The organism is Pseudomonas sp. MS15a(2019) (assembly GCF_013277805.1).
GTDB lineage: Bacteria > Pseudomonadota > Gammaproteobacteria > Pseudomonadales > Pseudomonadaceae > Chryseomonas > Chryseomonas benzopyrenica.
In genome coordinates, this window is record NZ_VBTN01000012.1 from 1 (window position 1) to 55,455 (window position 55,455).

Here is a 55,455-nt window from a genome sequence, read left to right on the forward strand (position 1 = left end):
GCTGTATGAACGACTACTGGCACGCGGCAAAGCCCGAATGAGCGCCTTGGGCGCTGCCATGCGCAAACTGCTGCAGATCGCCTATGGCGTGCTCAAGACGCAGCGACCTTATCAACCACGACAGGCCCTTTAGAGGACCTGTTGTGATTGATGGGAGAGATGGTATCTACGGTTGATGCCGGGACGTTAGGGGCATCACTGCCATGACGGTCCGCCGATGCAGTCGCTCCTACAGGTTCAGACATTACCGTAGGAGCGGCCCATGGCCGCGATAAACCTGAATCCCCATGAAAAAGCCCGCCAATCGGCGGGCTTTTCTTGTCGGCGGGAAAATTACAGCCGCGGATAGTCGATGTAGCCGACCGGCCCCTTGCTGTAGAAGGTATCCGGGTGCGGCTCATTGAGCGGGGCATCCTGCTCCAGGCGTTGCGGCAGGTCCGGGTTGGCGATGAAGGGCACGCCGAAAGCCACGGCATCGGCCTTGCCTTCGTCCAGCCAGGCATTGGCCTTGGCCTTGTCGAACTTCTCGTTGGCGATGTAGACGCCGCCGAAGGCCGCCTTGAGGTCCGGGCCCAGGCTGTCGCTGCCGGCCGCTTCGCGAATGCAGATGAAGGCGACCTGGCGCTGGCCCAGTTCGCGGGCGACATGGCCAAAGGTGGCGGCGGGGTCGCTGTCGCCCATGGTGTGCATGTCGCCACGGGTGGACAGGTGCACGCCGACGCGATCGGCGCCCCAGACGTCGATGCAGGCGTCGGTCACTTCCAGCAGCAGCCGGGCACGATTCTCGATGGAGCCACCGTAGTTGTCGGTGCGCTGGTTGGTGTCGCTCTGCAGGAACTGGTCGAGCAGATAGCCGTTGGCTCCGTGGACCTCGACGCCATCGAAGCCGGCGCGCTTGGCGTTCTCGGCGCCATGGCGATAGGCGGCGACGATGCCGGGGATCTCGGCAGTTTCCAGTGCCCGCGGGGTGACATAGTCACGCTTGGGGCGCAGCAGGCTGACGTGGCCCTGGGCGGCGATGGCGCTCGGCGCCACCGGCAGTTCGCCGTCGAGGTAGCGGGGGTCGGAGATGCGGCCCACATGCCAGAGTTGCAGCACGATGCGGCCACCGGCCTTGTGCACGGCAGTGGTCACCCGTTGCCAGCCGGCCACCTGGGCGTCGGACCAGATGCCGGGGGTGTCGGGATAACCCACGCCCATGGGATCTACCGAGGTAGCCTCGGTGATGATCAGGCCGGCGGATGCGCGTTGCACGTAGTACTCGACCATCAGATCGCCCGGAACCCGGCCCGGTTCGGCGCGGCAGCGGGTGAGGGGCGCCATGATGACGCGGTTGGGCAGTTCCAGGGCGCCGATCTTGATCGGCTCGAACAGCTGAGTCATGGCTAGCTCTCTTGATTAGCTGGCGGTCGCCAGGCCGCTCTTGCGGGCCTGGCTGGCGGTCAGCAGGGTGGCGATGAGGGCCAGCAGGGCGAGCCCGCTGGCGGCGAGGGGTACCGCGGTAAGACCCAGACCGTGGTCGATCACCAGGCCGCCGACCCAGGCGCCAAGGGCATTGCCCACGTTGAAGGCGCCGATGTTGAGGGTCGAGACCAGATTCGGCGCGTCCTTGCCAAAGGTGACCACGTTGATCTGCAGGGCCGGTACGGCGGCGAAGGCGGCCGCGGCCCAGAGGAAGAGGGTGATCTCGGCGGGCAGGAAGGCCTGGCCGGTCCAGCGCAGGGCGGCGGAGGTCAGCGCCAGGGCGACGAAGATGCCCACCAGGCTGGTGGCCAGGCGCCAGTCGGCCAGCCGACCGCCGATGAAGTTGCCCAGGGTCAGGCCCAGGCCGATCAACAGCAGGGTGCCGGTGACGCCACGGGGCGAGACGCCGGTGACCTCCTGCAGCAGCGGCGCGACATAGGTGAAGAGGGCGAACATGGAGGCGGCGAAGAACACTGTCATCGACAGCGCCAACCAGAAGCCCAGGCCGCTCAGGGCGAGCAACTCCCGGCGCAGGTCGGCGCGCGGCTGGTTGTGATCGGTGGGCAGGACCCGCCAGAGTCCGATCAGGGCGACCACGCCGATCACCACCACCGCCCAGAAGGTCGAGCGCCAGCCGGCGGCCTGTCCGAGGGCGGTGCCCAGGGGCACGCCCAGTACATTGGCCAGGGTCAGGCCGGTGAACATCAGGGCCACCGCCGAGGCGCGGCGATTCTCCGGCACCAGGCTCGCGGCCACCACGGCGCCGATGCCAAAGAAGGCACCGTGGCAGAGCGCCGTGACCACCCGGGCCAGCATCAGCATGTTGTAGCCACTGGCCACCGCGCAGAGCAGGTTGCCGACGATGAAGATGCCCATCAGGGCGAGGAGGGCGCGCTTGCGCGGCCAGTGGGCCGTGGCCAGCGCCATGAAGGGCGCGCCGACGGCCACGCCCAAGGCATAGCCGGTGACCAGCCAGCCGGCGCTAGGGATGGACACGCCGAGATCGGCGGCGACGTTGGGCAGCAGCCCCATGATGACGAATTCGGTGGTGCCGATGGCGAAAGCGCTCAGCGCCAGCACGATGAGGGAAGCGGGCATCAGGATTCCTTGCAGACTAGAGTTCGCGAGCGAGACGTTGCAGAAAGGCCTGAATGGCGGCCTCGTCGCGTTGGTAGAACACCCATTGGCCGATGCGCCGCGTGGTGACCAGGCCGGCACGGGTCAATACGGCCAGATGCGCCGAGACCGTGGACTGCGACAGGCCGGCGCGTGCCTCGATCTGCCCGGCGCAGACGCCCGTCCCCAGGTCGTGTTCCTGGTGCGGAAAATACTGCTGGGGATCACGCAGCCAGCCCAGGATCTGACAGCGCAGGGGATTAGCCAGGGCCTTGAGGATCTCGTCCATCGCAGTCGTATCGTCATATTGGGTTGTACCGAACCTTAGATCGCAAAAAACCGATATGCAAGCTATCTATCTTCGATTCTGGCTATCGTGGGCTTAGAGGCTCACTATCGCGATAAGTGTCCGCGCCTACCGCCTCGTTCAGTTGCGATTCAGATCACATAGCTAGAATTGCCAGGAGCGGCCCTTGTCCGCCGCGATGGATTTCAAGGAGTAAAGACATGGCGCTGCCAACCCGTATCCTTCTTGCCAGCCTGGCCCTGGCCACCCTGGCTGGATGCGCATCCCCCAATCCCTACGAAAACCAGGGTCAGGCCAGCGGTGGCACCTCCAAGACCGCCAAATACGGCGGCCTGGGTGCCTTGGCCGGTGCCGTCGCCGGTGCCGCCATTGATCACAACCATCGGGGCAAGGGCGCGCTGATCGGCGCCGCTGCGGTGGGCGCAGCCGCTGCCGGCTACGGTTACTACGCCGATCGCCAGGAAGCCGAATTGCGTCGGCAGATGGAAAATACCGGTGTCGAGGTGCAGCGTCAGGGCGATGACATCAAGCTGATCATGCCGGGCAACATCACCTTCGCCACCGATTCCGCCGATATCGCCAACAGCTTCTACAAGCCGCTGAACGATCTGGCCAATTCCTTCAAGCAGTTCGATCAGAACAGCATCGAGATCGTCGGCTACACCGACAGCACCGGCAGCCGCGCCCACAACGTCGAACTGTCCCAGCGCCGCGCCCAGAATGTCGCCGGCTACCTGACCGCCCAGGGCGTACCCACGGCGCGGTTGAGCACCCGTGGCGCCGGTCCCGATGCGCCCATCGCCAGCAATGCCACCGCCGATGGTCGGGCGCAGAATCGCCGCGTCGAGGTCAATCTGCGTCCCCTGCCCGGCGCTACTGGCACCCCCGCGCAGTAACAACCGCTCGTCGCCCGCGACCCGCAGTTTCCGCACCTTGGTGAAGGGTTGCGGAAACTGCTTTTTCATTTTGCGCTCTGATAGACGTCGCGAAGGCCCCCTCCTGTCAAATTGCAGGCGGCAGGTGTCTGTCCGGCTGCTACGCTAGTAGGGTTGGAGCGACACATCGCATAACGGACACGAAGGGAAGGGGTAGCCAGCCGCGCATGGCTGCTGCACGGCGGCAGACGCCGCGGGGAGAAGAGGCTTGATGGAGTGCCCGTTGCCGCAGACAGAACAAGGCCCGGTGTTGCTGGTGGTCGACGACCGCCAGGAGAACTTGTTCGCCATGCAGGCCGTACTGGAGGTCGGGAACTGGCGGGTGATCACCGCCGCCTCGGGTGAGCGTGCCCTGCAATACCTGCTGGACGAAACCGTGGACCTGGTCCTGCTCGACGTCCAGATGCCGATCATGGACGGCTTCGAGGTGGCGCGCATCATGCGCAGCAACCTGCGCACCCGCTTCACGCCGATCATCTTCGTCTCCGCTGAAGCCCACTCCTACGAGTCGGTGCTGCGTGGCTATGCCACCGGTGCGGTGGACTACCTGCTCAAGCCCGTCGATCCCAACATCCTCAGGCACAAGGTACGCTCGCTGCTCGATCACGAGCGCAATCGCCGCGAGTTGCTGCAGGCCACCCAGCAGCTGGAGCTGGCCAAGTCGTTCAGCGACTCGCTGCTCGACAACGCCGCCGAGGGCATCCTCACCGTCAACGAGCAGGGTCGGGTGACCTTCGCCAACGCCGCCATCGCTCGCATGTTGAGATGCAGCGTCAGCGACCTGGTACACGCCAACTTTCTCGACTTCCTCGAAGGCGGCAGCGGTCTCGACGACTGGCAGACCTCGCCTTTCATGGAGCACTACGACCGCCGCGAGACCTATCGCCTGCACGACGCGCGCCTACGTACCAACCGCGGCGACAGCCTGCCGGTGGCGCTGTCCTGTGCGCCGCTGCCACGCATGCAACGGGCCATGGTCATCATCGCCCTGGACATGTCGCGCATGCGCGAGTTGCAGGACCAATTGGAATCCCAGGCCGTCACCGATGCCCTGACCGGCCTGCTCAATCGCCGCGGCTTCAACCAGACGCTGGAAGCGGCGCTGGCGCGTAGCGGCCGCAACGGCAAGCGCATGGCCGTGCTCTACATCGATCTCGATGGCTTCAAGCGCATCAACGATTCCCTCGGCCACGAAGCGGGTGACCGGGTGCTGTGCATCGTCGCCGAGCAGCTCAAGAGCTGCATGCGGCCCTACGACATCCTGGCGCGCATGGGCGGCGACGAATTCACCGCACTGCTCGATTCCCTGGAGCATCCCGAGGATGCCGCCCGGGTCGCCGAGAAGCTGCTGGAGTTGCTGGCCACGGTGCATCGCATCGACGGCATGGAGGTCAGCCTGGGCGCCAGCATCGGCATCGCCAGCTATCCCGACTGCGGCCACACCGTGGACGGCCTGTTGCGCTCGGCCGACATCGCCATGTACGAGGCCAAGCGTGGCGGTCGTCAGCAATACCGTTTCTTCTCGCCGGAAATGAATGGCCGTGCCCGTTCCCGGCTGATGCTCGAAGAAAGCGTGCGCAATGCCATCGACAACAAGGATTTCGTGCTCGCCTACCAGCCGCAGGTCTATCTGCGCGACGGTCGCCTGCGTGGCTTCGAGGCGTTGCTGCGCTGGGAGCACACGGTGGCCGGCAAGGTCTCGCCCAGTGTCTTCATCCCGCTGCTGGAAGAGACCCGGCTGATCAACCGCATCGGTGACTGGATCTTCCGCGAAGGCGCGACCAAGCTGCAGTCCCTGCAGGAGATCTATGGCGACGAACTGCTGCTGAGCATCAACCTCAGCCCGGTGCAATTCGGCATGCCGCAACTGACGGAGAGTCTGCGCCAGATCATCGAGACCCACCAGCTGCGGCCCGAGCAGCTGGAAATCGAGGTGACCGAATCGGCACTGATGCACGACATCGACTACACCCGGGCGCAGCTGTCACAACTGCGGGCGCTGGGCGTGCGTATCGCGGTGGACGACTTCGGCACCGGCTATTCTTCGCTGGCCTATCTGCGTCACTTCGAACTGGATACCCTCAAGATCGATCAGCTGTTCATTGCCAACATGCTGGATTCCTCGCGCGATGCCGCCATCGTCAGCACCATCCTCGAACTGGGCCGCAACCTGGATCTGGAGGTCATCGCCGAAGGGGTGGAGACCCTGGAACAGCGCGATTGGCTGCTTGAGCATGGTTGCGAGATCATGCAAGGCTTCCTGGTTTCCCGGCCATTGAGCGCCGAGCTGACCGGACGCTTCCCGCAGCAGGTGGACTGGATCTCCCGGCGCCCCGAGCCGACGCTCTAGGCGCGCCGCCGTCCATCGGCGCAGGCCGTCGGGCAGGCGGCGTGCCAGGGCTGGCGAGACTTTCCAGGCCGGCACTCGCCAGCCAAACCACGACCGCCACTGAACGAACCTTCGTCCGCGCCTTCTTATGCAATGGCCACAGGCACGGAGTAGGAAGCATGCGGGGCGCCGTCTTTCCATGGCGGGAAAACAACAGGTTCGAATTGCTGGTGGACGGCGGTCGGTTCTTTCCGGCCATGCTCGAATCCATCGCTGGCGCCAGTCGCCAGATCGATGTCGAACTCTATCTGGTGGAAGCCGGCAGTTGCTCCGAGCAGCTGCTCGTGGCGCTGACCGAGGCGGCCCGCCGGGGCGTCGTGGTGCGCTGCCTGTTCGACGGCTTCGGTACCCTGCGGATGGACGCCGGTTTGCGCCGCCAGCTGGAAGAGGCGGGCGCCGAGCTGCGGCTCTTCAATCCCGTGCGCTTCGGCCATGGCTTGCACAACCTGCACCGCGATCATCGCAAGATCTTCGTCATCGACGGCGAAGAGGCCTTTGTCGGTGGCAGCGGCGCGACCGATGACTTCTGGGATCCGGCCAAGAGCGACTGCAATTGGCACGAGGTGATGGTGCGTATCCAGGGTCCGCTGGTGGCGGACTGGCTGGCCCTGTTCGAGCGGCAATGGGAAGCGGTCCGTCGCCGCCGCGCCTGGAAGCCGCGACCGCGGCGGGGACGCGAGCGTCCACCGCCGCCGCCCGTTGCCCAGGAAGGGCAGGGCCGGGTCGCCTATGCCGATGCCCGCCAGCACCGCGACATCCTGCAGGCGCTGATCCGCGCCCTGGTGGGTGGTCAGGAGCGCATCTGGTTCGCTACACCCTACTTTCTGCCGACCTGGCGCGTGCGCTGGGCCTTGCGGCGCGCGGCGCGGCGCGGCGTCGACGTGCGCCTGTTGCTCACCGGTCGCCATACCGACAATCCGCCGGTGCGCTTCGCCGGGCAGCGCTACTACCGCAGCCTGTTGCGCGCGGGCGTGCGCATCTACGAATACCAGCCCAGGTTCATCCACGCCAAGATGGTGCTGGTGGACCACTGGGTCAGCGTCGGCTCCTGCAATTTCGATCACTGGAATCTGAGATTCAACCTGGAGGCCAATGTCGAGGCGGTGGATCGCGGTCTGAGCCAGGCGGTGGCGGCCAGCTTCGTCAAGGATTTCGCCCAGAGCCGCGAGATCACCCTGGAATTCTGGCGCAGCCGTCCCTGGTGGCGACGGGCGCGCGAGTGGCTGTGGGGTTCGCTGGATCGCCTGGTGATCGGTGTACTGGGGCGCGGTTAGCAGCCCCGGTGGTCAGGTGCGGGTAACATAACCGATCCGGTGCAGTAGGCCGGACCCATCGTCCCGCGGACGAGGCCAGACGAGTAACGCCTTAGTGCAGACTTTAGATAAACACCGCTTCATCGGTCTGGAGTGGCTCAGGTTCCTGATGGGTTTCTATGTGGTCGTCTACCACACCATCCATTTCTATCCCGAGCGCAAGACCATCCCCCTGCTGGACGAGATCACCAGTATGGGCTTCTTCGCCACCAGCACCTTCTTCGTGCTCTCCGGCTTTCTGCTCGCCCATGTCTATTGCGGCCGTGGCAGCCTGCGCGAGCCGGCGCGCAGCTTCTGGGTCAAGAGGTTCGCCAACCTCTATCCGATCCATATCTTCGCGCTGCTGCTGGCGATGGCGGTGGTGACCTGGATCGGCAGCCTCGGCATACCGCCGGGTGCAGCCACGGCCAGCATCCGCTTCGTGGTGTTCGACACCAACGAGCCCCTGGCACGGACCAACCCCGAGCTGTTCCAGCACTTCATGACCAACGTGGAGCTGGCCTTCAACGCCGTGCTGCAACTGTTCATGCTGCAGGCCTGGAATCCCTACTATCTCACCTTCAATGCGCCGCTCTGGTCGATCTCGGCGCTGTTCTTCTTCTATCTGACCTTTCCCAAGCTGGCACCGCGGCTGATGACCAGCGAACGTCCCTGGCAGCTGTTGCTGCTGGTCTGGGCGCTCTATCTGATCCCGCCGCTGCTGGTGATCGCCAACCAGAACTACGGCATGCCTTTCACCGGCCTCCTGCAGCGGGTGCCCTTGTTCCGTTTGCCGGAGTTTCTCGCCGGCATCCTGCTGTATGCCATCTTTCGCCGCCAGTACGAGCGAGGCTGGGCACCGTCGGAGCGGCAGCGGGTGCTCTTGGCGAGCTACCTGGTCCTGAGCTTCGCCCTGGGTACGGCACTGTTCACCCATGGGCCCAAGTTCTGGTACTTCCTGTTCCATAACGGCCTGTTCCTGCCGTCGCAACTGATCCTGGTCTACCTGGCCGCGCTGGCTCAGGAGCCGGCCAGTGAGCGCATCCGCCACTGGTCGCCGCGGCTGGGCGCGGCCTCGCTGTCGATGTTCGCCCTGCACGTGCCCCTGTCGGGCATCTACATGACCCTGGAGCAGCTGATCGGCGGCGATCTTAAAGCCTGTCTCAGCGGTAATCGCGAGGTCTGCATCGCCGCCGCCGGGGCCTATACCAATTCCATCGAATGGTATTGGCTGTTCCTGCTGGCGGTGGTGGTGCTCTGCGTGCTGTTCCAGGAGCGGCTGGTGGTGCCGACCCGCAAGCGCATTCTTAAGGTGCTGCTGCCGCGTCTGGCGCCGCCGCAGCAGCCGCCCCAGGCTAGCGGCGGAAGCCTGCGGCCATGACGAAGAAGCGGGCGTTCAGCGCCGCCAGCGGCTCGCGTAGCTGCTCCAGCTGATCGGCCGCGCCGAATACCTCGAAGCGTTCCAGGGTGGCGATGGCCTGGGCCTGTTCCAGCAGATCGCCGACGTTGTCCAGGTGGGCCAGCAGCGCCTGGGCATCGCGGTAGCCCTCGCGGCAACGCGCCGTGGCGCCGTCGTAGCAGAAACCGTAGTAGAGGCAGCCGGGTTCGCTCTGGGTGCGCTGCAGCATGGCCTCGCCCAGGCGCTTGAAGGCCTCGACCTGATCGGGCTGGATGGCGAAGACGGGGGCCAGGCTGCAGACGGAATCGCTGGGAAGGGTGGGCATGGAAACTCCTGGGTCAGGGGTGGTCTCCATGCGACTCCTGCCGGCGGGCAGTGCTCCCGTCAACTGACGGACGTCAGCCGCCGACCTGGGCGATCCAGTCGTTGAGGTTGTAGTAGTTGGTCACCCGCGCCACCTTGCCGTCGCGGATCTCGAAGAAGGCCCCCACCGGCAGGCGATAGGTCTGGCCGCTGGCCGGTGGCAGGCCTTCGTCGCTGGCCAAGTACTCGCCATGGATGACGAATTCGGCGGCGGCGCGGCGCCCGCTGGGTTCGGCCATAACGACCAAATCGGTCAGGCGTTCGCGATAGCAGCGATTCATGTGCGCCATGAAGGCTGCGAAGGCGGCCTTGCCCACCTGACGCTCGCCCTGGTTGATGTCGTGGACCACATCCTCGGTGAGCAACTCCAGAAAGATGTCCATATCGCCGGCATTGAAGGCGGCGTAGTAGGCGTCGATGAGGTCGGTCGTGGTCATGGCGGTTCCTGTCGTGGACGAAAAAATGGCTTTGCCCGCACATGGTAGGGTGCCGCTACGAAGCCGACATAGCCATTCACGTCTCCTGCTTAACCAGAAGAGTCCATGGACATCCAACTCCTCCACGGCGCTGCCATCACCCCGCTGATTCCCGAACTCGCCGAATTGCGCATCGCGGTCTTTCGCGAGTTTCCCTATCTCTACGACGGCACCCTGGACTACGAATCCCGCTATCTGCAGACCTATGCGGAGGCGCCGGACAGCCTTTGCGTGTTGGTTCGCGATGCCGGGCGGGTGGTGGGCGCCGCGACCGCCTTGCCGCTGGCGGACGAGACCGCGGAGTTCCAGCAGCCCTTCCGCGCCCAGGGCTGGCCACTAGAGCGGATTTACTATTTCGGTGAGTCCCTGCTGCTACCGGCCTACCGCGGCCAGGGACTCGGCCGGCGCTTCTTCGCCGAGCGCGAGGCCCGCGCACGGCAGCTGGGGCGCTTCGCCTGGTGTGCCTTTTGCGCCGTGCAGCGCCCGGACGACCATCCGCGCCGTCCGGTGGGGTATCGACCCTTGCACGGTCTTTGGCGTGGCGAGGGCTTCGTCGAGCATCCAGAATTGCTGGCCTACTACCTCTGGCAGGATCTCGACGAGACGGCCGAATCGCCTAAGCCCATGACCTTCTGGCTCAAGGAGTTGCCATGATCCGCCTCGCCGCCTGCCAATACGCCATCGAATTGCTGGAGACCTGGGACGCCTATGCCGCGCACCTCACAGAACTCTGCGAGGTCGCCGCCGCCAGGGGTAGCCAACTCCTGCTGCTGCCCGAATACGCCGGCCTGGTGCTCGGCGGCCAGCTGCCTCCTGGCGAGCGCAGCGACCTGCAGGGCTCCATTGCCGGCATCCAGCCCTTGATCCCGGCCTGGCGCGACCTCTGCGAAGACCTCGCACGCCGGCTGCAGCTCTACCTGCAACCCGGCTCGTTGCCGGTCCTCGACGACGACGGCCGGTATCGCAACCGGGCCTGGCTGTTTGGTCCCGAAGGCTGCCTGGGCCATCAGGACAAGCTGATGATGACCCGCTTCGAGCGGGAGGAGTTTCACATCGTCGGCGGCCGCGAAGGCCTGCGGACGTTCGATACGGCCCTGGGTCGACTCGGCATCCTGATCTGCTACGACAGCGAATACCCGCTGCTGGGCCGTCATCTGGCCGACGCGGGCGCGGACCTGATTCTGGTGCCGAGTTGCACCGATACCGTCGCCGGCTTTCACCGAGTACGGATCGGTGCCCAGGCCCGGGCGCTGGAGAGCCAGGTCGCCGTCTTGCAGTCGCCAACGGTAGGTTTGGCGCCCTGGTCGCCGGCATTGGACGAAAATGTCGGTCGGGCCGGCCTCTTCGTCCCGCCGGATCGTGGCATGCCCGCGGACGGCGTGATCGCCCAGAGCGCAGAACTCTGTCCAGACGTCAGCCAGTGGCTCTATGCCGACCTCGATCTGGACGAGGTGCGGCAGGTGCGGACCCATGGCCAGGTGTTCATCCGTCGCGACTGGCCGGAGCAGTGGCAGGTACTGGAACCCAGGCGCTGAATGAAAAAAGCCCAGCACTGGGCTGGGCTTTTTCGTCGGGCGGCGTTTAGATCTCGACGGCGAGGCTGTCGGCGATCTTCTTCTGCCACAGCTGCGGACCGGTGATGTGCACCGATTCGCCACGGGTGTCCACGGCCACGGTCACCGGCATGTCCTTCACCTCGAACTCATAGATGGCTTCCATCCCCAGTTCCGGGAAGGCCAGCACCTGGGCGCCCTTGATGGCCTGGGCCACCAGGTAGGCGGCGCCGCCCACGGCCATCAGATACACCGCCTTGTGGTCCTTGATCGCCTCGATGGCGATGGGGCCGCGCTCGGACTTGCCGATCATGCCCAGCAGGCCGGTCTGGTCGAGGATCTGACGGGTGAACTTGTCCATGCGGGTCGCCGTGGTAGGACCGGCCGGGCCGACCACCTCGTCGCCCACCGGATCGACCGGGCCGACGTAGTAGATGAAGCGGCCCTTGAGGTCCACCGGCAGCGACTCGCCCTTGTTGAGCATGTCGACCATGCGCTTGTGGGCGGCATCGCGACCGGTGAGCATCTTGCCGTTGAGCAGCACGGTCTCGCCCGGCTGCCAGCTCTGCACCTCTTCCGGGGTCAGGGTGTCGAGGTCGACGCGACGAGCGCTCGGACCGGCTTCCCAGACGATTTCCGGATAGGCGTCCAGCGGCGGGGCTTCCAGGCTGGCGGGGCCGGAGCCGTCGAGCACGAAGTGGGCGTGACGGGTGGCGGCGCAGTTGGGGATCATGCACACCGGCAGGGAGGCGGCGTGGGTCGGGTAATCCTTGATCTTGACGTCCAGTACCGTGGTCAGGCCGCCCAGGCCCTGGGCACCGATGCCCAGCTGGTTGACCTTGTCGAAGATCTCCAGGCGCAGCTCTTCCAGACGATTCTGCGGGCCGCGGGCCTTGAGCTCATGGATGTCGATCTCGTCCATCAGCGATTCCTTGGCCAGCACCGCGGCCTTCTCGGCGGTGCCGCCGATGCCGATGCCCAGCATGCCCGGCGGGCACCAGCCGGCGCCCATGGTCGGCACGGTCTTGAGCACCCAGTCGACGATGGAGTCGGACGGGTTGAGCATGGCCATCTTCGACTTGTTCTCGGAGCCGCCGCCCTTGGCCGCGACGTCGATCTCCACGGTGTTACCGGGAACGATCTGGTAGTGGATCACCGCCGGGGTGTTGTCCTTGGTGTTCTTGCGGGCACCGGCCGGGTCGGCCAGGATCGAGGCGCGCAGGACGTTTTCCGGCAGGTTATAGGCGCGACGGACGCCCTCGTTGATCATCTCGTCCAGGCTCAGGGTGGCGCCGTCCCAGCGCACGTCCATGCCGACCTTGGCGAAGACGGTGACGATGCCGGTGTCCTGGCAGATCGGCCGATGGCCGGTGGCGCACATCCGCGAGTTGATCAGGATCTGGGCGATGGAGTCGCGCGCGGCGGCGGATTCTTCGCGCAGGTAGGCCTCGTGCATGGCCTGGATGAAATCGACGGGGTGGTAATAGGAGATGAACTGCAGGGCGTCGGCAACGCTCTGGATCAGGTCATCCTGCTTGATCACGGTCATGTACGCGCTCCTCTTGGCGGTTTCTTGCGTCTCGACCACGGGCGGTGGCGAGACGGGCGCGCAATTCGGGTCGCACGGACCGGGCCGCGAAGGGGCCCGATCGGAGGGGTGGCCTGACACACTGAGAGAGGCCCACCCGGCCAGGGCGGCCGACCCGAGAGCGGCGCGGCAGTATAGCCTTTAAGCGGCCGGACGGCACGCCGCCTGGGCTGGCGGTGGGCGATCAGCGCCTAGCGGTGGTCCAGGGCGGCGGGATTGACCAGATCGGAGGGGCGCTCGCCGGTGAGGGCCGCGATCAGATTGTCTACCGCGCGCTCTGCCATGGCGTAGCGGGTCTCGTGGGTGGCCGAGCCGATGTGCGGCAGGGTGACCACGTTGGGCAGCTCGAACAGCGGCGAGGCCTCCAGCGGTTCGCGGGTATAGACGTCCAGGCCCGCGCCACGGATCTGGCCACTGCGCAGCGCCTCGATCAGCGCCGCCTCGTCGATGACCGGGCCGCGCGCCAGGTTGATCAGGATGGCGCTGGACTTCATCAGGCCCAACTCGCGTGCCCCTATGAGTCCTTCGGTAGCGGCCGACAGGGGCACCACCAGGCAGACGAAGTCGGCTTCCCTGAGCAGCTCGTCCAGCTCGCGGCGCTGGGCACCCATCTGCTCTTCCAGCTCGGGCTTGGCACTGTTGGCGGTGTAGAGGATCGGCATGTCAAAGCCGAAGTGGCCACGCTTGGCGATGGCGGCGCCGATGCGACCGGCCCCGACGATGCCCAGGGTGCGGCCATGGATGTCGGTGCCGAAATGCTCTTCACCGATGCCCTTGCGCCAGAGGCCGGCCTTGACGAAGGCGTCCAGCTCCGGCACTCGTCGGGCGGCGCTCATCAGCAGGGTGAAGCCCAGGTCGGCGGTGGTGTCGGTCAATACGTCAGGGGTGTTGGTGAGCAGGATGCCGCGCTCGGTCAGGTAGTCCACGTCATAGCTGTCGTAGCCGACCGAAACGCTGGCGATGGCTTCCAGGGTGGTGGCCATCTCCAGTTCCTGCTCGCCGAGCTTGCGACTGGCTCCGATCAGGCCTTGGGCCTTGGCCGCGGAGGCGGCGAAGAGGTCGATGTTGGCACTGAAGGGGATCACCTCGACCGTGAAGTGCTGGCGCAGACGCTCCACCAGTTCTTCGGGCAGGCGGTTGAAGACCATTACGTGCTTCTTGCTCATCGATACCTCGGCGTACGGAAAAGGATTAGGCCAGACCGGCCGCGGCGAAGCGCGGGCGCTCGGGGTGTTGCCTGAGCAGCGGCTCGAGACCCTCGCGGGTCGGCTCCTGGTTGAAGCCCAGCCCAAGCGCCTCGCGGTGGATGCCGGTGGTAGCCAGCCAGAGGCAGTCGATACCTGCCGCCACTGCACCGGGCACATCGGTCACCAGGGAGTCGCCCACGAACAGCAGGTGCCTGGCACCCCGCTCGGCCAGCGCCCCTGCCGCGCAATGGAAGGCATAGGGATCGGGCTTGCCATACCAGGTAACCGCGCCGCCCAGGGCGGCGAAGCGATCCGCCAGCTTGCCGGCCGCATAGAAGGGTAGACCCCCGGACACCACGTTGCGATCCGGGTTGGCGCAGAGAAAAGGCTTGTCCAGGGCAGTCGCCAAGGGCGCGAAGCGGGTCTCCAGCTCGTCTTCCGGAAAGCTGCCGACGCCGAGGATGATGGCGGCCTGGTCGATATCCTCGACGAAACGCGCGCGGATCTCCGCGGGCCAGCCGACCTGGCCGGTGCCAGGACCGGACAGGTAGATGCCGCCTTCGCGAAATTGCGGATCCTGCTGAAAGGCGTCGATGGCCAACTGGCCCGAGGTGGTGATGCCGGCGAAGAGGTCGCGCGACACGCCCAGCTTGCCCAGCTCTTCGACCATGCCGTCTGCATCGCGCGAGGCATTGCTGAGGAACCACACCGGCTTGCCCTCGGTGGCGCGACGCTCCAGCCAGGCGCGAGCACCGGGAAAGGTCTCGTAGCCGTCGATCAGCACGCCCCAGAGGTCGAGGATGAAGCCGTCGTAGGCGGCCAGCGCCTCGTCCAGTTGAGCGAGGCGGAGCAGGGTGGGAGCGGTCATGCGGCGGATCCGATGGCGAAAAGGGGAAACGACAAGCCTAACCCGTTTTGCCGAGCGGCTGCCGAAAACACAGACACCGGCCTGAGCCGGTGTCTGTTTGGTGCCTGTTGGCAGTGCTTAGCGCGTGGGCGCCTTGCCGGCCTTGGCAACTTCCAGAGCCTGGGTGTCGACGCGGCCGTAGATGTCTTCGAAGCGGACGATGTCGTCTTCGCCCAGGTAGCCACCGGACTGCACTTCGATCAGCTCCAGCGGTACCTTGCCGGGGTTGGCCAGGCGGTGCACGGAGGTCATCGGCAGGTAGGTGGACTGGTTCTCGGTCAGCAGGAAGACCTTGTCGTCACAGGTGACCTCGGCGGTACCGGAGACCACGATCCAGTGTTCGGCACGGTGGTGGTGCATCTGCAGCGACAGCTGAGCGCCCGGCTTGACGGTGATGCGCTTGACCTGGAAGCGCTGGCCCATGTCGATGGAGTCGTAGGAACCCCAGGGACGGAAGACTTCCTGGTGCGCCTTGACCTCGTTGCGATTCTGCTTCTCGAGGGTGTTGACCAGCTTCTTGACGTCCTGGACCTTGTCCTTGTGGGCGATCATGACGGCGTCCTTGGTTTCCACCACGACCACGTCGTCCAGGCCGACCAGGGTCACCAGCTTGCCGTTGCCGTGCACCAGGCAGTTACGGCTGTCATGCAGGACGACGTCGCCCTTGAGGACGTTGCCGTTGCTGTCCTTGGCATGGACGTCCCACAGCGCGGACCAGGAACCGACATCGTTCCAGCCGGCGCTCATGGGTACCACGCAGGCGCGGGTGGTCTTTTCCATCACGGCGTAGTCGATGGAGTTGTCCGGGCAGACGGCGAAGGTAGCGGCATCGATGCTGATGTTGATGCCGTCGATGCTGCTGCGCTCCAGCGCCAGCAGGCAGGTGTCATAGATGTCGGTGTCGTGCTTCTTCAGCTCTTCCAGGAAACGGCTGGCGCGGAACAGGAAGATGCCGCTGTTCCAGCAGTAGTCGCCGGAAGCCACGTATTCGGTGGCGGTGACGGCGTCGGGCTTCTCGACGAAGCGCTCGACGTGGGACACGCCCTGGGGCAGGCCATCGTTGGAACCGGTCTTGATGTAGCCGTAGCCGGTCTCGGGCGCGGTGGCCGGAATGCCGAACAGCACCATCTCGCCACGCTCGGCGGCGGCGGCGGCCTGTTGCAGGGCGGCCTTGAACTGGGCTTCGTCCTCGATCACGTGATCGGCGGGCAGCACCAGCATCAGGTCGTCCTTGCCGTCAGCGACCAGTTGCATGGCGGCGATGGCCACGGCCGGGGCAGTGTTGCGACCGAAGGGCTCCATGATCAGCGCCTGGGGCTTGCACTCGACGGCCTTGAGCTGCTCTTCCACCAGATAGCGGTGTTCGGCGTTGCAGACGATGATGGGGCAATCGATGCTGCCCTCGCAGCCCAGGCGATTGATAGTCTCCTGGAACATGGTCTGTTCGCTGGTCAGGGCCAGGAACTGCTTGGGGTAGAGCTTGCGCGAGAGGGGCCAGAGTCGCGAGCCGCTACCACCGGACAGGATGACGGGAATCATGGGCGTTACTCCTTCAGCGTCTGCTGATTTGTGGCCGCTGTCCCTGAGGTCGGGACGAAGCGTCCATGCTTCGAAAAGATCAACCGGCCGAAGCGTCGACCGGTACAAATTGAACGTGCGGACTGATTGCCATTGGCCATCATGGCCTAGGGCAAGGACCAGACAAAGACAGAATCAAACGAAAGTGGTTCTCAGCAAAATTTCCTTTTTCCGGAAAGGCAGCGATTTTGAGACGTCTGGCAACTTTTCTTGCCTGAAGCATCTCCGCTACGGGGCTGAAACCTTTTTTATTGGAGGGAGATGACAGTCTTTCACGGATGGCAGGCGTCGAATGTGACCCTCTAGCCAGTTCGGTGGCCCAGCATGCGGGCAATTGTGCCATCCGTCGATTCGCCCGGCTAATCCGGCGGTGTATCGCGCAGGAACACCAGCGTGTCGGCCGAGGAGCGCTCGGTCGAGTAGCGATAGCCCTGGTCACCGAACTCGCGCAACTCGTCCACCGTGGAGACGCGCTGCTTGATCACGTGCCGCGCCATCAGGCCGCGCGCCTTCTTGGCGTAGAAACTGATGATCTTGTAGTCGCCATTCTTGAGATCGCGAAATTCCACATCCACGACGCGGGCCTGCAGGCGCGCCCGGCGCACCGCGCTGAAATATTCGTTCGAGGCCAGATTCAGCAGGACGTCGTCCCCCTGGGCCGCGAGATCCGCCTTGAGCCAGTCGCTGATACGCTCGCCCCAGAAGGCATAGAGATCCTTGCCGCGCGGATTGGCGAACTTGGTGCCCATTTCCAGGCGATAGGGCTGCATCAGGTCCAGCGGGCGCAGCAGGCCGTAAAGACCGGACAGCATGCGTAGGTGGCGCTGGGCGAAATCGAAGTCGTCTTCCTGGAAATCCTCGGCGGCAAGGCCGGTGTAGACGTCACCCTTGAACGCCAGCAGCGCCTGCTTGGCATTCTCCGGCGTGAAATCCGGGGTCCAGCTGCCGAAGCGGGCGACATTGAGGGTGGCGATCTTGTCGGACACCCCCATGAGCGCGGCGACCTCTGCCGGGGCGAGCTGGCGAAGTCCGTCGATCAGTTCGCGGGAGTGCTCCAGGTATTGCGGCAGGGTATGGCGGGACGTGCTGGGCGGTGTGCTGTAGTCCAGCGTCTTGGCGGGGGAAATCACCATCAGCATCGGCTTGGCTCCTCTGGGCGAGGCGCCATTCTAGAAGTCTCCGCCGCTCGGCTCCAGTGGGCCTTGCCGATGGAGTCGATAGGTATTGACCACGGTCTCGGGGCGAGGTTGCCGGGTCGGGCGGCAACATCGACAGCTCCGTGAAAAAAATTGGATGCGGCCAAAAAAAGCTTTTGTGCCTCAGGTCTTTTGCGTTATTACCGAAGTGTCCGTCGCATCTCTCGGGTCCCGTGCCCTCATGTTGGCCGGTCCGTGAACCCGCTGCTGGAGCGACGGCACCTTTCGCCGCGGAGCGTCGTTCTGGCGCTCCGTCGACAGGCTTGCGAGTCAAGCGTTTCTACGAGGTGACCGAGTATGGATGATCACGGACGTTCCCGCCCCACCCAGCCCACCCTCTATGTGCTCGACACCAACGTACTGATCCACGATCCCAACGCGCTGCTCAATTTCGAGGAGCATCACGTCGCCATCCCCATGACGGTCCTGGAGGAACTCGACAAGCTCAAGACCGGCAAGCACAACGTTGCCGCCGAATGCCGGCAGGCGATCCGCCTGATCGACAGCGTGCTCGCCGAATCCTCGCCCGAGGACGTCGAGCGGGGCGTACCCATTCCCCGCGGCAAGGGCGAGGCCAAGGGGCGACTGTCCATCCTCATGGGCCGCCGCGCCGGCCCCATGGCCTGCCTGCCCGACGACATCAACGACAACCGCATCATCAACCAGCTCGTCGAATTGCGCACCCAGCATCCCCAGGAGCGGGTGGTGCTGGTCACCAAGGACATCAACATGCGCCTCAAGGCGCGTGGTTGCGGCATCGCCGCCGAGGACTACCAGACCGACCAGTTGCTCGATGATGTCTCCCTGCTGTCCCAGGGTTATCACAACCTGCCGGGGTCCTTCTGGGACAACGTGAGCAAGGTGGAAAGCCGGCAGGAGCTGGGCCGGGTCTGGCACCGGGTGCAGCTGTCGGCCGAAATGCCGCCGTTCAACGTCAATGACTTCGTGCTCGACGAGCAGGGCTTCGTCGGCTGGGTCAAGGCGGTGCGTGACGGCGAGGTGATCCTGCTCGACATGCACCAGGAGCCCCTGATGCACCAGGAAGCCTGGGGACTGAAGCCGCGGGACATCTACCAAGCGCTGGCGCTGTTCGCCCTGCTGGAGCCGGATATCCACCTGGTCAACCTGACCGGTGCGGCGGGTTCGGGCAAGACCATCCTGGCGCTGGCCGCGGCCATCGAGCAGACCATGGTCACCAAGAGATACCGGCGGATCATCGCCACCCGCAGCGTCCAGGGCCTGGACGAGGACATCGGCTTCCTGCCCGGGACCGAGGCCGAGAAGATGGAGCCCTGGCTGGGCGCCATCACCGACAACCTCGAAGCCCTGCACATGGACGACCACAACCCCCACGGCAGCGTGGACTACATCCTCAGCAAGGTGCCGTTGCAGTTCAAATCGCTGAACTACATCCGCGGTCGCAGCTTCCAGCAGAGTCTGATCCTCATCGACGAATGCCAGAACCTCACGCCACACCAGATGAAGACCATCATCACCCGCGCCGGTAGCGGCTCCAAGGTGATCTGTCTGGGCAACCTGGCGCAGATCGATACGCCTTACCTTTCCGCCACCAGCTCGGGTCTCACCTACCTGTCCGAGCGCTTCAAGGGCTTCAACCACGGAGTGCACATCACCCTGCAGGGCGTACCCCGGTCCATCCTCGCCGAATACGCAGAGTCCCATCTGTAAGTGCTAGGGCTTGTCTGAAAAGTAGCCGAGCGAAGGTCAGGCAAGGCAAAAATCCGTGAGGAAGCGGAGTTTACGAGTGGTAAATGAGCATTCCGAACGGATTGTTAACGCAGCATGACCGAGCGCAGGCACTTTTTAGACACAGCCCACGATCCCCGTCTGGTCACGGGCGGGGATCAAATCCCTAGCCGCAGGTCTACAATGGCAGGTCCTTTCCAGGAGTCATGCCGTGCTGACCCATCTCGATTCCCAAGGCCGTGCCAACATGGTCGATGTCACCGACAAGCAGGTGACCTTCCGTGAAGCCACCGCCGAAGCCCGGGTGCGCATGCGTCCGGAAACCCTCGACCTGATCCAGAGCGGCGGCCACCCCAAGGGCGATGTCTTCGCTGTGGCCCGTATCGCCGGCATCCAGGCGGCCAAGAAGACCGCCGATCTCATCCCGCTCTGCCATCCGCTGATGCTGACCGGCGTCAAGGTCCAGCTGGCCGCGGAAGCGCCCGATGCGGTGCGGATCACCGCCACCTGCAAGCTGTCCGGGCAGACCGGGGTGGAGATGGAGGCCCTGACCGCAGCCAGTGTCGCGGCCCTGACCCTTTACGACATGTGCAAGGCGGTCGATCGGGGCATGACCATCGAGGCGGTACGCCTGCTGGAAAAGAACGGCGGCAAGAGTGGCCACTTCCGCGCCAAGGAGCAGCCGGCATGATCCGCGTGCAATTCTTCGCCCGCTATCGCGAGGTGCTGGGTCTCGCCGAGGACAGTCTGGCCTGGGAGCCTGATCTGGCCACCGTTGGCGACCTGCGCGAGCACCTGGTCCAGCGCGGTGGAATCTGGACCGAGACTCTGGGCGAGCGCGGTCTCATGTGCGCCCGCAATGAAGAACTCTGCGGGCTGGCCGAGCCGCTGCGCGATGGCGACGAAGTCGCCTTCTTTCCCACCGTGACCGGAGGCTAGGCATGGCCATTCGTGTACAGGCTGCGGCTTTCGATCCTGGCCAGGAGCTCAATGCCCTGCATGCCGCCAACACCGGCATCGGTGCCGTGGTGGGTTTCGTCGGTTATGTACGGGACTTCAACGCTGGGCGCGACGTCGGCGGGCTGTTCCTCGAGCACTTTCCCGGCATGACCGAGAAGGCCCTGGCGCGCATCGTCGAAGAGGCGAATCAGCGCTGGCCGCTGCTTAACGTCGATATCCTGCATCGCATCGGTCGCCTGGAGCCGGGCGAACCCATCGTCTTCGTCGGTACCGCCAGCGCCCATCGCCAGGCGGCCTTCGAGGCCTGCAATTTCGTGATGGACTATCTCAAGACCCGCGCACCCTTCTGGAAGAAGGAGGACACATCCGAGGGCCCGCGCTGGGTGGATGGGCGTGCCAGCGACCAAGACGCCGCGGGGCGTTGGACGACGTAGGGGAAAACCGCACAGCGTTTTCCACGTAGTGCTCCGGCTGTTGGTGGATGAGGCTGCGCCGTCATCCACTCTAGGACCTATCTTGTAGGAGCGACTGGCTTATCGCAGTCATGACCATGATAGACCGTAGGTTGGGTTGAGACGGTTCCATCGTCGAAGCCCAACAGTGGCGGCCCTCGAGGCAATGTTGGGCTTCGCTGCGCTCAGCCCAACCTACCGCGGCCCGTAGGAGCCGTGGTGGGGCAGCGCTACTCAACGCTGCCGCGGGACCGGCTTGAGCAACTCGGCTGGCGGCATCTCGCAACCGATCTTGCGCCCCAGCAGGGTTTCGATGGGCGGCAGGGCGAAGGCGTCGTCCTCACCGGCGAAGCTGATGGAGGTACCGCTGGCGCCGGCGCGACCGGTACGACCGATGCGGTGCACGTAGTCGTCCGGGTCTTCCGGCAGGGTGAAGTTGATCACGTGGCTGATGCCGTCGACGTGAATGCCGCGACCGGCCACGTCGGTGGCCACCAGCACGCGGATCTTGCCGGCGCGGAAGCCTTCCAGGGTCTTGATGCGCTTGTGCTGGGGCACATCGCCGGACATCTGGGCGGCGCTGATGCCGTCCTTGGTCAGGCGTTCTTCGATGCGGCGCACCTCGTCGCGACGGTTGGCGAACACCATCACCCGCTCCCAGTTGTTCTGGGCGACCAGGTTGTAGAGCAGGCGATACTTGTCGCTGGAGGACACGGCATAGACGTGCTGCTCGACGGTGTCGCTGGCCACGTTTTCCGGCTCGATCTCGACGATGGCCGGATCGGTGGTCCACTGCCGCGCCAGGTTCATCACGTCGTCGGTAAAGGTGGCGGAGAACAGCAGGGTCTGGCGTTCGCTCTTGGGCGGCGTCTGGCGGATGATCTGGCGGACCTGGGGGATGAAGCCCATGTCCAGCATGCGGTCGGCCTCGTCCAGCACCATCACCTCGACCATGTCCAGGTGCACCTCACCGCGCTGGTTGAAGTCCAGCAGACGGCCGGGGGTGGCGACCAGGATGTCGCAATAGCGTGCTTCGAGCTGCTTGAGCTGCTTGTCGAAGTCCATGCCGCCGACAAAGCTCATGACGTTGAGCCCGGTGTACTTGGCCAGATCCAGGGCGTCGTTGGCGATCTGCACTACCAACTCGCGGGTCGGCGCGATGATCAGCGCCCGCGGCTCGCCCATGTACCTTTCCTTGGGCGGCGGGGTGGTCAACAGCTGAGTGATCGTCGAGATCAGGAAGGCCGCGGTCTTGCCCGTGCCGGTCTGGGCGCGGCCGATGGCGTCCTTGCCCTTGAGGGTGAAACCCAGCACCTGTGCCTGGATCGGCGTGCAGTAGGGAAAACCCAGATCGTGGATGCCGTGCATCAGCCGCGGATCCAGCTTGAAGTCGTGGAAGCGCGTCTTGCCTTCCTGGGGCTCGACCGCGAAGTCTTCCAGTTTCCAGGTGTCGATCGGCTTGGGCTTGCGCGGGCTGCGTTCGCGACGTGGCTTGGCGGATTTTTCCACCTGGGCGCGTGGCTCCTGGGGGCGGGATTCCTGGCTGCGGGTTTCGCCTGGGGTGCGCGGTTTGCGCGGCGCACGCTCGGCCTGGGGCTCGGGCGCGATCGGGTCAGGAGAGGAGGGGGCTTCAGGAGCGGCGCTGGGGGTAGCTTGGGGCGCAGGGGAGGGGGTCGGCTGAGCGACCTCTTGATCCTTGCCCAGAAATTTTTTGAGTGCCTTGAGCACGGAGGGTCTCGATCATCGAAAGCGGAATGAGACCGCAGTGTAAAGCAACCGACGTGCCCGGCAACAACTACCTGCCGAACGCAAGCGCAATCCGCTTAGCCGCTGATCCGATTGCGCCCGGCATCCTTGGCCTGATAGAGCGACTTATCCGCGCGCCCGACCAGTTCGTCCAGGGAATCGGCCTTGCGCATCTGCGCCAGGCCAATCGACACGGTGACGCCCGGTAGCTTGCCGCAGGGCGAATAGAAATCCTTGATCTCCGCCAGGCTCTGGCGCAGGCGCTCGGCAATGGCGATCGCCTCGTCGCGATCAATTTCCGGCAATAGGATGACGAACTCCTCGCCACCATAGCGCGCCATGCTGTCCTTGGGTCTCAACTGGTCGCGCAGGGTATTGGCGACCAGGCACAGGGCATAGTCGCCCGCCAGATGACCATGGGTGTCGTTGTAGCGCTTGAAGTGATCGACATCCAGCATCAGCAGGCTCAGGGGCTGCCGATTGAAGGCGCAACGGGTGCTCTCGCGCTCGAACAGCTGCTCGAGGCGCCGCCGATTGAACAGGCCGGTCAGCGTATCGACATTGGCGTTGCGTTCGGTGTCGACGATGAGCTGGTTGCCACGGCGCATCCGCTCACAGAGGATGCCGAGCAGGTTGTGCATGGCCTTGGAAGAACGCTCGATCAGCTCCAGCACCAGGTCGCGATGCAGGCAAAGCACCTGGGTGTCGGCTTCGGCGATGACGTGGGCGCTGGGCCGCTCGTTGTCCATGAAGCTGATCTCGCCCGAGCATTCGCCTGGGCCGAGCAGATAGATGGGCGGATTTTCCGGCGAGCCCAGGTGGACTCGCAGGCGACCTTCCAGGATGAGGTACATGTACTGGTTGATCATGGCGGGCGAGAGCAGGCACTCACCGGCGACCAGGCTACGGGTGGCCGAGCGGGCGATCAGGGCTTCCAGCAGGTAGGTCTCCACGCCCTTGAACAGGCGCAGGTCCTTCAGGGAAGCGACCGGTACTTCGGCCAGCCAGGCCGACAAGGGGGCAGCCATCAAAGGATCACCCCGGGGGCTGAAAGGAAAACTCGGGCCATAGCTGCTCCATGCACATCACGACCTTCAGGCACCCCTACTGGACCGGATGGGTACCTCAAAGTTCGTTCGCTTGGCCCTGTCCGGGCCTCCATTCGTGCCCGGATTCCGCAAACTGTCGACCGGTTTCCAAAAACGCAACGGCTCGGCGATTCGGTCTTTATTTTCCGCCGAGACGTGCCAGCAGCCAGCCCTGAATATCCTGGATTTCCGCGGGAATGACCTCGTGGCGCATGGGATAGCTGTGCCAGAGCGCTTCCACGCCGGCGGCCACCAGCGCCTCGTAGGCAGCGCGCCCTAGGGCCAGGGGTACCACGTCATCCTGGTCGCCATGCAGGCACAGCACCGGGGTGGCACCACCGCGGTTGACCTGGGCGTCTTCGAAGCTGGGCGCATAGGTCGATAGCGCCATGACGCCACCCAGGGTGGGGCAGGCGGTGTTGTAGGCGGTATGCAGAACCACGGCGCCCCCCTGGGAGAAGCCGGCCAGCACGATGCGTTCGGCAGGAATGCCCTGGGCCTGCTGGGTCTCGATCAGCGCCTGCACCGTGGCGGCCGATGCATCCAGCTGAGCGCGGTCGATGGCCCGGGCCGGATTCATGGCCAGGATGTCGTACCAGGAGGGCATGGCCCAGCCACCATTGATGGTGACCGCCTGGGTCGGTGCCTGAGGCAGGACGAAGCGGGTTGTGGTCAGGGTGCGCTGCAACAATTCGGCAACGGGTTCGAAGTCATGCTGGGTGGCTCCCAGGCCATGCAACCAAATGACGCAGCTATCGGCGGTTCCGCTGGGCGATTCCAGCACAAGAGGCGAATTTTCCAAGGCTTTGCTCCAGTTTGGTGCCACTAAAAATGGGTGTGGTAACAGATGGTGCACAAAATGCGTGTCGCATTTTCGTAATTTATTCGTCCGGCTTTTTGCTCGAAGTCTCGCGATTGCCGGGTTTGAGCCAAGTGAGCTTCTGTCGCATTCACTGGTCCGCAAATTGCCTCATCTAGGCTGCGGCCAGGTAGTGCACTAACAGGTAACACTGACTCACTGCTTCGTCATGCCTTCCAGTGCGTCTCCTTCTTCCCTTGATGAAGGACGCCCAGGGATCGGGTGGGCGGGTTCCACGGCAATCAGGCGAGAGACATCGTGCTGCCGTGCAACTGGAACGTAATTCATAAACAAAGTGGAGCTTATCGATGAAGATGGTGAAGTCTACCCTGGCAATTCTGACCACCGCCGCTGCTCTTGGCCTGTCCGGCATGGCTCACGCAGGCGCTACCCTGGATGCGGTGAAGAACAAAGGTTTCGTGCAATGCGGCGTCAGCGATGGCCTGCCGGGCTTCTCCTTCACCGACTCCAAGGGTGACTACAAGGGCATTGACGTCGACGTCTGCCGCGCCGTGGCCGCTGCAGTCTTCGGTGACTCCACCAAGGTTCGCTTCACTCCCCTGACCGCCAAGGAGCGTTTCACCGCGCTGCAATCCGGCGAGATCGACGTGCTGTCGCGCAACACCACCTGGACCAGCTCCCGCGATGGCGGCATGGGTCTGATCTTCGCCGGCGTCACCTACTATGACGGCCAGGGCTTCCTGGTGAGCAATAAGCTGGGTGTGAAGAGCGCCAAGGAACTGGACGGCGCCACCGTGTGCATCCAGGCCGGTACCACCACCGAACTCAACCTGGCCGACTACTTCCGTTCCAACGGCATGAAGTTCACCCCCATCACCTACAGCACCTCGGACGAGAGCGCCAAGTCGCTGGAAGCCGGTCGTTGCGACGTCCTGACCTCCGACCAGTCGCAGCTGTACGCCCAGCGCAACAAGCTGTCCAAGCCCGACGACTACGTCGTGCTGCCCGAGGTGATCTCCAAGGAGCCGCTGGCACCGGCCGTGCGGCGTGGCGACGAAGACTGGCTGACCGTGGTCAAGTGGTCGCTGTTCGCCATGGTCAACGCCGAAGAGCTGGGTCTGACCTCCGCCAACGTCGAAGCCCAGGCCAAGGACTCCAAGAACCCTGACGTGCGTCGTCTGCTCGGCGCCGATGGCGAATTCGGTAAGGATCTGAAGCTGCCGAAGGACTGGGCGGTGAAGATCGTCAAGCAGGTGGGCAACTACGGCGAAGTCTTCGAGCGCAACGTCGGCATGGGCAGCGACCTGAAGATCAAGCGTGGCCTCAACGCCCTGTGGAATGCAGGCGGTCTGCAGTACGCCCCGCCGGTCCGTTGATCTCGGCGCCTTAGTCGCCGAACACCTTCCGGATGTGCAGATTCTCGCCCTGCAGCGCTACCCGCGCTGTGGGGCGAGAATTTAATGAGGCTCCAAGTAGATGCAAAACGTTAGCAAACCGTCCGCACCGGTCCGTGGGTCGCTGCTCACCGACCCGCAGGTACGCTCCTGGCTGTTCCAGATCGTGGCCGTGGTCGCCGTGGTGGCCTTCGGCTGGTTCCTGTTCGACAACACCCAGACCAACCTCGCCAACCGGGGCATCACCTCCGGCTTCGGCTTTCTCAACAACACCGCCGGCTTCGGCATTCCCCAGCACCTGATTCCGTACAGCGAAGGCGATACCTACGGGCGCGTCTTCCTGGTCGGTCTGCTCAACACCCTGCTGGTGTCGGTCATCGGGATCTTCCTGGCGACCATCATCGGCTTCAGCGTGGGTGTGGCGCGGTTGTCGAACAACTGGCTGCTGCGCAAGGTCGCCACGGTCTATATCGAGACCTTCCGCAACATTCCGCCGCTGCTGCTGATCTTCTTCGTCTATTTCGCCGTGCTCGCGCCGCTGCCGGGTCCGCGCCAGAGCCTGACCCTGGGCGATGCCTTCTTCGTCAACAACCGCGGCCTGTACATGCCGGCGCCGATCGCCGATGCCGGCTTTTTACCCGGTCTGATCGCGCTGCTGATCGCCATCGTCGCCAGCGTGGTGGTGGTGCGCTGGGCGCGCAAACGGCGGCATGCCACCGGCCAGCGCTTTCCGGTGCTGTGGACCGTGCTGGCGCTGCTGATCGGGATCCCGCTGCTGGCGGCCCTGGTCTTCGGCAGGCCGTTGCACTGGGAAGTGCCGGAATTGCAGGGCTTCAACCTGCGCGGCGGCTGGGTGATCATCCCCGAGCTGGTCTCCCTGGCATTGGCCCTGTCGGTCTATACCGCGGCCTTCATCGGCGAGACGGTGCGCGGTGGTATCCAGGCGGTCAGCCACGGTCAGACCGAGGCGGCCAGCTCCCTGGGGCTGCGTCCGGGCCTGACCTTGCGGCTGGTGATCATTCCCCAGGCCTTGCGGGTGATCATTCCGCCACTGACCAACCAGTATCTGAACCTGATGAAGAACTCCTCGCTGGGCGCCGCGGTGGGCTATCCGGAGATGGTGGCGCTGTTCGCCGGCACCGTCCTGAACCAGACCGGCCAGGCCATCGAGACCATGGCCATCACCATGAGTGTCTACCTGGCCATCAGCATCAGCATCAGCATCCTGATGAACTGGTACAACAAGCGCATCGCGCTGATCGAGCGTTAAGGAGCGCGTATGAGTAACCAGACCCATACCTTCAAACCAGACCTGCCGCCACCGCCTTCCAGCGTCGGTGCCCTGGCCTGGATTAGAGGCAATCTGTTTTCCAGCATCGGCAATACCCTGCTGACGCTGTTCGGTCTCTACATCGTCTGGCTGATCGTGCCGCCGGTGGTGAACTGGGCCTTCATCAATGCCACCTGGAGCGGCAGCACCCGTGCCGATTGCGCCCCGGGTGGCGCCTGCTGGGTGTTCATCAAGGAGCGCTTCGGACAGTTCATGTACGGCTTCTACCCCGGCGATCAGCGCTGGCGCGTGGATCTGACCGTGGTGATCGCCGTGATCGGCGCCATCCCGCTGTTCCTCGACAGCTTCAAGCACAAGGCTCGCTACGGCTTGGCCCTGCTGGTGATCTATCCGCTGGTGGCCTTCTGGCTGCTGTATGGCGGTTTCGGTCTGCGCGTGGTGCCCACCACCGAGTGGGGCGGCCTGATGCTGACCGTGGTGATCGCCGCCGTGGGTATCGTCGGTGCCTTGCCGCTGGGCATTCTGCTGGCCCTGGGACGGCGCTCCAAGCTGCCGGCGATCAAGGTCATCTGCGTGACCATGATCGAGTTCTGGCGGGGTATCCCGTTGATCACGGTGCTGTTCCTGTCGTCGGTGATGCTGCCGCTGTTCCTGCCCGATGGCATGAACCTCGACAAGCTGTTGCGCGCCATCGTCATGGTGATCATCTTCGAGGCGGCCTATATCGCCGAGGTGGTGCGGGGTGGCATGCAGGCCATTCCCAAGGGCCAGTACGAAGCCGCCGCGGCCATGGGCCTGGGCTACTGGCGGACCACCGGTCTGGTGATCCTGCCGCAGGCGCTCAAGCTGGTGATCCCGGGCATCGTCAACACCTTCATCGCGCTGTTCAAGGATTCGAGCCTGGTGGTCATCATCGGCCTGTTCGATCTGCTCAACAGCATCAAGCGCGCCACCTCCGACCCGGCCTGGCCTGGTCTGTCCACCGAAGGCTATGTGTTCGCCGCCCTGGTCTTCTGGATTTTCTGTTTCGCCATGTCCAGCTACTCCGCCCGTCTGGAGCGCAAGCTGAACACCGGCCACAAGCGTTAGGAGTCAATAGATGAACGTAAGCAACAAGCAGCCGGTCGACAGCAGCAAGGTCATGATCCAGCTCAAGGACGTGAACAAGTGGTACGGCCAGTTCCACGTGCTCAAGGACATCAACCTGACCGTGACCCAGGGCGAGCGCATCGTGCTGTGCGGACCGTCCGGCTCGGGCAAGTCCACCACCATCCGCTGCATCAATCGCCTGGAAGAGCACCAGAAGGGCCAGATCATCGTCGACGGCACCGAGCTGACCAACGATCTCAAGCAGATCGAGACCATTCGCAGCGAAGTCGGCATGGTGTTTCAGCACTTCAACCTCTTCCCGCACCTGACCGTGCTGCAGAACTGCACCCTGGCGCCCATGTGGGTGCGCAAGCTGCCGAAGAAGCAGGCCGAAGAGATCGCCATGCACTACCTGCAGCGGGTGCGCATTCCCGAGCAGGCCCACAAGTTTCCGGGCCAGCTGTCCGGTGGCCAGCAGCAGCGCGTGGCCATCGCCCGGGCGCTGTGCATGCAGCCGCGCATCATGCTGTTCGATGAGCCGACCTCGGCGCTCGACCCGGAGATGGTGAAGGAGGTGCTGGACACCATGATCGGTCTGGCCCAGGACGGCATGACCATGCTCTGCGTGACCCACGAGATGGGCTTCGCCCGCACCGTGGCCAACCGGGTGATCTTCATGGACAAGGGCGAAATCGTCGAGCAGGCCGCTCCAGACCAGTTCTTCGACAACCCGCAGAATGAGCGTACGCGCCTGTTCCTCGGGCAGATCCTGCACTGAGACGCGACCGGGGTGGACACCCATCCGCCCCGGTCGTCCTGCGAACCCAATCACGGGCGTTCGGCGGGAAGGCGGGCAAAGGACCTCAAGGCGCGGTATCCTCGATGTTTGGCGCCCGGTTTCCGGGGTCGGCGGTCAAGGTCCGCCTTGCCGTTCACCGGCTTCATTGTCGATTTCGCAGCGCATCGCTAGAACGAGCGGTGCGCCGGGCAGTCGAAGCCGTCATCATAGAGAGACGCCCGTGAACTCCATTTCCCATCCGCTCATGCTGACAAAAGCCAAGGCCTGGGGCGCCCATGCGGTGACCTCCAGTGGTGTGATCCTCGCGCTTCTGGCGCTGCTCGCTCTGGTCGACGGTCAACCCAAGGGTTGCCTGATGTGGCTCGGCATCGCCCTGCTCGTCGACGGTCTCGACGGCACCCTGGCGCGCAAGTTCGAGGTCAAGCGGGTATTACCCCACTTCGACGGTTCGGCGCTGGACCTGGTGGTCGACTACCTGACCTACGTGTTCATTCCGGCCATCTTCATCTATCGCTTCGTCCCCTTGCCGCCGCACTTCGAACTGGTGGCGGTGGGCATCATCCTATTGTCGTCGCTGTTCTGTTTCTGCAATGTGAACATGAAGAGCGCCGACAACTACTTCGTTGGCTTTCCCGCGGCCTGGAACGTGGTGGCGCTGTATTTCTACGTGCTGGACCTGGCGCCCTGGTTCAGCATGGCGGTGGTGCTGGTACTGGCCGCCCTGACCCTGACCCGGGTCAAGTTCCTGCATCCCTTCCGTGTGCGCCAGCTGATGGCAGTGAACATCACCGTGACCTCTATCTGGCTGCTCAGCAGCGCCATGATGGTGTTCGTGCATCCCGACAAGCCGCTGTGGCTGATGGTGCTCTGGTTCGCCAGCGGCATTTACTTCGTTGGCGTGTGCGTCTGGCGTACCGCCCGGGAGTGGTTCGCCTGACGGTGAGCGACGTCCCCCTGCCACCCGCGCGCACCTGGTATGTCTACCTGGTGCGTGCCGAGAATCAGGCGCTCTATTGCGGCATCAGCGATGATCCCGAGCGCCGTTTCGCCCAACACCGCAGTGGCCGCGGTGCCCGCTTCTTCGCCTCCAGCCCGGCCCAGGCGCTGGTCTATGTCGAAGCCTGCGGCGACAAATCGGCCGCCCTGCGCCGCGAAATCCAGATCAAGAAGCTACCCAAACGAGCCAAGGAATCCCTGGTGCTGGCCCTGTCCGGCACCCTATCCGCGGCTGATTCAGGAGTGCTGTCATGTCCGAGCTGATTCTGCATCACTACTGGCAATCGCCCTTCGCCGAGAAGGCGCGCCTGCTGCTGGGCTTTAAGGGGCTGGCTTGGCGTTCGGTGATCATTCCGCGGATGCTGCCCAAGCCTGAGCTGGTGGCCCTCACCGGTGGCTATCGCAAGACGCCGGTGCTGCAGGTGGGCGCGGACGTCTATTGCGACACGGCCCTGATCGCTCGCCGCCTGGAGGCGGAAAAGGCCGTGCCGGCGCTGTTCCCGGAAGGCCAGGAGGCGGTCGTGGCCGCCTTTGCCGGCTGGGCGGACTCGGTGCTGTTCCAGCACGCCGTGGCGCTGATGTTCCAGCCAGAGATCATGGGCCCGCGCCTGGCCAGCCTGCCGCCGGAGCAGGCCCAGGCCTTTCTGGATGACCGCAAGGCGCTGTTCAGCGGCGGCAGCCTGAGCCGGCTGACGCCCGAGCAGGCCCGGCAGCAGTTGCCGACCCTGCTGACCCGGTTGGAGACCCAGCTCCAGCGTGCCTCCGGTGAATTCCTCTTCGGCGCGCCCTCGGTAGCCGACATCGCCCTGGCCCACAACTTCTGGTTCCTCAAGAGCACGCCGCAGCTGGCGCCCCTGATCGACGAGCGCCCCGAGATCGCCGCCTGGTTCGCTCGGGTGCTGGGTTTCGGCCACGGTACCCACGAGGATCTCGGCGCCGCCGAGGCGCTGGAGATCGCCAGGACGGCGGAGCCGGTGGCCTTGCCGCGTGACCAGGCGCTGGCCGTGGAGGGCTTTGCCTGGGGCGAGCGAGTGAGCGTGGCGGCGACCGACTATGGCGTGGATCCCGTGGTAGGTGAGCTGGTCCATGCCGATAGCGAAGCCCTGGTGATCCGTCGCCACGATGAGCAGCTGGGGGCCATCCAGGTGCATTTCCCGCGCCTGAATTTCCGCGTCAGTGCGGCGAATTAGCCCTCGCGAGAACAACAACGGCGCCCAAGGGCGCCGTTTTGCATTCCGGAGCGCGCCGGTCAGTCCGGGCGGCGCATGCGAAACAGCGCGGCCTCGGTGATCTCGAAATAGTCGGCCGGGCCGCCGCCCCGTACGATGGGACGAGCGGCTGCGGTCTGATAAATGCCGTCCTTGAGCAGGCGCTTGTCGATATGGGCCGCTACCACCTCGCCCAGCACCAGCCACTGGTCCAGGTCGTCACCGGCAGCGGTCTTGAGCCGTACGATCTGGCTCAGCCTGCATTCGAAGGCCACCTGGGCCCGGGCAACCCGTGGCACCTTGACGAGGGTGGAGGGTGCGGGTTCGAGGCCCGCCAGAGCGAACTCGTCCACCTCCGGCCCGACCATGGCGCTGCTGGCGTTCATCTCCTCGGCCAGTTCGCGGGTGGCCAGATTCCAGACGAATTCACCGGTGCGCTCGATATTGGCCACGCTGTCCTTGTAGCCCTGGCTGGAAAAGCCGATCAGCGGCGGCTTGTAGTTGAAGGCGTTGAAGAAGCTGTAGGGCGCCAGGTTGAGGATGCCGGCTTCGCTTTGCGAAGAGATCCAGCCAATGGGGCGCGGCGCGACGATGGCGTTGAAGGGATCGTGGGGCAGGCCATGGCCCTGGGCGGGTTCGTAGGAGTAGTAGTCGATGCTCATCGGGGTTCCTTCAGGGAGTGAGTTCCAGGATCTCGGCCTGGATCCGGCCGGCGTCCAGGGTCAGGCGGCCGACGCTGATCGGCAGCCGAAAGCGCCGTGGGCCGGCGCTGCCGGGGTTGACGTAGAGTACGCCATCACGCGTTTCGATCAGCGGCTTGTGCGAGTGCCCGCTGACCACCACGCGCACCGCGGCGCCGGCGGTCTCCAGGTTGAGCTCCGGCAGGATGTGCAGCATATGGACGTCGACCCCGGCCAGGGTCAGGGTGACGCGCTCGGGGATGTCATCGGCCCAGGGCCCGTCGTCGTTGTTGCCCCGGACCACGGCCAGAGGTGCCAGCTCGCGCAGGGCGTCGAGGATCTCCGGCTTGCCGATGTCGCCAGCGTGCAGGATGAAATCGCTGCCGGCCAGGGCCTCCAGTGCCTGCGGCCGAAGCAGACCATGGGTGTCGGCGATCAGGCCGATGCGATAGGGATTGGCCATGGCAGCTCCTCAGTTGGCCTGGACGATGTCCAGGGCCTCGGCGCGTCCCAGCGGCTGGCGCAGACGCTGGGACAGGATGGCGGTGGCACGCTCTCGTTGGCAGGCGACTACACCCACTACCAGATCCTCGGCCAGCAACAGGGCGACGAAGGTCTGATCACCCAGGCTGCCGTCGAGGTGCATGTCCTCCCAGTGACGGGGATGGCCGAGGTACTCGTAACGCTTGCCGTGATGCAGGGTCCAGAAGAACGGCACGTCCGCGTAAGTTTCGGCGTGGCTGAGCAGGTTGCGTGCCGCCAGGCGGCCGTGCTGCTGGGCCAGGCGCCAGTGCTCGATCCGGGTCGGCTGACCGGCATAGGGGAAGGTGGCCAGATCGCCAGCAGCGTAGAGGCCTTCCGCAGCCTTGAGCTGGGCATCCACCGGTACGCTGCCATCGTCTGCCAGAGGCAGGTTGGCGAGGAAAGCCGTCGCCGGAGCGATGCCGGTGCCTATCAGCACAACATCGGCGGGTAGGCGGGTACCGTCCTTGAGCCTGACCTGGCGGACCTGACCCACGCCTTCGAAGCCGATCACCTCGCCGGGCGCGTGGAAGATGACGCCATTGGTCTCGTGCAGGGTCTTGAAGTGCTGGCCCAGGGTCTCGCCCATCTGCTTGACGAAGGGTAGGGAGGCGGGGGAGACCACGTCTACCGCCAGGCCCTGCTTGCGCAAGGCGGAGGCGGCTTCCAGGCCGATGAAGCTGGCGCCGACGATCACCGCCCGGCCCTCGGCGGGCAAATCGGCCAGGATGGCGGCCGCGTCGGCGCGGGTCCGCAGCAGGTGAATGCCCTTGAGCTCGGCACCGGGAACGTCAAGGGGCCTGGGTTCACCACCGGTGGCGAGCACACAGCCGTCGTAGGTCAGGGTCTGGCCATTGCCTAGTTCCAGCTGGCAGGTCTGGGGATCCAGGCGGGTCACCTCGGCGTGCAGGCGTTCGATGCGCTGCTGGCGGAAGAAGTCGGCCTCGCGCAGCGGCGGCGCCTCGTCGGGGGCCTTGTCGCCCTGGAGGACGAATTTGGAAAGGGCGGTCCGATCATAGGGCTCGCCCGGTTCCTGGCCGACCAGCAAGAGGCGACCGCCAAAGCCGAACTCACGCAGGGCAGCGGCGGCGGCGGTACCTGCGGCGCCCGCGCCCACGACGACGAACAGGCGCTCGTCGCGTTGGGTTTCGGCCGCCTGTACCGGCAGTGGCTCGCTGCCCACCAGAACCTCGCCCTCACGCACCTCGGCCGGATAGCGCTGCAGCGCATCCAGCGCCGGCGGTTCGCACAGGCTGCCATCGTCGACGGCAAAGCTCGCCTTGTGCCAGGGACAGACCAGCCGCCCCTGGCAGACGGCGCCCTCGGCCAGCGGGGCGCCGGCATGGGGACAGTGGGCCTGGAAGGCCCGCACCTGGTCGCCGACGCGCAGTAGCAGGATTTCGATGTCTTCGATCTTGACCGCGGTGCCACGGTCTTCGCGCAGGTCGGCGAGGCGCGCGACCGGGTGCAGGGTTTTCATGGTGAACTCCGGCGCCGTCTGGGACGCTCTCAAATCAGGCTATGCAGATTCGAGGGAGCGCAACGGTGCCGGGTTCCGCTCAGGTGGCGGGCGGCAGCGGATGACGATGGGGCACGTCGGGCGCATCCAGCGGATCGGCGTGGACCAGCACCTCGGCCTGGGGATACTCGGCGCGGATGGCCGCTTCCACTTCATCGCACAGCACATGAGCGCGGGACAGGCTCATCTGCCCCGGCAGCTCCAGGTGCAGTTGCACGAACCAGTGATTGCCGGAGAGACGGGTACGCAGGTCATGGGCACCGATCACACCGGGTACCTGGCAGGCCAGCTGCAGCATGTGCTCGCTGATGTCGGCGGGCAGTTCCTGGTCCATCAGCACGCCGAAGGAGTCACGGGCGATGCCATAGGCGCTCCAGAGGATGTAGAGGGCAATGGCCAGGCCGAACAGCGGATCCAGCCAGTACCAGCCGAAGCCGGTCAGCGCCAGGGCGATCAGGATGCCGACGTTGAGCAGCAGGTCGGAGCGATAGTGCAGAGCGTCGGCGCGGACCACCGTGGAATCGGTGAGACGGATGACGTGTTGCTGGTAGGCCACCAGCACGGCGGTCAGGACCAGGGAAAACAGGGTGACGACGATACCTAGGGCATGGGCGCCAAGGGGCGCGGGTTGCTGCAGGCGACCGATGGCCTGCCAGGCGATGAGTACGGCGCTGACGCCGATGAACACCGCCTGGGCGATGCCGGCCAGGGATTCGGCCTTGCCATGACCGTAGCGGTGGTCGTCGTCCGCGGGCTTGAGGGCGTAGTGCACCGCCAGCAGGTTGAACACCGAGGCCAGGCCATCGAGCAGCGAATCGGTCAGGCCGGCGAGCAGACTGACCGAGCCGCTGAACCACCAGGCCACGGCCTTGGCCAGGATCAGCGTCGTCGCCACCGCTACCGAGGCGGCGGTGGCGCGACGCAGGAGCCGCTCGGTGCGGTGCGGGTCGCTCATCAGGCGCGCGGCGCGAGACCCAGGCTGGCGAGCTGCTCGTTGCTGCCGCTGCGCTGCAGCAGGCGTGGATCGTCCAGCGGCAGGTTGTGGCCGGTGGCCTGCTGGATGATGGCCTTGAGGCGCGCGCGATCAACGCTGCCGTCCGGGTTCACCGCCTTGTTCAGCTCGCTCGGATCGACCTCGGCGCGCTTGTTGTCGGGCAGGTAGATGGCGCCGGTGGCGAAGTCCACGCCAAAGGCGATCAGGCCGGGAATGATGTAGAACAGCAGGCCGATGGCATCGAGGGCGACGATGCCCGGGTCGATACGGCCACTGCCGGTGATCTGGCCGCGGCGCTCGGGATAGAACAGCGAGCCGCAAGCGGTCAGCTGGGTGAACAGGGCGGCGGCGAGGACGCCACACACCGCGCGGGTACGCATCGACATAGACAACCTCCGGTTGGATGAGGACGCCACTATAGCGGCCGGAATCACGGCGGGCGAGACGCTTTAGAGCGACAAACAAAACTACTGCGCGTCTGCCATACAGGTGCGTGCAGTGCTCGGAATCCTCATGTACCACTCGTACACTGCGGTTCCTGCGCGCCGCGCGCACCTGCCTGACAGCCGCTCGCTACATTTTGTTAGCCGCTCTTATACTGCCCGCCCCGTTGAGACCACCGGCCGAGCCCCATGACGCCCTTGCCCATCGATGTTGTCCTGCCCGAGCTGCGCCAGGCCCTCGCCCACCGCGATGACTGCGTGCTGGAAGCGCCTCCCGGGGCCGGCAAGACCACCCGGGTGCCCCTGGCGCTGCTGGACGAACCCTGGCTGGCCGGCCAGCGCATCCTGCTGCTGGAGCCGCGCCGGCTGGCGGCTCGCGCTGCCGCCGAGCGCCTGGCCGCGGAACTGGGCGAAGGCGTTGGCGAGACGGTGGGCTATCGCATCCGCCTGGAAAGCCGGGTGGGTCCGCGCACCCGCATCGAGGTGGTCACCGAGGGCATCCTTACCCGCCGGCTGCAGGACGATCCGGCGCTGGACGGTGTCGGCCTGGTGATCTTCGATGAATTCCACGAGCGCAGCCTGGACGCCGATCTGGCCCTGGCGCTGACCCTGAGCGGGCGCGAACTGCTGCGCGATACGCCGCTCAAGGTGCTGGTGATGTCCGCCACCCTGGAAGGCGAGCGTCTCGCTGCCTTGCTTGGCGAGGCGCCGGTGGTGCGCAGCGAAGGCCGGATGTTTCCGGTCACGACCCGCTGGAGTCGACCGCTCGGCCAGGACGAGCGCCTGGAAGCGCGGGTGGCCGCCACAGTGTTGCAGGCATTGGACGAGGAAACTGGCAGCCTGCTGGTATTCCTGCCAGGGCAGGCGGAGATCCGGCGCACCGCCGAGCGCCTGACGGAGCAGCTGCCTGCCGGGGTGTTGCTCTGTCCGCTGCATGGCGAGCTGGAGCTGGCGGCCCAGCGCGCCGCCATCGAGCCGGCGCCGGCCGGCAGCCGCAAGGTGGTGCTGGCCACCAATATCGCCGAGACCAGCCTGACCATCGAAGGGGTGCGGGTGGTGGTGGACGCGGGCCTGGCGCGCGTGCCGGCCTTCGATCCCGGCAGCGGCATGACCCGCCTGACCACCCGCCGCATCTCCCGCGCCTCGGCCACCCAGCGCCAGGGCCGCGCCGGTCGCCTGGAGCCGGGCGTCTGCTATCGCCTCTGGTCGGAAGAGCTGCACCAGCAGTTGCCAGCCTACGACAGCGCCGAGATCCTCCAGGCCGATCTGGCCGGGCTGGCGCTGCAACTGGCCCGCTGGGGCATGAGCGCCGAGGAGCTGGCCTGGCTCGATGCGCCGCCCGCCGCCGCCCTGGCCCAGGCCCGCGACCTGCTGATGCGCCTGGGCGCCCTGGACGACCATGGCGTGCTCACCCCTCACGGTCAGGCCATGAGCGGCCTACCGGCCCATCCCCGACTCGCGCACCTGCTGTTACGCGGTCAGGCCTGGGGCCTGGCTGAGCGCGCCTGCGCGATCGCCGCACTATTGGGCGAGCGCGACCTGGCCCCGGGGCAGGGCGCCGATCTGCATACCCGTTTGCTGCTCCTGGCCGGCGAAGGGCGCGGCCCGCGCGGCGGAGTGGCGCGGATTCGTCAGCTGGTCCGTCAGTACCGCGGCCTGCTGCGTGGCAAGGCCAAGCGGCCGGTGGCCGATCCCGAGCACCCGCGCTGGACCGGCGCCCTGCTGGCCTGCGCCTATCCGGATCGCATCGCCCAGCAGCGCAAGGCCGGCGGCCAGGACTATCGCCTGGCCAATGGCCGGGCCGCCAGCTTTGGCGAGCCGGACGGGTTGATGAAATCGCCCTGGCTGGTGGTGGCCGACCTGGGCAGCCGCCAGGGGCAGCGCGAGGAGCGCATCTACCTGGCCGCCGAACTGGATCCGGCGTTGTTCGAGGGGCCGCTGGCCGAGCAGGTCGTGAGTCACGATGAATTGGACTGGGACGAGCGCGAAGGCGTCCTGCGCGCCGAGCGCCAGCGACGGGTCGGCCAGCTGGTGCTGAGTCGCGAACCGCTGAAGAACCTGGACGCCGCGGCCCGCAGCCGTGCGCTGTTGGGGCTGGTGCGGCGCAAGGGCCTGGAGCTGCTGCCCTGGACGCCGGAATTGCGCCAGTGGCAGGCGCGAGTGGCCCTGCTGCGCCAGCTGGACCTGCAGCAGAAGCAGGCGAGCGACTGGCCGGACGTCAGCGACGCGGCCCTGCTGGCCAACCTGGAAGACTGGCTGCTGCCCTACCTGGACCGCGTCACCCGCCTGGCCCACTTCGCCAATCTGGATCTGGCAGACATGCTCCAGGGGCTACTGCCCTGGCCGCTGCCGCGGCAGCTGGACGAGCTGGCCCCGCGTACCCTGGCGGTACCCTCCGGCTCCAACATCCGCCTGGACTACAGTGAGCACCCGCCGGTGCTGGCGGTGCGGTTGCAGGAGCTGTTCGGCCTGGCCGATACCCCGCGCGTCGCCGGTGGGCGCCTGGCGGTCAAGCTGCACCTGCTTTCCCCGGCGCGGCGTCCGGTGCAGGTCACCCAGGACCTGGCCAGCTTCTGGGCCAACACCTATGGCGAAGTGAAGAAGGACCTCAAGGGTCGCTATCCCAAGCACTACTGGCCGGACGATCCGCTGATCGCCGAACCGACGGCGCGGGCCAAGCCCAGGGGGACCTGAAGTCGGCAGCGCAGTCCGTCTGAAAAGCCGGGTCGGCGGCTGCGCGTCGGAACCAAGCGGCAGCAGCTCCGGGTCTGAATTCAGACGGGCACTGCCTGCCCCCTACCGGAGCAATACCCATGGCCGACAAGACCCTGCACGACCTGTCCAAAGCGATGAGCGATCTGGATTTCTGCATGCTGACTACTGGCACCGGGCGTCTGACCAGCCGGCCGATGAGCAATAACGGCGACGTCGAGTACGACGGTGATTCCTGGTTCTACGCCTATGAGGATTCGGCCAAGATCCGCGACATCGAGGCTGATCCGGCAGTGGGTTTGAGCTTCAGCGAGGGTAAGAGCCTGCTGGGCAAGCCCGGCATCTTCATCGGCATCGAAGGGCATGCCGAGCTGATCCGCGACAAGGCGCAATTCGAGGCCCACTGGACCAAGAATCTCAATCGCTGGTTTCCCCAGGGTACCGACACGCCCGGCATGATCCTCATCAAGGTGCATGCCGAGCGCATCCGCTACTGGGATGGCGAGGAAGAGGGCGAGCTGCGTCCCTAGCGCCTCAGAAGCAGGTCGCGAAGGTCTCGACCACCTGCAGCCCCTCGTCGACGATGCAGCCCTGGCGCCACTTGTCGAAGGTCAGGCAAGGATGGGAGGTGCCCAGGGCGACGATGTCGCCGATGGCTAGCTCCGTACCTGGTGCGACGACCATGAAGGCGTGCTGGTCCATGATGGCGGTGACGGTACAGTCGCTGACATCGACGGCTTCGCTGGCGGTCTGGTCCGGCCGGTAGCGGCGTAGCGGCAGCGGCAGGCCGGCATCGTGGGCGATGTCGCGCTTGCCCAGGGCGAGGATGGCGAAACCGGGTTCGGGCATGGATTGCACGTGGGCCCAGACTTCCAGCGCCGGTTGCAGGCCTTCGTCGAGACCGGTGCGGGCCAGGACGCCACACTGGGCATCGCGATAGATCCCGTGGTCATGGACCACATAGCTGCCGGGACGCATGACGGCGAGAAAGCGCTCGCGCACTTCCAGCTGGTCGAAGGCGGCGGCGATCAGGTCGTACCAGGCCGAGCCCGAAGCGGTGACGACGGGCCGGTCGAGAGCGAAGGCGCCCTGGCCACGCAACTCCTCGGCCAGGCGCACCAGGGAATCGGCGAAGGCGCGGATGTCGGTGGCCGCCTCGGCGCCATGGATCACCCCCTCGTAGCCTTCGATGCCGGTCAGCCGCAGCGCCGGTTGCCCGGCGATGGCCTGGGCCAGGGTGCGCACCTCGGCTTCGCTGCGGCAACCGCAACGGCCGCCGGGCACGCCGTATTCGATCATCACCTGCAGTGCCAGGTCGCGTGCGCCGAAGAAGGCGCCCAAGGCCGTGACCTGATTGGGATGGTCCACCAGGCAATGGAAATCGAAGTCCGGGTCGGCGGCGAGCAGCTCGGCGATCAGCGCCATGTTCGGCGCGCCCACCAGCTGATTGGCCATCAGCACCCGGCGTACGCCATGGGCCTGGGCGGCGCGGGTCTGCACCGCGGTGGCCAGGGTCATGCCCCAGGCACCGGCCGCCAGCTGCCGTTGGAACAGCGCCGGCGCCATGCTGGTCTTGCCGTGGGGCGCCAGCTCGGCGCCGCGGTCGCTGGCGAAGGCCTGCATCCAGGCGATGTTGTGGTCGAGTGCGTCCTGGTGGATGACCAGGGCGGGCAGGGCAATGTCGCGGAGCAGGCTGGCGCCAGGACTGGCGGCGCCTTTCTCGGGGGCATGTAGAGCGGTCATGGATTCTCCTGGCCGCCCAGGCGCTGGGACAGGCGGCGAGCGCTGTCGACCAGCACCTGGCGGTACTCGGCATGGTGGGCCTGGGCGTCGGCGCGGGGCGCGACGATGCACAGGGTGGCGATGTTCAGGCCGCTGGCATCCTGCACCGGAGCGGCGAAGCAGTGGGTATAGGTGTCGGCGATGCTATCGAAGGAAAAGAAGCCTTCGGCGCAGGCGCTACGGATCTCGGCGATAAAGGTCGCCGGGGGCAGGCGGCTGCCGTCGGGCAGGATGAAGTCGTCCGGATCGATCAGGGCGAGGATCTCGGCATCGCTCAGGTGACCGAGCAGCAAGCGACCGGAGGCGGTCCAGGGAATGGGCGCGTCCTCGCCGACGTTGGAGGAGATGCGAAAGGCGCGGGCGCCTTCCTTCATCAGCGAGACGGTGTACTTGCGGCCGTTGAGCTGGCACAGCTGGGCGGTCTCGCGGGTCTGGGCGACGATGTCGTCCAGCAGCAGCCCGGCCTCGCGGGCCAGATCGAAGTGGCGCAGGTGCGCCTGACCGAGAAAGTACAGCTCGCGGCCCAGGTAGACCTGGCCGTCGCGGCCCACGGCATCGAGCATGTGCCGCTCCAGCAAGAGGCCGACCAAGTCGTAGACGGTGGACTTGGGAATGCCCAGGCCGGCGGCGATCTCGTTGGGGCGCAGCGGCCGACCCACCCGCTTGAGGTGATCGAGGATGTCGAAGGCGCGGTCCAGGCCGCGGGCTCTCTGGCGGGTAGGTTCGGTCATCTGTGCGATTTGTCTCAGGCCTTGGGTTTGTAGGCGATGCAGTCGATCTCGACCTTGCAGTCCACCATCATGGAGGACTGCACGCAGGCGCGCGCCGGCGCGTTGCCGGCGAAGTATTCGGCGAACACCTTGTTGAAGCTCCAGAAGTCACGCGGATCGTCCAGCCAGACGCCAGCGCGCACCACGTGCTCCAGACCGTAGCCGGCTTCATTGAGGATGGCGATCAGATTCTGCATGGTCTTGTGGGTCTGGGCGACGATGCCGCCGTCGATGATCTCGCCATTCTCCATGGCCACCTGGCCAGAGACGTGCAGCCAGCCATCGGCTTCCACCGCGCGGGCGAAGGGCAGGGGTTGGCCACCTGCGCCGCGTTCGCCGGCGCCGTAACGGATGATGCTCATAAGGGTGCTCCTGTAGCGGGGATGGGATTCAAAAAGAGGTCCGGCCGAGGAATTCGGCGAGACGGGTGGAGCGCGGCCGCTCGAAGAGTTCGCGGGGCGGACCCTGCTCTTCGATGCGACCCTGGCTCATGAAGACGATGCGATCCGACACCTCGTGGGCGAATCTCATCTCGTGGGTCACCAGCAGCATGGTCATGCCATCCTGGGCCAGGTCCTTGATCACCGCCAGCACCTCGCCGACCAGCTCCGGGTCCAGCGCCGAGGTGGGTTCGTCGAACAGCATCAGACTGGGATTCATGGCGATGGCGCGGGCGATGGCCACGCGCTGCTGCTGACCGCCGGAGAGCTGGCCGGGATGGTAATCGCGGCGCTCGATCAGTCCGACCCGGCGCAGCCACTGCTCGCCGAGGGCGATGGCTTCGTCCTTGCCCAGCTTCTTGACCTTGCGCAGGCCGAGGGTGACGTTTTCCAGGGCGGTGAGGTGGGGAAACAGATTGAACTGCTGGAAGGCCATGCCGGTGAGCGACCGTTGGCGGGCGATCTCGCGCTCCGGCAGGCGCTGGCGGCGACCGCCTTCCTCGCGGTAGCCGATGGCCTCGCCGGCCAGCTGGATGCTGCCGCCCTGGAAGTCTTCCAGCAGGTTGACGCAGCGCAGCAGGGTGGTCTTGCCCGAGCCGCTGGAGCCGATCAGGGTGACCACGTCGCCGCGATGGAGGGCGAGATCGATGCCCTTGAGTACCTCCACGGTGCCAAAGCTCTTGTGCAGGCCGTCGATGCTGAGCAGGGGAGCGTTGAGGTCGGTCATGGCAGGGTCACCCGTTTTTCCAGGTAGCGGCCGAGCCGCTCGATGGCGAAGTTGATGAGAAAGAACAGCAGCCCGGCGAACAGATAGAACTGCAGGGTCATGAAGGTGCGGGCGATGACCTGCTGGCTGCTCAGCAGCAACTCGGCCACGCCGATCACCGAGAGCAGGGTGGAGGCCTTGACGATTTCGGTGGAGGCGTTGACCCAGGTCGGCAGGATCTGGCGCAGCGCCTGGGGCAGGAGCACCTCCTTGAGACTCTGGGCGAAGGTCAGGCCGATGGCCTTGGCCGCCTCGTGCTGGCCGCGGGGGATGGCCTGCAGGGCGCCGCGGACGATCTCCGCCACATGGGAGCCGCAGAACAGCAGCAGCGCCGCGGTACCGGCCTGGAAGGGCGTGGGCCTCAGGCCCAGGGCCGGGGCCATGTAGTAGCAGGCCAGCACCAGCACGAACACCGGGGTGCCGCGGATCAGGTCGGCATAGACGCGGAACGGCAGGCGCAGCGGCCAGCGGCCATAGGTCAGCGCCAGGCCGCCGAGGGTCCCGAACAGGGTGCCGCCGAGCACCGCCAGTACCGAGCAAGCCAGGGTGGTGGCGAAACCGGCGGCCAGGGTCTGGCGCGCGTTCCACAATTCCAGGAACCAGGAGGGGGCTTCGTACACGATACGGCTCCTAGCGGGTCAGGCTCAGCCGTCGTTCCAGCTGGCGCAGCAGCAGGGCGATGACGTAGCAAGTGAGGATGTAGAGGAGGCTGGTCACCAGCCAGGTCTCGATGACCCGGTAGCTTTCCAGGTTGATCTTGCGCGCCTGGTAGGTCAGTTCCGGCACGGCGATGGCCGCCGCCAGGGAGGTGTCCTTGAACAAGGAGATGAAGCTGTTGGAAAGCGATGGCAGGACGTTGCGCAGCATCACCGGAATGATGACGTAGGCCTTGATCTGCCATTCGCGCAGGCCGATGGCCAGGCCCGCCTCGCGCTGGCCCTTGGGAATGGCCATGAGGCCGCCGCGAAACACCTCGGCCAGGTAGGCCCCGGCATAGAGCGCCAGGGTGATGAGAAAGGAGCTGAGCTTGTCCAGGCGGATACCGACGCTGGGCAGGGCGAAGTACAGCAACAGGATCAGCACCAGGATCGGGGTGTTGCGCACCAGGGTGACGTAGCCCGCCGCCAGCCAGCGCAGCGCCCGCACTGGCGAGAGCAGGGCGAAGGCGGTGGCCAGGCCGATCAGGCAGCCGATGGCGATGCCCACCAGGGCCAGCTGCAGGCCGAGGGCGAGCCCGGCCAGCAGGTGGTCCAGGTTCTGCCACACGGGGGCGAAGTTGAGGGTGTAGTTCATGCTCGACGTCTACCTAGAGGGCGCGGACAGGCCGCGCCGGGGCCAGGATCACTTGAACTCGACGGGAAAGCCGATCGCCGGGGACGGCAACTCGACGCCGAACCACTTCTTGAAGGACGCCTGATAGGTGGGGAATTCCACACCGGTCATGGCCTCGTGCAGGGCGGTGTTGACAAAGTTCAGCCAGTCCTGGTCACCGCGCTTGACCGCGCAGGCGTAGGTCTGGGGACTCCAGGCGTAGTCGGGCGAGCGGTAGCGACCGGGATTCTGGGTCATCAGGTACTTGACCGAGGACTGGTCGGTGGCCACGGCGTCGGCACGGCCCGTACCCAAGGCCTGGTAGAGCAGGTCGACGCTGTCGTACTGGTCGACCTTGGCGCCGGGCAGCGCCTGGTGCACCAGTTCCTCGGCATAGACGTTCTGCAGCACGGCCACGGTCAGGTCGCTCTTGGCCGCCTTGAGGTCGTCGATCTGCTGATAGCGGCTATTGGCCGGCAGGAGCAGGGCCACGCCTTCACGGTAGTAGGGCAGGGTGAAGGCCACCTGCTGGGCGCGGCTGGCGGTCACGGTGATGAACTGGCAGCTGATGTCGACCTTGTCGGTGAGCAGGTTGGGGATCCGCGCATCCGAGCCCTGGACGACGAATTCGACCTTTTCCGGATCGTCGAACAGGCCCTTGGCGATGACCTTGGAGATATCGATATCGAAGCCCTGCAACTTGCCGTCGGCGCCCTGGAAGTGCCAGGGGGCGTTGGTGCTGCCGGTACCCACCACCAGATGGCCGCGCTTGAGCACGTCATCCAGCTTGGCCGCCTGGGCGCCGGTCATGGCGACCAGACCGATCAGCAGCCCCAGCGCTTTCCACCCCTTCGTCTTGCCTATCATAGCGTCTCTCCGTTTCCGTTATAGCGGAACTAGGTTCGTAACAACGGAATGGATTGCAGCGACTGTGCCAGCTTTTTCGACGGCTTTGCAAATCAATGGCTTGGCTTGAACGACGGGCAAAGAAGCGGCTCCCGGTGCCTTGGGTGGCACCGGGAAGTGGCGGAAGGTAACGGCGGTGCACCAGGTCAGGACGTTACCCGGTAGCGTTCGATCAGCAGCGTGGGAAGGTTTGCCGCAGGTCCCCGGCACGGGGCAGGAAGCGGCCATGGCGCTCGTCGATGCTCCGGCCCGGCGCATAGGCCAAGCGGCCATTCACCCAGACGGCGTGGATGCCTTCGGCAGGCCGTTGCGGGTCGCTGAAGTCGGCCACGTCGCGGATGCGCTGGGGATCGAACAGCACCAGGTCGGCATGGGCGCCCGGTTCGATCAGGCCGCGATCCTTGAGGCCGAAGCGCGCGGCGGACAGGCCGGTCATCTTGTGCACGGCGGTGTGCAGGGGGAAGAGACCGAGGTCACGGCTGAAATGGCCGAGCACCCGCGGAAAGGCGCCCCAGAGGCGCGGATGGGGGAAGGGATCCTCGGGCAGGCCGTCGGAGCCGATCATGCTCAGCGGATGAGCGAGGATCAGCCGCACATCGGCCTCGCTCATGCCGTAGTAGACGGCCCCGGCCGGTTGCAGGCGGCGTGCGGCGCTGTCCAGGTCCAGCCCCCAGTCGGCGGCGATGGCGTCGAGGTCACGGCCGCCGCATTCGGGATGCGGGGTGGACCAGGTGATGGTGATGCGATGCCGGTCGGTGACCTGCTTGAGATCCAGGGTGGAGGAGCTGGCGGCATAGGGATAGCAGTCGCAGCCAACCTGTTGGGTCTGCGCGGCCTCGGCCAGGGCGCCGAGCAGTTCCGGTGCGCGCCCCCAGTTGTCCACCCCGGCGCACTTGAAGTGGGAGACCACCACCGGTGCCCGGGCCTGGCGACCGATGGCCAGGGCTTCGTCCAGCGCTTCGTGGACCGCGGCGAATTCGCTGCGCAAATGGGTGGCATAGAGTCCGCCCACGGCATCCAGCTCCGCGGCCAGCTGGGCCACCTCGTCGGTCGGGGCCGCCGCGGCGGACGCATAGGCCAGGCCGCTGGAAAGCCCCAGGGCACCGGCGGCCAGGCTGTCGCGCAACTCGGCACGCATGGCGGCGATTTCGGCCGGAGTGGCGGCACGCTGGAGATCGTCCAGGTGGTTGCTGCGCAACGCCGTGTGGCCGACCAGGGCAGCCACGTTGACGCCGGGCTGCGCCCGTTCCACGGCGGTGCGGTAGGCGGCGAAGGTGGGATAGACGAAGGCCATGGCCGGGCCGAGCAGATTCAGCGGGTCCGGCGGCTCGCCACGTAGCCGCACCGGGGCGGCGCTGATGCCGCAGTTGCCCACCACCACGGTAGTGACTCCCTGGCTGAGCTTGGGCAACTGCTCGGGGCGGCGGATGACCATGGTGTCGTCATGGGTGTGGACGTCGATGAAGCCAGGCGCCAGCACCAGGCCGCTGCCGTCGCGGACCTCTCGAGCTGGTTCAGTGGCCAGGTCGCCCAGCTTCTGGATACGTCCGGCTGCGATAGCGACATCGAGCGGCCTGCCCGGACGGTCGTGGCCGTCCAGCACCAAGGCATTGCGAATCAATAAGTCGTGCATGCTAGAGCTATCCGAAGACCGTTGAGGGGCGGCTTTCGACCGCCGAGTGGCAAATAGCCAAGGAAGCGAAGCGACAGCTCGATAGAGACGAAACTGTTACAAGAATTTTTGTCTATTACGTCACAAATAGGGCGGTACAGCCCTAATGACCCCTTTCGCCGCCGCCCGAGCTAGCCATGAATCTGCTGACCCCTGCTGTAACGATAATGAATCGCCTGAGGTTTCCCGCCAAGTTCGTCTGCCTCGCCACCATCGTTCTGGTGCCGCTTCTGTTTCTCAGCGTCTACCTCTATCAGGATATCCAGGAGCAGCGCGTGAGCCTGACCCAGGAGATCGACGGTCAACGCTATCTGACGCAGCTGACCCCGGTCGCCCGACTGAGCATGTTGCAGCGTGCCCTGACCAAGCGTGTCCAGGATGGCGACACCTCGGCGCAGCAGGATTGGCAGAACAATCGCGACAACCTGCTCAAGGCCTATGACGACCTGGGGCAGCTGGATCGTGAACTCGGCGGTAAGCTGGAAACCGGCGATCGCGTCAGCCAGCTGCGGCTGGGAGCCGAACGGTTGTTGCAGGGCACCTCAGGCAACTCCCTGGAGGTGTTCGAAGGCTGGAATGAGCAGCTGACCAAGACCCTCAACTTCTTCTATTACGTCTCGGCCACCTCGGGCCTGGCGCTGGATGCCGACTACACCAGCCTCTTTCTCATCGATATCACCTCGCTGCGACTGCCGCGGGAGATCAATCTCATCGGCCAGCTGCGCGGCCTGGCGAGCGGCCTGAGCGCTACCAACAACTTCGATCCGGCCACCCTCAATGTGGCGCGTACCCTGGTGCGCCAGGAGCGGCAGACCGCCGACGAACTGGAGCAGGGTTTGCGGCTGCTGGCGCGCCAGGCGCCTGAATTGGCGCAACGCCTCAAGGGCTCCCTGGCGCTCGCGGCGGACGACTATGCCAACTTCCGCCAGGGCATGCTGACCGCCATGAGCGGGGAGGGTGTAGTTGCCGGGCGCGCTCTGGGTGCCCAGGGCAATGCCGTGGTCGCCCGCTACTATAAGGTTCTGGAAGAGGCCCAGGGCCTTCTGTCCCAGATGCTGGCCGAGCGCCTGGCCCATGAGACCGCGCTGCGCAATATGATGCTGGGCATGATCCTGGGGGCCTTGCTGCTGCTGAGCTACACCTTCGCCGGCATCTACCAGGCCCTGCGCCTGGGGATCGCCGAGCTGGTCGAGGTGACCGCCGCCGCTGCCCGGGGCGATCTGAGCCGCCGGGCCGCCTTGTCCGGGCGTGACGAGATCGCCGACATCGGTCGTAGCCTGGATGAGATGCTGGAGGCTTTCGGTCGCTCGCTACGCGAGGTCGATCAGGCCTCCCAGGCAGTCGCCCAGGCGTCCGGCGCCCTGGCTGGCTCCATCGGTCAGGCACGCTCGACCATGCAGGCGCAACAGGGCGAGACCGACCAGGTGGCCACGGCCATCACCGAGATGACCGCCAGCGTGGCGGACGTCGCCAACAACACCGAAGGCGCTGTCGCGGCTGCCCAGCAGGCCGATCAGGCCACCCGTGACGGCGCCCGGGTGATGCAGCAGACCCAACACGCCATCGAAGCCCTGGCCGCCGAGGTGGATCTCAGCGCCACCAAGGTCGCCGCCCTGGAAAGTCACAGCCAGGCCATCGGCGGGGTCATCGCGGTGATCCGTACCATCGCCGAACAGACCAATCTGCTGGCCCTCAACGCCGCCATCGAGGCCGCACGGGCCGGTGAGCAGGGTCGCGGTTTCGCCGTGGTGGCCGACGAGGTCCGCACCCTGGCCTCGCGCACCCAGACCTCCACCGAGGAGATCCGCCGCATCATCGAGCAATTGCAGGCCGCTACCGGCGAGGCCGTCGGCCAGATGCAGGCCAGCCGTGGCCATGCCCTGACAGGGGTCGCGGCGGCCGAGCAGGCCAGTGCCAGCCTGACCAGCATCGGTTCCGCGGTGGGACGCATCGTCGACGTCAACGTGCAGATCGCCAGCGCCGCGGAACAACAGGCCGCGGTGTCCGAGGACATCAACCGCAACACCACGGGCATCCGTGCCAGTACCGTGCAGGTACTGAGCGGGATCGAGTCCGACGCCGGTACCGCCGAGCGCCTGGCGGGCCTCTCCCAGGACCTGCGCAGCGTGGTCTCGCGCTTTCGCCTCAGCGCCTGATGGTGCCGCTCATCGGCGGGGGTTAGGTCCGACTTTACAACCTGGCTCCTGCGGATAACTGTATAAATAGACAGTTATCCGCAGGAGCACCTTGTCATGTCCGTTACCGTCCTGGGTTGCCTGGCGTCGTCCGCCACCCAGCTGCCGCTCTATGATTTTCACCTGCCGTGCGGTTTTCCCTCGCCGGCCCAGGATCATCTGGAGCGCCAGGTCTCGCTGGACGAACTGGTCGACCTGCGCGCTCCTCATACCTACGTCATCCAGGTCAGTGGCGACAGCATGACCGGGGTGGGCATCTTTCCTGGCGATCTGGTGATCGTCGACCGCGCCCGTCCGGCGCGGGTGGGCGATATCGTGGTGGCGGTGCGCGACCGCGAGCCCACCCTCAAGCGCCTCGGTCGGCAAGGCGCCCATTTCGTCCTGCTGGCGGAAAACCCCGCCTATGCACCCCTGGTCATCGGCGAGCGCGATGACTTCGAAGTCTGGGGTGTGGCCACCCACAGCCTGAGGCGCTTTGGCCATGGCTGAGTCGGTGTTGGCGCTGATCGACTGCAATGCCTTCTATTGCAGTTGCGAGCGGGTCTTCCGCCCCGATCTCGCCGGGCGCCCGGTGGTGGTGCTATCGAACAACGACGGCTGCGTGATCGCCCGCTCGACCGAGGCCAAACGCCTGGGCATCGCCATGGCGGCGCCCTGGTTTCAGGTGCGCGAGCTGGCCCAGCGTGGCGAGGTCGCGGCCTTCAGTTCCAATTATGCGCTCTATGGCGACCTCAGCGACCGGGTGATGCGCACCCTGGGGACTCTGGTGCCGCGCCTGGAGCGTTACAGCATCGACGAGGTATTCGCCGATCTGGCTGGCCTGCCCGAACCCCTGGACGCCCTCGGTCATCGCCTGCAGGCCAGGGTGCAGAAGTGGACGGGCATCCCGGTCAGCGTCGGCATCGCCGGTACCAAGACCCTGGCCAAGCTGGCCAATGCCGCCGCCAAGCGCTGGCCGGAGCGCACCGGTGGCGTGCTGGATCTGCGCGATCCGGTGGTGCATGACTGGGTGCTGAAACACTCGCCGATCGAAGACGTCTGGGGTGTCGGCCGGCGCCTGGCCGCGCGCCTGCGGGGCGAGGGCGTCACCACTGCCTGGGAGCTGGCCGCGCAGGACGCCTGGTCGCTGCGCCAGCGCTACAGCGTGGTGCTGGAAAAGACCGCACGGGAATTGCGCGGACTGGCCTGCCTGAGCCTGGAGGAACTGGAAGCGCCACGGCAGACGATCTGCAGCAGTCGCATGTTCGGTCGCCGCCAGTACCAGTTCGGCGCCCTGGCCGAGGCGGTGGCCAGCTACACCGCCCGCGCCGCGGAAAAGCTACGCGCCCAGGGCTCGCTCTGTCGCACCCTGAGGGTCAGCATCCAGACCGGCATGCACGGCGCCGACGAGGCTCGCTATGCTAATGCCGCCCTGCTCAATCTGCCGGTGCCCAGCGACGACACCCGGGTGCTCAACGATTATGCCCAGTCCGGCCTGCGCGAGATCTTTCGCGACGGTTTCGGCTATGCCAAGGCCGAGGTGTTGCTGCTCGATCTCTGCCACCGTGACGAGGTGGCGGCGGATCTCTTCGCCGCCGCCCCGGATCCGGCCGCTACCCGCCTGATGGCGACCCTGGACGCCATCAACGGCCGGTTCGGGCGCGAGACCCTGCGTCCAGCCCGGATTCCGCGCGATCCCGCCTGGCAGATGCGCCGCGACCTGCTCAGCCCGCGCTACACCACCCGCCTCGATGAACTCTGGTCGGTGGGTTGAGCGACCAGTACCTGGCTAGCCGCCGCGTAGCGTCCGCCCGCGCCACCAGTAGCCCACCCCCAGCAGCAGGAACCACAGCGGACTGGCCAGCAGCGCCTGGCGGGTGTCGTCCTGCAGGGTCAGCAAGACCAGCACCGCGGCGAAGAAGGCCAGCACCCCGTAGCACACCCAGCGCCCGCCGGGCAGGCGAAAGGCCGAGGCGGCATGGCGTTCCGGGCGGTTGCGTCTATAGGCCAGCCAGGCCAGCAGGATCAGCGACCAGACGAACATGAACAGCACCGCCGCCAGGGTGGTGACCAGGGTGAAGGCGGTGACCAGGTTGGGGATCAGGTAGATCAGCACCGTGCCCAGCAGCAGGCACAGGCAGGACAGCACCAGTCCGCGCGCCGGTACCGCCGCCCGCGAAAGCTGGGTGAGGCCGCGGGGCGCATGGCCTTCGCGGGCCAGGCCATAGAGCATGCGGCTGGTGGAGAAGATGCCGCTGTTGGCCGAGGAGGTGGCCGAGGTCAGCACCACGAAGTTGATCAGGCTGGCGGCCATGGGCACGCCGGCCAGCACGAAGAGTTCGACGAAGGGACTCTTGTCCGGCACCACCTGGCGCCACGGCGTCACCGCCATGATCACCACCAGCGCCAGCACATAGAACACCAGGATGCGCACCGGAATGGAGTTGATCGCGCGCGGCAGGTTGCGCCGAGGATCGGCGGTCTCGGCGGCGGTGGTGCCCACCAGTTCGATGCCGACGAAGGCGAACACGGCGATCTGGAAGCCGGCGAAGAAACCGCCCAGGCCCATGGGAAAGACGCCGCCGTCGTTCCACAGATTGGCCAGGCTGGCGACGTTGCCGGAGGGCGACTGGAAACCCCAGAGCACCAGGCCGAAGCCGGTGACGATCAGCGCGCAGATGGCGACGATCTTGATCAGCGCGAACCAGAATTCCAGTTCGCCGAACAGCCGTACCGTGACCAGGTTGAGCCCCAGCAGGAGCAGCACACAGAGCAGCGCCGGGATCCAGGGCGCGAGGCTGGGAAACCAGAACTGGGCATAGGCGGCGATGGCGATGACATCGGCGATGGCGGTGACGATCCAGCAGAACCAGTAGGTCCAACCGCAGAAGAAACCGGCCCAGGGGCCGAGCAGGTCGGTGCAGAAGTCGATGAAGGACTTGTACTCCAGATCCGACAGCAGCAATTCGCCCAGGGCGCGCATGACAAAGAACAGCGCGCTGCCGATGATCAGATAGACCAGCAGGATCGACGGGCCGGCCAGGGCGATGGTCTTGCCCGAGCCCATGAACAGGCCGGTGCCGATGGCGCCGCCGATGGCGATCAGTTGCAGATGGCGATTGGACAGGCTGCGTTGCAGCCCCTCGGGCGGGGTGGAAGACGCGGACATGACGATCGGATACCTGACAGCGACAGCGGGGGCCACACGGTAAGAGATGCACGTCGCCGGTGCCAGTCGTTTCACCGGGACAGCATGCCGCAGGCCCGGTCCCGCCTCGGCTGGGTAGGGCGGCGCCGGCGATGGATCGCGGCACTGGCAGGGGCTTGCGTACCTGCCTATCATGGGCATCCGGGCGCCTCGCGGCAGGCCCGGACGGCCACGAGATCCCTCCGTGCCTCTGCCAGTGAGTCGTCCCTTGTCCTATCTCGAAAGTTTCGCCTGGGAAACCACGCCACTGGGCGCGCGCGCCAGCTGGCCCGTGGCCCTCCGGACCACCTACGACCTGCTCATGGCGTCTCCCTTCGCCATGTGCGCCACCTGGGGCGCCGAGCAGACGCTGATCTACAACCAGGCCTACGCCCCCTTTCTCGGCGCCCGCCATCCCGTCGCCCTCGGGCAGCCGATCGACGAGGTCTGGGCGGAATTGTGGGACGAGATCGCGCCGCTGATCGCGCGGACGCTGGCCGGCGAGGCGCTGCACTTCGTCGACAGGCACTTCGTGATGACCCGCAACGGCTATCCCGAGGACACCTACTGGAGCTTTTCCTACAGCCCGCTGCGCGAGGGCGAGCGCATCGTCGGCATGCTCAACATCACCACCGAGACCACCGCCAGCGTCCTGGCCCATCGCCAGCGCGACGCGGCCGAGGCCGCCCTGCGCCGGCACAACCTGACCCTCGAGCAGGAGCTTTCGGCGCGCATCGACGAGCGTGACAGCGCCCGCGCCGCGGAGAGCAGCGTGCTGGCCGCGGCCGAGCGCGTGCAGCTGGCCCTCGCCGCCGGCGCCATCATCGGCACCTGGTACTGGGATCTGCCCACCGACAGATTCACCGTCGACGAGGCCTTCGCCATCAACTTTGGCCTCGACCCGGCCCTGGGGCGCGATGGCCTGAGCCTGGCGCAGGTGGTAGCCACCGTCCATCCGGACGACCAGGCCGGCCTGGCCGCGGCCATCGCCGACGTCCTCGGGCGCGGCGGTCGCTATGCCCACCAGTACCGGGTCCGCCGCAGTGACGGCCGCTACTACTGGCTGGAGGCCAACGGCCATGTCGAACTGGCGCCGGATGGCACCCCGCTGCGCTTTCCCGGCGTGCTGCTGGACGTGGACGCCCGCCGGGCTCTGGCCGACGAGCGCGACCGCGCCCTGGCGGACCTGCGGGACCTCACCGCCACCCTGGAGCAGCGGGTCGAAGAACGCACCGAAGAATTGCGCCGCTCGGAAGAGGCTCTGCGCCAGTCGCAGAAGATGGAAGCCGTGGGGCAACTCACCGGCGGCCTGGCCCACGATTTCAACAACCTGCTCGCCGGGATTTCCGGCAGCCTCGACCTCATGAGCCTGAGAATCGACCAGGGGCGCTTCACCGAGCTGGAAAAATACCTGACGGCCGCCCAGGGCAGCACCCGGCGCGCCGCGGCCCTGACCCATCGGCTGCTGGCCTTCGCCCGCCGCCAGACCCTGGCCCCGGAAGCCACCGAGATCAACCAGCTGGTAGGCGGCCTGCTCGACCTGGTGCAGCGCACCGTGGGGCCGGCCATCCAGGTGCAATTCAGCAGCCTGCCGGACGACCAGCCCCTGCTGGTGGACCAGTCCCAGCTGGAGAACGCCCTGCTCAATCTGTGCATCAACGCCCGCGACGCCATGCCCGCTGGCGGGCGCATCCTCATCGAGGCCAGGCATCGCACCCTCGACGCGGCGGCTGCCCGCGATTTCGAGTTGGCCGCGGGGCGCTATCTGCACCTGAGCGTGACCGACAGCGGCAGCGGCATGACCCCGGAGGTCGCCGCCAAGGCCTTCGAGCCCTTCTTCACCACCAAGCCCATGGGGCAGGGCACGGGCCTGGGGCTGTCGATGATCTATGGCTTCGCCCGCCAGTCGGGCGGTCAGCTGCGGCTGCGCTCGACGCCCGGCGAAGGCACCACCGTCTGCCTGTACCTGCCCCTGCGACCGGTGGAGCGGCCGTGCGGCCTGCCCCGGGCGGAGGACCAGCCCGCTGTGCTGGAAGGCGCCAATGCCACGGTGCTGGTGGTCGACGACGAACCCACGGTACGCATGCTGGTGACCGATCTGCTGCGCGAACTGGGCTACGTCATCATCGAGGCCGCCGATGGCGCCGGCGGCCTGGAGGTGCTGCATTCCGATGCGCGCATCGACCTGCTGGGCACCGACGTTGGCCTGCCCGGCGGCATGAACGGCCGCCAGCTGGCCGACGCCGCGCGCGTCCAGCGCCCGGCGCTCAAGGTGCTGTTCATCACCGGCTTCGCCGAAACCTCGCTGCTCAGCGACGGCCACCTGGAACCGGGCATGGCGATCCTCACCAAGCCCTTCGCGGTAGAGGCCCTGGCGCAGCGGGTGAAGGGTCTGGTGGCGGGCTAGGTTTCGCGCGCGCGAAACCCCTGGGCAAGGCCCGGAAACGCAACGGCCCCCAATCAGTGTGTCCGCAAGGACTGATTGGAGGCCGTCTGGATTTGGAGCGGGCGAAGGGAATCGAACCCAACCCCAAGTGTCGCGTAAACCTTTGATTTATGGAGTGATTCCCGGGGGCAATGTAGGACCTCTTTGTAGGAGGAGCAAGGACCCTTAGGATTGCGCCGGTATAAGGTGGGGGTAGTGTGTATTCGGCGTCGCAAAACTTCGTGGAACCTTACACAGGCTCTCATTCACGGGTCTGACTAGCTCTCATGGGCGTTCGGCCTGAATTTCTGCCTGAGATCGATCAGGGAAAACGCGCTGAGGGGTTGATTTGAAATGTAACCCTCAGTAGTCTAATCAAGTCCCGGGCTATCGGTATCTGAACGTTCACCGGGAAGGGGAAGGGCAACCTTCTCAAAGCCACTTGGTTGGCGGGCTCTAGAAGGTGCAGCATAGGAGCCAGCGGTAGAGATGCTCGTAATTGAGGGTCGGAGCCGCGCTGTAACAGGTCTTGGAGCCGCCGCACTCCCCAGCTTCAAGGTCTGCATAATCCGACCAGGGTTAAAATGAGACACGGACGGAAGGCCTCAGCCTTCTAGGATGTAGGTCTTCAACCCTCTCTAGCCGGTCTCTGCGACGGCTAGGGAGAGATGTGCCTACACTCTGGAAGGCCCTATAAAACCAAGTGAATAAATCTCAAAGTGAAACAGAAGTAGGTCGTAGGTAAACGAAAAACGCCTATTTCTTTGGCGTAGACGTTTCAGTCAGCTTTTTCCATTCGACAGCTGACACCAGGCCCGGGTTACCCTGGCTGTTGGGTCGCCACCATTTCGCTGTGCTCATGCCTCGCAGGTATTCCAAAGCCTCGTCAAACGTAGCGAAGCGCTTTGGGGCGTCCTTCTCTCCTACCTTGAATTTTCCATCTCTGGAGCTAGCTAAGCCCGGATGAAAGCAGGACCCATCTGAAGCGTAAGGGACCTCTGGCGAGAGGTCTTGACGAGCAGGGCGGGCTTCGCTCGTTTCGGACGTGACGAATAGATCCGCCTCCGGTATGCCTAGCACGACGGCCAGCCGCTCTATCGCATCCAACGATGGGTTTCCCTCTCCACGCTCCATACGGCTCATATAGCTACGCGCAAAGCCGCAGGTATCTGCGAACGCTTCCTGGCTCTGACCGGTAGCTAGGCGTAGCTCTTTGATTCGTCGGCCGAATCGGACCCTGAGAGATTCATTCATCCCGGGAATGTCGGTTGACGAACCCTAATCGGCCACGCTCTAATCGAGGAAATCCGAATCAATAGGGGTTGTAGAGCCCTATGCATCTCTATCTAAAAGGAGCTTTTGATGAAAGGAAGCGTGAAAGCTGTTGTAGCCGTTTCCCTGGCGATTCTGTTCGCCGCACCTGCCCTTACCTTTGCTGCGGAGTCCTTGGACAAGCTCAGCGCTAGGATGAAGGTCGGTGCAATGGGTAAGTCGATCAAGACTGGCGACCTCAACGGATTTGCGTCGCTACCAGCGGTGAGATATCCGGACGGGCTGACCGGCTTTTTGAAGCGCTATGACGTGTTTCCGCACCCTAACAATAGCTTCGTTGACTGTGGTGATGGGCTGGTCATGACACCAGCAGGTATCAAGTCGGGCTGTGTAGTATCCATCAAGCTAGCCAAGAAACAGGCTGACGGCTCATTTCGGGATATTGGTATACGAATCGAGTATGGGGTATGGCCGGGCGCCAAAACCTTTTCCGCTAATTCGAGTTATGCGAAATCAGCTATCCAAGGGGATGGGCTGCTCGAATTACAGATGCACTGATTCATCGCGAACAGTTCGGCGA

52 protein-coding genes, 1 other RNA gene and 1 pseudogene are annotated in these 55,455 nt (G+C 65.5%); 26 read left to right on the forward strand and 28 right to left on the reverse strand.

What is annotated here, in order from left to right:
• A pseudogene (locus tag FEZ61_RS24480) lies at positions 1 to 133 on the forward strand (IS110 family transposase); the annotation flags it as partial.
• A 200-nt stretch (positions 134 to 333) separates the two neighbouring features.
• Here FEZ61_RS24480 and FEZ61_RS19095 read toward each other — a convergent pair.
• Genes FEZ61_RS19095 through FEZ61_RS19105 form a run of 3 tightly spaced genes read right to left on the reverse strand, consistent with a single transcriptional unit; the run spans position 334 to position 2,869 of the window.
• The gene (locus tag FEZ61_RS19095; protein WP_017639107.1) at positions 334 to 1,383 is read right to left on the reverse strand and encodes an alkene reductase; all 1,050 of its coding nucleotides are present in this window, start codon (positions 1,381 to 1,383) and stop codon (positions 334 to 336) included.
• A 15-nt stretch (positions 1,384 to 1,398) separates the two neighbouring features.
• Positions 1,399 to 2,562, reverse strand: a complete 1,164-nt coding sequence (locus tag FEZ61_RS19100; RefSeq protein ID WP_173150034.1) for an MFS transporter — start codon at positions 2,560 to 2,562, stop codon at positions 1,399 to 1,401.
• Positions 2,563 to 2,578: 16 nt separating this feature from the next.
• On the reverse strand, positions 2,579 to 2,869 hold the full coding sequence (locus FEZ61_RS19105) for a metalloregulator ArsR/SmtB family transcription factor (RefSeq protein ID WP_068382959.1): 291 nt from the start codon (positions 2,867 to 2,869) through the stop codon (positions 2,579 to 2,581).
• Between the two features lie 218 nt (positions 2,870 to 3,087).
• Here FEZ61_RS19105 and FEZ61_RS19110 point away from each other — a divergent pair, with 218 nt between their 5' ends.
• The 4 genes from FEZ61_RS19110 to FEZ61_RS19125 all read left to right on the forward strand — a co-directional run bounded on the left by FEZ61_RS19110 (position 3,088) and on the right by FEZ61_RS19125 (position 8,884).
• The gene (locus tag FEZ61_RS19110; protein ID WP_064307523.1) at positions 3,088 to 3,783 is read left to right on the forward strand and encodes an OmpA family protein; all 696 of its coding nucleotides are present in this window, start codon (positions 3,088 to 3,090) and stop codon (positions 3,781 to 3,783) included.
• A gap of 250 nt (positions 3,784 to 4,033) precedes the next feature.
• Positions 4,034 to 6,172, forward strand: coding sequence for an EAL domain-containing protein (locus FEZ61_RS19115; RefSeq protein WP_173150037.1), 2,139 nt, complete (start codon positions 4,034 to 4,036; stop codon positions 6,170 to 6,172).
• Between the two features lie 158 nt (positions 6,173 to 6,330).
• Positions 6,331 to 7,485 carry a phosphatidylserine/phosphatidylglycerophosphate/cardiolipin synthase family protein gene (locus FEZ61_RS19120; RefSeq protein WP_017639112.1) on the forward strand — a complete coding sequence of 385 codons (1,155 nt, stop codon included), beginning with the start codon at positions 6,331 to 6,333 and terminating at the stop codon, positions 7,483 to 7,485.
• A 94-nt stretch (positions 7,486 to 7,579) separates the two neighbouring features.
• Positions 7,580 to 8,884, forward strand: coding sequence for an acyltransferase (locus tag FEZ61_RS19125; protein WP_082900390.1), 1,305 nt, complete (start codon positions 7,580 to 7,582; stop codon positions 8,882 to 8,884).
• Here FEZ61_RS19125 and FEZ61_RS19130 read toward each other — a convergent pair.
• Entirely contained in the window at positions 8,859 to 9,227 is a 369-nt protein-coding gene (locus FEZ61_RS19130) for an antibiotic biosynthesis monooxygenase (protein WP_017639114.1), read from the reverse strand. The genes FEZ61_RS19125 and FEZ61_RS19130 overlap by 26 nt on opposite strands.
• A gap of 73 nt (positions 9,228 to 9,300) precedes the next feature.
• Positions 9,301 to 9,702 (reverse strand): ketosteroid isomerase-related protein, encoded by a 402-nt coding sequence (locus FEZ61_RS19135; protein ID WP_017639115.1) that lies wholly within the window; start codon positions 9,700 to 9,702, stop codon positions 9,301 to 9,303.
• A 105-nt stretch (positions 9,703 to 9,807) separates the two neighbouring features.
• Between FEZ61_RS19135 and FEZ61_RS19140 the strand changes: the two genes are divergently transcribed.
• Both FEZ61_RS19140 and FEZ61_RS19145 read left to right on the forward strand, forming a co-directional pair.
• Positions 9,808 to 10,395 (forward strand): GNAT family N-acetyltransferase, encoded by a 588-nt coding sequence (locus FEZ61_RS19140; RefSeq protein ID WP_173150039.1) that lies wholly within the window; start codon positions 9,808 to 9,810, stop codon positions 10,393 to 10,395.
• The gene (locus FEZ61_RS19145; protein WP_173150041.1) at positions 10,392 to 11,276 is read left to right on the forward strand and encodes a carbon-nitrogen hydrolase family protein; all 885 of its coding nucleotides are present in this window, start codon (positions 10,392 to 10,394) and stop codon (positions 11,274 to 11,276) included. Before FEZ61_RS19140 ends, FEZ61_RS19145 begins: the two co-directional genes overlap by 4 nt.
• A 46-nt stretch (positions 11,277 to 11,322) precedes the next feature.
• Here FEZ61_RS19145 and FEZ61_RS19150 read toward each other — a convergent pair whose 3' ends face one another.
• The 5 genes from FEZ61_RS19150 to yaaA all read right to left on the reverse strand — a co-directional run bounded on the left by FEZ61_RS19150 (position 11,323) and on the right by yaaA (position 17,693).
• Positions 11,323 to 12,843, reverse strand: coding sequence for a fumarate hydratase (locus FEZ61_RS19150; protein ID WP_017639118.1), 1,521 nt, complete (start codon positions 12,841 to 12,843; stop codon positions 11,323 to 11,325).
• A 230-nt stretch (positions 12,844 to 13,073) separates the two neighbouring features.
• Positions 13,074 to 14,048 (reverse strand): D-glycerate dehydrogenase, encoded by a 975-nt coding sequence (locus FEZ61_RS19155; RefSeq protein ID WP_064307527.1) that lies wholly within the window; start codon positions 14,046 to 14,048, stop codon positions 13,074 to 13,076.
• Positions 14,049 to 14,073: 25 nt separating this feature from the next.
• Complete coding sequence (locus FEZ61_RS19160) at positions 14,074 to 14,937, reverse strand: TIGR01459 family HAD-type hydrolase (RefSeq protein WP_173150043.1); 864 nt, start codon at positions 14,935 to 14,937, stop codon at positions 14,074 to 14,076.
• A 117-nt stretch (positions 14,938 to 15,054) separates the two neighbouring features.
• Positions 15,055 to 16,515: a mannose-1-phosphate guanylyltransferase/mannose-6-phosphate isomerase gene (locus tag FEZ61_RS19165; RefSeq protein WP_093254052.1), complete on the reverse strand. Its 1,461-nt coding sequence runs from the start codon at positions 16,513 to 16,515 to the stop codon at positions 15,055 to 15,057.
• Positions 16,516 to 16,913: 398 nt separating this feature from the next.
• On the reverse strand, positions 16,914 to 17,693 hold the full coding sequence (yaaA, locus tag FEZ61_RS19170; RefSeq protein ID WP_017639123.1) for a peroxide stress protein YaaA: 780 nt from the start codon (positions 17,691 to 17,693) through the stop codon (positions 16,914 to 16,916).
• 354 nt (positions 17,694 to 18,047) lie between these two features.
• On the opposite strand from yaaA, the gene FEZ61_RS19175 reads away from it, so the two are divergent.
• The 4 genes from FEZ61_RS19175 to moaE all read left to right on the forward strand — a co-directional run bounded on the left by FEZ61_RS19175 (position 18,048) and on the right by moaE (position 20,851).
• On the forward strand, positions 18,048 to 19,439 hold the full coding sequence (locus tag FEZ61_RS19175) for a PhoH family protein (RefSeq protein WP_017639124.1): 1,392 nt from the start codon (positions 18,048 to 18,050) through the stop codon (positions 19,437 to 19,439).
• Between the two features lie 229 nt (positions 19,440 to 19,668).
• On the forward strand, positions 19,669 to 20,148 hold the full coding sequence (moaC, locus tag FEZ61_RS19180) for a cyclic pyranopterin monophosphate synthase MoaC (protein WP_017639125.1): 480 nt from the start codon (positions 19,669 to 19,671) through the stop codon (positions 20,146 to 20,148).
• Entirely contained in the window at positions 20,145 to 20,396 is a 252-nt protein-coding gene (locus FEZ61_RS19185; protein ID WP_017639126.1) for a MoaD/ThiS family protein, read from the forward strand. Before moaC ends, FEZ61_RS19185 begins: the two co-directional genes overlap by 4 nt.
• Before the next feature lie 2 nt (positions 20,397 to 20,398).
• The gene (moaE, locus tag FEZ61_RS19190; protein ID WP_064309232.1) at positions 20,399 to 20,851 is read left to right on the forward strand and encodes a molybdopterin synthase catalytic subunit MoaE; all 453 of its coding nucleotides are present in this window, start codon (positions 20,399 to 20,401) and stop codon (positions 20,849 to 20,851) included.
• A 252-nt stretch (positions 20,852 to 21,103) separates the two neighbouring features.
• On the opposite strand, the gene rhlB is transcribed toward moaE, so the two are convergent.
• The 3 genes from rhlB to FEZ61_RS19205 all read right to left on the reverse strand — a co-directional run bounded on the left by rhlB (position 21,104) and on the right by FEZ61_RS19205 (position 24,505).
• Complete coding sequence (gene rhlB, locus FEZ61_RS19195; RefSeq protein WP_178121647.1) at positions 21,104 to 22,573, reverse strand: ATP-dependent RNA helicase RhlB; 1,470 nt, start codon at positions 22,571 to 22,573, stop codon at positions 21,104 to 21,106.
• A gap of 119 nt (positions 22,574 to 22,692) precedes the next feature.
• Positions 22,693 to 23,643: a GGDEF domain-containing protein gene (locus FEZ61_RS19200; RefSeq protein WP_068382978.1), complete on the reverse strand. Its 951-nt coding sequence runs from the start codon at positions 23,641 to 23,643 to the stop codon at positions 22,693 to 22,695.
• A gap of 199 nt (positions 23,644 to 23,842) precedes the next feature.
• Positions 23,843 to 24,505: an alpha/beta fold hydrolase gene (locus FEZ61_RS19205; RefSeq protein WP_178121643.1), complete on the reverse strand. Its 663-nt coding sequence runs from the start codon at positions 24,503 to 24,505 to the stop codon at positions 23,843 to 23,845.
• Positions 24,506 to 24,870: 365 nt separating this feature from the next.
• Between FEZ61_RS19205 and FEZ61_RS19210 the strand changes: the two genes are divergently transcribed.
• The 7 genes from FEZ61_RS19210 to FEZ61_RS19240 all read left to right on the forward strand — a co-directional run bounded on the left by FEZ61_RS19210 (position 24,871) and on the right by FEZ61_RS19240 (position 31,282).
• A complete protein-coding gene (locus FEZ61_RS19210; protein WP_017639131.1) occupies positions 24,871 to 25,899 on the forward strand; it encodes an amino acid ABC transporter substrate-binding protein in 1,029 nt (342 codons plus the stop codon).
• Positions 25,900 to 25,999: 100 nt separating this feature from the next.
• Complete coding sequence (locus tag FEZ61_RS19215; protein WP_017639132.1) at positions 26,000 to 27,187, forward strand: amino acid ABC transporter permease; 1,188 nt, start codon at positions 26,000 to 26,002, stop codon at positions 27,185 to 27,187.
• A 9-nt stretch (positions 27,188 to 27,196) separates the two neighbouring features.
• Positions 27,197 to 28,297 carry an amino acid ABC transporter permease gene (locus tag FEZ61_RS19220; RefSeq protein WP_017639133.1) on the forward strand — a complete coding sequence of 367 codons (1,101 nt, stop codon included), beginning with the start codon at positions 27,197 to 27,199 and terminating at the stop codon, positions 28,295 to 28,297.
• Positions 28,298 to 28,307: 10 nt separating this feature from the next.
• Entirely contained in the window at positions 28,308 to 29,075 is a 768-nt protein-coding gene (locus FEZ61_RS19225) for an amino acid ABC transporter ATP-binding protein (RefSeq protein ID WP_017639134.1), read from the forward strand.
• A 265-nt stretch (positions 29,076 to 29,340) separates the two neighbouring features.
• Complete coding sequence (gene pcsA / locus FEZ61_RS19230) at positions 29,341 to 30,033, forward strand: phosphatidylcholine synthase (RefSeq protein ID WP_085982652.1); 693 nt, start codon at positions 29,341 to 29,343, stop codon at positions 30,031 to 30,033.
• Positions 30,034 to 30,035: 2 nt separating this feature from the next.
• Complete coding sequence (locus FEZ61_RS19235) at positions 30,036 to 30,356, forward strand: GIY-YIG nuclease family protein (protein WP_173150045.1); 321 nt, start codon at positions 30,036 to 30,038, stop codon at positions 30,354 to 30,356.
• A complete protein-coding gene (locus FEZ61_RS19240) occupies positions 30,344 to 31,282 on the forward strand; it encodes a glutathione S-transferase family protein (RefSeq protein WP_173150047.1) in 939 nt (312 codons plus the stop codon). Before FEZ61_RS19235 ends, FEZ61_RS19240 begins: the two co-directional genes overlap by 13 nt.
• A gap of 59 nt (positions 31,283 to 31,341) precedes the next feature.
• On the opposite strand, the gene FEZ61_RS19245 is transcribed toward FEZ61_RS19240, so the two are convergent.
• The 5 genes from FEZ61_RS19245 to FEZ61_RS19265 all read right to left on the reverse strand — a co-directional run bounded on the left by FEZ61_RS19245 (position 31,342) and on the right by FEZ61_RS19265 (position 35,401).
• A complete protein-coding gene (locus tag FEZ61_RS19245; RefSeq protein ID WP_017639137.1) occupies positions 31,342 to 31,962 on the reverse strand; it encodes a flavin reductase family protein in 621 nt (206 codons plus the stop codon).
• Positions 31,963 to 31,972: 10 nt separating this feature from the next.
• Positions 31,973 to 32,443: a metallophosphoesterase family protein gene (locus FEZ61_RS19250; RefSeq protein ID WP_173150049.1), complete on the reverse strand. Its 471-nt coding sequence runs from the start codon at positions 32,441 to 32,443 to the stop codon at positions 31,973 to 31,975.
• A gap of 9 nt (positions 32,444 to 32,452) precedes the next feature.
• On the reverse strand, positions 32,453 to 33,982 hold the full coding sequence (locus tag FEZ61_RS19255; protein ID WP_173150051.1) for an FAD-dependent oxidoreductase: 1,530 nt from the start codon (positions 33,980 to 33,982) through the stop codon (positions 32,453 to 32,455).
• Positions 33,983 to 34,061: 79 nt separating this feature from the next.
• The gene (locus FEZ61_RS19260) at positions 34,062 to 34,976 is read right to left on the reverse strand and encodes a cation diffusion facilitator family transporter (protein ID WP_173150053.1); all 915 of its coding nucleotides are present in this window, start codon (positions 34,974 to 34,976) and stop codon (positions 34,062 to 34,064) included.
• Positions 34,976 to 35,401 (reverse strand): hypothetical protein, encoded by a 426-nt coding sequence (locus tag FEZ61_RS19265; protein WP_017639149.1) that lies wholly within the window; start codon positions 35,399 to 35,401, stop codon positions 34,976 to 34,978. Before FEZ61_RS19265 ends, FEZ61_RS19260 begins: the two co-directional genes overlap by 1 nt.
• Before the next feature lie 127 nt (positions 35,402 to 35,528).
• On the opposite strand from FEZ61_RS19265, the gene FEZ61_RS19270 reads away from it, so the two are divergent.
• From FEZ61_RS19270 to FEZ61_RS19280, 3 genes are all read left to right on the forward strand, one after another.
• Positions 35,529 to 35,604, forward strand: a non-coding RNA gene (locus FEZ61_RS19270) — sX9 sRNA.
• A gap of 43 nt (positions 35,605 to 35,647) precedes the next feature.
• Entirely contained in the window at positions 35,648 to 38,152 is a 2,505-nt protein-coding gene (gene hrpB / locus FEZ61_RS19275) for an ATP-dependent helicase HrpB (protein WP_173150055.1), read from the forward strand.
• A gap of 119 nt (positions 38,153 to 38,271) precedes the next feature.
• Complete coding sequence (locus FEZ61_RS19280; RefSeq protein ID WP_093254001.1) at positions 38,272 to 38,700, forward strand: pyridoxamine 5'-phosphate oxidase family protein; 429 nt, start codon at positions 38,272 to 38,274, stop codon at positions 38,698 to 38,700.
• A gap of 4 nt (positions 38,701 to 38,704) precedes the next feature.
• Here FEZ61_RS19280 and FEZ61_RS19285 read toward each other — a convergent pair whose 3' ends face one another.
• The 8 genes from FEZ61_RS19285 to FEZ61_RS19320 form a co-directional block, all read right to left on the reverse strand.
• Positions 38,705 to 39,913, reverse strand: coding sequence for an amino acid deaminase (locus tag FEZ61_RS19285; protein ID WP_173150057.1), 1,209 nt, complete (start codon positions 39,911 to 39,913; stop codon positions 38,705 to 38,707).
• Positions 39,910 to 40,683, reverse strand: coding sequence for an IclR family transcriptional regulator (locus tag FEZ61_RS19290; RefSeq protein ID WP_068382996.1), 774 nt, complete (start codon positions 40,681 to 40,683; stop codon positions 39,910 to 39,912). Before FEZ61_RS19290 ends, FEZ61_RS19285 begins: the two co-directional genes overlap by 4 nt.
• 14 nt (positions 40,684 to 40,697) lie before the next feature.
• Complete coding sequence (locus FEZ61_RS19295; RefSeq protein WP_059313667.1) at positions 40,698 to 41,084, reverse strand: RidA family protein; 387 nt, start codon at positions 41,082 to 41,084, stop codon at positions 40,698 to 40,700.
• Between the two features lie 28 nt (positions 41,085 to 41,112).
• Positions 41,113 to 41,889, reverse strand: a complete 777-nt coding sequence (locus tag FEZ61_RS19300) for an amino acid ABC transporter ATP-binding protein (RefSeq protein ID WP_173150059.1) — start codon at positions 41,887 to 41,889, stop codon at positions 41,113 to 41,115.
• The gene (locus FEZ61_RS19305) at positions 41,886 to 42,548 is read right to left on the reverse strand and encodes an amino acid ABC transporter permease (protein WP_027598509.1); all 663 of its coding nucleotides are present in this window, start codon (positions 42,546 to 42,548) and stop codon (positions 41,886 to 41,888) included. Before FEZ61_RS19305 ends, FEZ61_RS19300 begins: the two co-directional genes overlap by 4 nt.
• A gap of 10 nt (positions 42,549 to 42,558) precedes the next feature.
• Positions 42,559 to 43,221, reverse strand: coding sequence for an amino acid ABC transporter permease (locus FEZ61_RS19310; protein WP_064307400.1), 663 nt, complete (start codon positions 43,219 to 43,221; stop codon positions 42,559 to 42,561).
• 48 nt (positions 43,222 to 43,269) lie between these two features.
• Entirely contained in the window at positions 43,270 to 44,049 is a 780-nt protein-coding gene (locus tag FEZ61_RS19315; RefSeq protein WP_242455205.1) for a transporter substrate-binding domain-containing protein, read from the reverse strand.
• Between the two features lie 268 nt (positions 44,050 to 44,317).
• Positions 44,318 to 45,778: a D-aminoacylase gene (locus tag FEZ61_RS19320; protein ID WP_173150063.1), complete on the reverse strand. Its 1,461-nt coding sequence runs from the start codon at positions 45,776 to 45,778 to the stop codon at positions 44,318 to 44,320.
• A 176-nt stretch (positions 45,779 to 45,954) separates the two neighbouring features.
• Between FEZ61_RS19320 and FEZ61_RS19325 the strand changes: the two genes are divergently transcribed.
• From FEZ61_RS19325 to FEZ61_RS19335, 3 genes are all read left to right on the forward strand, one after another.
• Complete coding sequence (locus FEZ61_RS19325) at positions 45,955 to 47,973, forward strand: methyl-accepting chemotaxis protein (protein WP_173150065.1); 2,019 nt, start codon at positions 45,955 to 45,957, stop codon at positions 47,971 to 47,973.
• Positions 47,974 to 48,069: 96 nt separating this feature from the next.
• Positions 48,070 to 48,501, forward strand: a complete 432-nt coding sequence (umuD, locus tag FEZ61_RS19330; protein WP_173150066.1) for a translesion error-prone DNA polymerase V autoproteolytic subunit — start codon at positions 48,070 to 48,072, stop codon at positions 48,499 to 48,501.
• Entirely contained in the window at positions 48,494 to 49,765 is a 1,272-nt protein-coding gene (locus tag FEZ61_RS19335; RefSeq protein ID WP_173150068.1) for a Y-family DNA polymerase, read from the forward strand. Before umuD ends, FEZ61_RS19335 begins: the two co-directional genes overlap by 8 nt.
• A 15-nt stretch (positions 49,766 to 49,780) precedes the next feature.
• Here FEZ61_RS19335 and cycA read toward each other — a convergent pair whose 3' ends face one another.
• Positions 49,781 to 51,160 carry a D-serine/D-alanine/glycine transporter gene (cycA, locus tag FEZ61_RS19340; RefSeq protein ID WP_173150070.1) on the reverse strand — a complete coding sequence of 460 codons (1,380 nt, stop codon included), beginning with the start codon at positions 51,158 to 51,160 and terminating at the stop codon, positions 49,781 to 49,783.
• Positions 51,161 to 51,407: 247 nt separating this feature from the next.
• Between cycA and FEZ61_RS19345 the strand changes: the two genes are divergently transcribed.
• Positions 51,408 to 53,585 carry an ATP-binding protein gene (locus tag FEZ61_RS19345; protein ID WP_173150072.1) on the forward strand — a complete coding sequence of 726 codons (2,178 nt, stop codon included), beginning with the start codon at positions 51,408 to 51,410 and terminating at the stop codon, positions 53,583 to 53,585.
• A gap of 774 nt (positions 53,586 to 54,359) precedes the next feature.
• On the opposite strand, the gene FEZ61_RS19350 is transcribed toward FEZ61_RS19345, so the two are convergent.
• Complete coding sequence (locus tag FEZ61_RS19350; RefSeq protein ID WP_093253951.1) at positions 54,360 to 54,857, reverse strand: helix-turn-helix transcriptional regulator; 498 nt, start codon at positions 54,855 to 54,857, stop codon at positions 54,360 to 54,362.
• A 108-nt stretch (positions 54,858 to 54,965) separates the two neighbouring features.
• Between FEZ61_RS19350 and FEZ61_RS19355 the strand changes: the two genes are divergently transcribed.
• A complete protein-coding gene (locus FEZ61_RS19355) occupies positions 54,966 to 55,433 on the forward strand; it encodes a hypothetical protein (RefSeq protein WP_093253948.1) in 468 nt (155 codons plus the stop codon).
• The last annotated feature ends 22 nt before the right edge of the window (positions 55,434 to 55,455 follow it).

Coding starts and splice junctions, on each gene's coding strand:
- FEZ61_RS19110 (WP_064307523.1), top strand. CDS start 3,088: ATGGCGCTGCCAACCCGTATCCTTCTTGCCAGCCTGGCCCTGGCCACC.
- FEZ61_RS19155 (WP_064307527.1), bottom strand. CDS start 14,048: ATGAGCAAGAAGCACGTAATGGTCTTCAACCGCCTGCCCGAAGAACTG.
- FEZ61_RS19105 (WP_068382959.1), bottom strand. CDS start 2,869: ATGGACGAGATCCTCAAGGCCCTGGCTAATCCCCTGCGCTGTCAGATC.
- FEZ61_RS19165 (WP_093254052.1), bottom strand. CDS start 16,515: ATGATTCCCGTCATCCTGTCCGGTGGTAGCGGCTCGCGACTCTGGCCC.
- FEZ61_RS19325 (WP_173150065.1), top strand. CDS start 45,955: ATGAATCTGCTGACCCCTGCTGTAACGATAATGAATCGCCTGAGGTTT.
- yaaA (WP_017639123.1), bottom strand. CDS start 17,693: ATGCTGATGGTGATTTCCCCCGCCAAGACGCTGGACTACAGCACACCG.
- FEZ61_RS19210 (WP_017639131.1), top strand. CDS start 24,871: ATGAAGATGGTGAAGTCTACCCTGGCAATTCTGACCACCGCCGCTGCT.
- FEZ61_RS19160 (WP_173150043.1), bottom strand. CDS start 14,937: ATGACCGCTCCCACCCTGCTCCGCCTCGCTCAACTGGACGAGGCGCTG.
- FEZ61_RS19355 (WP_093253948.1), top strand. CDS start 54,966: ATGAAAGGAAGCGTGAAAGCTGTTGTAGCCGTTTCCCTGGCGATTCTG.
- FEZ61_RS19350 (WP_093253951.1), bottom strand. CDS start 54,857: ATGAATGAATCTCTCAGGGTCCGATTCGGCCGACGAATCAAAGAGCTA.
- FEZ61_RS19175 (WP_017639124.1), top strand. CDS start 18,048: ATGGATGATCACGGACGTTCCCGCCCCACCCAGCCCACCCTCTATGTG.
- FEZ61_RS19280 (WP_093254001.1), top strand. CDS start 38,272: ATGGCCGACAAGACCCTGCACGACCTGTCCAAAGCGATGAGCGATCTG.
- FEZ61_RS19215 (WP_017639132.1), top strand. CDS start 26,000: ATGCAAAACGTTAGCAAACCGTCCGCACCGGTCCGTGGGTCGCTGCTC.
- FEZ61_RS19310 (WP_064307400.1), bottom strand. CDS start 43,221: ATGAACTACACCCTCAACTTCGCCCCCGTGTGGCAGAACCTGGACCAC.
- FEZ61_RS19120 (WP_017639112.1), top strand. CDS start 6,331: ATGCGGGGCGCCGTCTTTCCATGGCGGGAAAACAACAGGTTCGAATTG.
- FEZ61_RS19290 (WP_068382996.1), bottom strand. CDS start 40,683: ATGACCGAACCTACCCGCCAGAGAGCCCGCGGCCTGGACCGCGCCTTC.
- FEZ61_RS19185 (WP_017639126.1), top strand. CDS start 20,145: ATGATCCGCGTGCAATTCTTCGCCCGCTATCGCGAGGTGCTGGGTCTC.
- FEZ61_RS19255 (WP_173150051.1), bottom strand. CDS start 33,982: ATGAAAACCCTGCACCCGGTCGCGCGCCTCGCCGACCTGCGCGAAGAC.
- FEZ61_RS19320 (WP_173150063.1), bottom strand. CDS start 45,778: ATGCACGACTTATTGATTCGCAATGCCTTGGTGCTGGACGGCCACGAC.
- FEZ61_RS19315 (WP_242455205.1), bottom strand. CDS start 44,049: ATGACCGGCGCCCAGGCGGCCAAGCTGGATGACGTGCTCAAGCGCGGC.
- FEZ61_RS19295 (WP_059313667.1), bottom strand. CDS start 41,084: ATGAGCATCATCCGTTACGGCGCCGGCGAACGCGGCGCAGGTGGCCAA.
- FEZ61_RS19095 (WP_017639107.1), bottom strand. CDS start 1,383: ATGACTCAGCTGTTCGAGCCGATCAAGATCGGCGCCCTGGAACTGCCC.
- umuD (WP_173150066.1), top strand. CDS start 48,070: ATGTCCGTTACCGTCCTGGGTTGCCTGGCGTCGTCCGCCACCCAGCTG.
- FEZ61_RS19200 (WP_068382978.1), bottom strand. CDS start 23,643: ATGGCTGCCCCCTTGTCGGCCTGGCTGGCCGAAGTACCGGTCGCTTCC.
- pcsA (WP_085982652.1), top strand. CDS start 29,341: ATGCTGACAAAAGCCAAGGCCTGGGGCGCCCATGCGGTGACCTCCAGT.
- FEZ61_RS19130 (WP_017639114.1), bottom strand. CDS start 9,227: ATGCCCACCCTTCCCAGCGATTCCGTCTGCAGCCTGGCCCCCGTCTTC.
- FEZ61_RS19285 (WP_173150057.1), bottom strand. CDS start 39,913: ATGACCGCTCTACATGCCCCCGAGAAAGGCGCCGCCAGTCCTGGCGCC.
- FEZ61_RS19265 (WP_017639149.1), bottom strand. CDS start 35,401: ATGTCGATGCGTACCCGCGCGGTGTGTGGCGTCCTCGCCGCCGCCCTG.
- FEZ61_RS19250 (WP_173150049.1), bottom strand. CDS start 32,443: ATGGCCAATCCCTATCGCATCGGCCTGATCGCCGACACCCATGGTCTG.
- FEZ61_RS19220 (WP_017639133.1), top strand. CDS start 27,197: ATGAGTAACCAGACCCATACCTTCAAACCAGACCTGCCGCCACCGCCT.
- FEZ61_RS19225 (WP_017639134.1), top strand. CDS start 28,308: ATGAACGTAAGCAACAAGCAGCCGGTCGACAGCAGCAAGGTCATGATC.
- moaE (WP_064309232.1), top strand. CDS start 20,399: ATGGCCATTCGTGTACAGGCTGCGGCTTTCGATCCTGGCCAGGAGCTC.
- FEZ61_RS19150 (WP_017639118.1), bottom strand. CDS start 12,843: ATGACCGTGATCAAGCAGGATGACCTGATCCAGAGCGTTGCCGACGCC.
- FEZ61_RS19260 (WP_173150053.1), bottom strand. CDS start 34,976: ATGAGCGACCCGCACCGCACCGAGCGGCTCCTGCGTCGCGCCACCGCC.
- FEZ61_RS19245 (WP_017639137.1), bottom strand. CDS start 31,962: ATGAGCATCGACTACTACTCCTACGAACCCGCCCAGGGCCATGGCCTG.
- FEZ61_RS19335 (WP_173150068.1), top strand. CDS start 48,494: ATGGCTGAGTCGGTGTTGGCGCTGATCGACTGCAATGCCTTCTATTGC.
- FEZ61_RS19300 (WP_173150059.1), bottom strand. CDS start 41,889: ATGACCGACCTCAACGCTCCCCTGCTCAGCATCGACGGCCTGCACAAG.
- FEZ61_RS19115 (WP_173150037.1), top strand. CDS start 4,034: ATGGAGTGCCCGTTGCCGCAGACAGAACAAGGCCCGGTGTTGCTGGTG.
- cycA (WP_173150070.1), bottom strand. CDS start 51,160: ATGTCCGCGTCTTCCACCCCGCCCGAGGGGCTGCAACGCAGCCTGTCC.
- FEZ61_RS19240 (WP_173150047.1), top strand. CDS start 30,344: ATGTCCGAGCTGATTCTGCATCACTACTGGCAATCGCCCTTCGCCGAG.
- FEZ61_RS19100 (WP_173150034.1), bottom strand. CDS start 2,562: ATGCCCGCTTCCCTCATCGTGCTGGCGCTGAGCGCTTTCGCCATCGGC.
- FEZ61_RS19145 (WP_173150041.1), top strand. CDS start 10,392: ATGATCCGCCTCGCCGCCTGCCAATACGCCATCGAATTGCTGGAGACC.
- FEZ61_RS19135 (WP_017639115.1), bottom strand. CDS start 9,702: ATGACCACGACCGACCTCATCGACGCCTACTACGCCGCCTTCAATGCC.
- FEZ61_RS19140 (WP_173150039.1), top strand. CDS start 9,808: ATGGACATCCAACTCCTCCACGGCGCTGCCATCACCCCGCTGATTCCC.
- hrpB (WP_173150055.1), top strand. CDS start 35,648: ATGACGCCCTTGCCCATCGATGTTGTCCTGCCCGAGCTGCGCCAGGCC.